This window comes from Gemmatimonadota bacterium, assembly GCA_026706345.1.
GTDB lineage: Bacteria > JAAXHH01 > JAAXHH01 > JAAXHH01 > JAAXHH01 > JAAXHH01.
This window is the reverse complement of the sequence record JAPOYX010000242.1, coordinates 1-49,474: the sequence shown is the minus strand read 5'-3', so window position 1 is coordinate 49,474 and position 49,474 is coordinate 1. Positions and strand designations below refer to the sequence as shown.

The window sequence follows — 49,474 nt, the reverse complement described above, 5'->3', positions numbered from 1 at the left end:
GCCTTCAGGGAGTTTAAGCGTATTGAATAGGTATTAACGTATTAGTGAGGGCGGCTGAGTAAACAACCTGGGGGGAGCGTGTGGGAATCGAACCCACCACGGACCTGTTTAGGGCCCGCCATCGGATTTGAAGTCCGTGAGGCGCACCAGCAACCCATACACTCCCCTGAATCCTGTTCCAAGTCGCGCGGCACAGCCCGCGGATACACCGAAACGGGCAGGCGAGAATCGCGCCTAACCGCTCACCGCCTAATCGCCCTTCCCCACCGGATCGCCGCCGTCTCGCTCCGCCTCCGCCAGCCTGTGCGTCCCGGATTCCCGGTTGGTTACGCCGAGGTCGCAGAAGTAGTCCAGCAAGGCGGTGGCGTGCGCCCGGGAGACCCCGAGATGACTGCGAAACTCGGAAGCGCGCACGGTGCCATGGTCTTTCAGGTAGGCCACGAGGTTCTCTCTGACCGACGCGAGCGCCCGGCGGTGCATGATCTGCCGGTCCGCGAACTCGACGAAGATCTCGTGGTCCATGGCATACCCGGCCATGCTCCTAATCATATCCGCGTTCGCCTTCAGATCAACCGGTAAATCCTGCACGGCAATCGACCGGTCTTCCATGACCTGCATCAAATCGTTCATGGTGAAAACGGCGGGAGGCTCGGCGTCGCCCAATTCCTCGAACGCCGCGAGAACGCGTTCTTCCGGGCCGGTCAGTTCGACCGCGTGGGCGTACAGCCGGACCGACCGGCCGGACAGCACGATCCGGGATTCTTCGTCGAGGTCCTTCAGCAGCGCGTCGTAGACGGTATCCGGCGCCTCCCAGGAAAGCTGCAGCCTGGGGGCGTCCTTGGGCAGCGTTTCTTTCAGTCGCTGGACCCGGTGCATCTTTTCAAGCAGGGTGATCAATTCGTCCTTCAATCCTGTGTACCAGTGGCGGTGCAGCAATCGATGATCCGCGAACCGGATGAACTCGCCCCTTTCCACCAGCCGGACTGCGCCCTGCTCCAGGACGTCGCCATCCAGGTTCGTGGATCGAACCAGGTCCTGCATCGATTTGAGCCGCTGTTCGCCGTACGCGTGCCGCATGACCCGTTCGATCAGGACGTCCGGTTCGGCGTCGGTCACCGCCTCCAGGTAGTCCAGTACGGATGGCCGGAACCGTCGGTTCTTCTGCGGATACACCTCCACGAAACGGCCGCCGCCGAGCAGCCGCATGGAGGAAAACCCTCGGATGATGAAGCGCTCGTTTCGTTCCGCCACGATGGGTTTCTCCAGGCGAAGCTGCACGAATCCGGACTCGCCGGGTTCCAGTTCGTCCCGATCGAGCAGGATGAGTCGCCCGATGGTCTCGCTCGTGCCCTTGTGCAGGCGGACGCGCTGCCTGTTCTTCAGGGGTTCGTCCAGGGACTCCAGGCATTGCAGCCGGACGTCTGTCATCAGGGTCGGGAGCAGGTATCCCGGCGCGCACAGCTCGTCGCCCCGCTCGATATCGGCCGTCCTGACGTTGGACAGGTTCAGCGCGACCCGCTGGCCTTTTACGGCGCGGTCGACCGAGTCGTTGTGGGTCTGCATGCCCCGGATCCGCAACGGCGTCCGGGCGGGAAGCAGTTCGGCATCTCCGTCCGATGCCAGGCTTCCCGACAGGACGGTGCCGGCAATGACCGTACCGAAGCCCTTCATGCTGAACACCCGGTCTATGGGCATGCGGAAGTATCCCGCACCGCTGTCGGCCGGCAGTCCGGCCAGCCTCTCCTCGATGATTTCCTTCAACCGGGCGATCCCCGTGCCGGCCGTCGATGATACCCGCACGACGGGCGCGTCCGCCAGAAACGAACCGGCTGCGAGTGATTTCACGTCGTCTTCGACGAGCATCAGCCATTCCTCGTCGACCAGGTCGCATTTCGTCAGGACGACGATGCCCGCGTCGACCCCCATGTATCTCACCGTTCCGAAGTGCTCGACGGTCTGGGGCATGACGCCTTCGTCGGCGGCTACGACGAAGAGGACGAGGTGGATGCCGCTTACGCCCGCGACCATGGTCTTGAGGAACCGTTCGTGGCCCGGCACGTCGACGATGGGGACCTCCCGGCCGTCGCTCAAGGGCATGAACGCGAATCCGAGATCGATCGTCATGCCCCGGTCCCGTTCCTCCTGGAGACGATCGGGATGAACGCCCGTCAGCGCTTCCACCAGGGCGCTCTTGCCGTGGTCGACGTGGCCTGCCGTACCTATGGTGAGATGGGACATGCGACGGTCACCCGGTCCGCCCGGCCGTGCATCACCGACCGGTTTGCTATGCTGGCGTTTTTTCCTATGATCGCGCGGGAAATCGATGCGCCGTCGCCGATATCCGCGCCCTCCATGATCACGCTGTGCTCGATGGCCGCGCCGTGCCCGATACGGACTCGGGGACCGATACAGACCCCGGGACCGATCCGGCAACGCTCCAGTTCGGCCGTATCGTCCAGGGCCACAGGTGGGCGCAACACAAGGTTCGGAGACGAGAAGTTGTCGGCCATGACCTCCGGGGACACCGCATCCCGTGTGGCGGACTCGAGCAGGCGTTCGTTCGATTCGAGGTAGGCTTCGGGCGTGCCGGTTTCGTACGGCTCGTCTTCCCGTTTCATGGTCAGCACCCGGTCGCCGCGGCCGGCCAGCGTATCCAGGATCGGACCGAAAGAATATGCGCGGTTACCGGCGCCACCGCTTTCGTTTATGACGTCGCAGACGTCCGGTGTCAGGAGATAGATCCCGTCGCTCCCATCGCTCCCGTGCGCGTCACCCCCGTCGTTCCCATCCCCGTCACCGTGCGCCTCCCCGTTTCTCTCCCAAAGGCGTATGCCGCGGAGATCGTTTTCATCGTACCTTTGAACGGCGTACAGGTAGGCCTCCGCATTCAGCAGTACGGCACCTCGGGTAGCGAGAAACATCGCTTCGCCCGTGAATGCCGCAACTTCCTTCATGATCTCATGCGGACTGCGGGCTTCCGGCTGGTCATGGTAGGTAAGGACCATGTTCCAGCGCGCGCCGCTGCCACAGTTTGAAGCGGCCTCGCGGGTGTCTTTGCCGGCCGCGATGAGCGTTTCCTTCACGCCGGCGCGTTCATACTCATCCAGGATCCGCTCGATCATCGGCACGTTTGCCATAGGCAGGAGCATCCCCGTGCCGGAATGCCATCCGGCAGAGTCGCCTTCACCGGGGTTCGCCGTCAGGATAACTCCTTTAAGTGCCCCGGTCATTTGCGTACACCGGTCATTCTCATGCGCAATCGGCTCCCGAAAGCGGCGCCAATCCCTACTGCGAACCCGTGCGGACAAGCCGCTGCGGCCCGAAATTCGCCGTCGTCAAACTCGATTAAACTTATGCCCCGGACATGCCTTCGTCAAGGCCGTTGGAGGCGGTGAGCACGGGGGTTTTGCTTGACAGGAACCATGGTCCGGGCTTACTTACCGCGCGTTATTCGGAAGTGAGGACCGGCGAGAGGCCCTATCATGTCCCCAGCGAAAATCGGTAGCGGCGAGATGTCCTTCATCGAACATCTCGAAGAGCTTCGCAGGGCCATACTGAAATCCGTGCTCGCCATCCTGGTGGGCATGGTCCTCTGCTTCACCTTTGCCGACTATATCATCAATTTCCTGCTCTCGCCGACGTTTCAGGAAAACCTCAAGACCGAGATCGAGATCCAGGCCATCCGGCCGGCCGGCATGTTCACGGCCAAGGTGAACATCTCGCTGCTGCTGGGATTCGCCTTCGCGCTGCCCTATGTGCTCTACAACCTCTGGACATTCGTATCGCCCGGTCTGCTCGACAAGGAGAAGAAGTACGTCCCCATCGTCATCTTCTTCTGCTGCGTCCTGTTCCTCGTCGGCGCCGCCTTCGCTTTCTACATCCTGATCCCGGTCATGGTCCGGTTTTTCGTCCAGTTGCATGTCCCTGACATCAAGCCCCAGTGGGATATCGGATTCTATGTGGGACTCGTGAACAAGATGGTGCTCATCATGGGCGTCGTGTTCCAGATGCCCGCCGTGGTGGCGTTTCTGACCTGGCTTCGCATCCTGAACGCCGGCGTGCTTAAACGGGTGTGGCGCATTGCCCTGGTGGTCATATTCATCGCCGCCGCCGTCATCACGCCCACGGGCGATCCCTACACGCAGACCCTCGTGGCGATTCCGCTGGTGGTGCTGTATTTCATCAGCATGGGTATCGCCGCGCTGATCGGCAGGAGCCGGAGGAAAGCCGAAGAGGCTGAAGAAGAGGAAGATGGCGACGACGACGGTGGCGGCGATGGAGGCGACGATGGAGGTGACGAGGAGCAACCCGCGCTGACCACGGGCGAACCGGATACCCCGACGCTCCCCCGCGGTTCGTCCACTCCGACCGACGAGCAACGCACCGGCCGGGCGTACTGGCCGGATGACGACGAGTTCATCTACGACTACGATATGGAGATGGGGTACTCGGAGGAGCCGGAGGAGGATGAGAAAGTGGACCGAAAGGGCGGAGAGAACAGTGGCGATGGGGACTCTGATACCGACAGGCGCGACAAGTCGGACCAAGGCGGCCACGAAGCAGAGGAAGATACCACGAAGCAAGGGGGAGAAAGCAACAGAAAATCGGAGTCCTCCGATGCATCGGATAGTGTAACACCTGAGAACGGAGAAGATTCTCAAGACAGTCGGGGAACTGAACCTGGTGAAGAACGAACACCACGAAACAGAGATCCAAATTCCGACCCACCTGCCGGACTTCCTACGAACTAACTATTCAGTATTGCGTTGATTTACGTGAAGTTTGTTTCAACTACGCAATAGATTCTTAACTCAGTTACGCCAATTGGAGGGTCTATGGATTCGCTTGAGGAAGTCTTAAGTAATGCCAAACCTGCAAGGCTGATACCAAGTCTCGCCGAGTCCAGAAAAGAGGAGAAACTGGTATCCATATTGCTAGCCGTGTTAGGATCTGTCCGACCATTCGCCGCGCAATTGCTTGGTTTTTGTAGTATGAGAGTAGGGAAAACTGCAGATATAGACAGTTACACAGAAGTTGTCTTTCCAACACCAGACCCGAATCGTACTGAACGACCAGATGGTGTTTTGAGTATTACGAGCCGTAGCAAGGAATGGTCTGCGCTATTTGAGGCTAAAGTTGACAATGCGGAGATAGATGAGGAGCAAGTACTTAGATATGGCGAGGTCGCTCGAGCGCACGGGATCAACACTGTGATCACAATTTCAAATCAACTGGTGCCGTTGCCTTCGCATATTCCCTATTCCGTTCCTAAGCGACTAAGTCGAAAACTGGAGTTTTATCACATTTCGTGGACGAGTGTTCGTACACAAGCGATGCTAACGCTGAAAGACAGTGAGGATTTAAGCTCAGAACAGAGATTCATTCTGGAGGAAATGGTTCGATACTTCGAACATTCGAATTCAGGCGTCAGGAGATTTGACCAAATGAACAGGGAATGGCGCCAACTCGTTATGGGTATCAGGCATGGTGAACAGTTTCAAAGAACATCACCTGAAATTGAAAATACTGTTGCCAGTTGGCATCAGGAAGAAAGAGATGTCTGCCTGATACTGACTCGTCGAATTGGCGAACGGGTCGATATACGTCTTCCACGAAAGCATCGAACCGATACAGCACTTCGATTAAGGGACGCCTGTGACTTCCTGGTTAACGACAACGAGCTAACATCCGGATTCGTGATTCCTAATGCTGCCAGTGACTTGGAAGTTGTCGTGAATCTTCAGCGGAGGACGATTTCTTGTTCGATGAAGTTACAGTCCCCCGGTGATAGGAAGAGAGCCACCTCGAGGATTAATTGGATACTACGTCAGTTGCGTAATGTTGAAGGCGATGATGTCTTCGTACGTGCGTTTTGGTCAGGACGTAGTCAATCTACACAGGCTGTATTGCAGAAAGTTCAGGAAGACCCAGGATGTTTAGAAATAGATCGACCTGGCGCAGTTCCAGTTTCTTTTGAGGTCTTGGTCATCTCGGATCTAGCAGGTCGTTTCTCCGGTCGGTCAACATTCATTGAAGACCTTGAAAAAGCGATTCCTAGTTTCTACGACCGCGTAGGCCAGAACTTGCGTAGGTGGATACCCCCTCCACCTTCTATTGAAAAACGTGATCCTAAGCAGACGTCCGAGGACGCAGAGACACGTGAAATTGGAGTGGTTACAGAAAGAGCAGAAAACCAGGGATAGTATTAGCAGTTAGATACACAGACGTGTATGAAAACTCCCGGCATACAGAGCTTTGCTGTAACTGTTCTTCCTACGATGTGCAGTGTCACCTTTTACAGGTAATGCGACAACCTCAAGTACAGGTACCTGCCCATGTAATCGTAGGTGGTGAAATCCGAGGTTCCCAGCAGGCCGTTGAAGATCACCGCGGGCGGCTGATCGAGCACGTTGTTCATCCCCAGGGTCAGCACGGTGGCGCCTGCCCGTGAAAAAAGCCTGTACGTCCCTCGAAGGCCAAGCACGCTGTTGGCTTCCACGTCCCGGTATGCCGGTTTTTCGATGATATCGGAACGGTAGAGCCCCTTGCAGTCGTTGTCCTCGCACTCCACGAATCCGCCGACGTACTCCCAGGTCAGTCCCGCCGAGGCGCGCCGCCACTTGAGATCCACCGATGCGGCGTGCCGCCACCGGGGAAACACGCCCACATCGTAGTATCCCCTGCCCTTGATCACTTCCGTACTGGCTGCCACGGGAAGAAACTGGTCGTACGTGAACAGCAGGTTGGATTCCAGCCGGGCCGCCAGTACGCCCACAGGCGTGGTTCCGTTGTAGTCGACTTCCAGGTCCAATCCCGCCGTTTCGGTCTCGCCCACATTCGTGTTGGTCTGAATGATGTGGGAGATCAAGCGCGTATCGGCGTCCCGTACGATCTGTTCGCAGTTCGTGGGGTTGACCTGCGAGTAGCAATTGCTCAGGATGACGCCCGCCGGGAGCGATCCGATTTCATCCTCGATCCGGTTCCGGTAGTAGTTCAGGTTTATATTGAGGTTCTCCGCGAAGTCTGGCCGATAGCTCAATCCCCCTGTGATCATGGCCGCCTTTTCGGGATCGAGGTCGGTCGAGCCGCCCTCCCTGGCGCGAAGCTGCGCCCGCGAATCCCTGAAACCCGCCGGTATGCCCGCGGCGGCGCAGTGCTGTTTCTGCTGTACAGTCAATTCCCGGGGGTTCCCTCCTTCGTCTATCGTACTGCATGGATCGCTCACCAGGGGAAACACGTCATTTGCGCTGAGGAACATCTCGGCTATGTTGGGTGCCCGGAAGGCATTGGAATAGGTGGCGCGAAGGACCATCCCTCTCGGCAGTTCGATGCTGGTTCCTGTTTCGTAGGTAAAGCCGGAATCGAACGTATCGTAGTGGAAGGCCCGGCCGGCCGCCGTCAGGTGGATTCCTACCCCGTTGCCGTGGTAGACCGGCAGCCTGGTCTCTCCGTAGGCCGCCGAGACCGCATAGCTGCCCTCGGTTGCTTCGGACCGGAACCCGGTCGTGTTGCCCGAGGCGGTAATCGGATCCGGCGTGTACGCGCCAGACTCCCACCGCGAGGACCCGCCCGCGGCCACGGCCAGCGGTCCGTGCGTCAGTTCCGCCACGTTCCCGGTCAGGTTCCATTGCAGTATCTTCTGCTGAGAGTATCCGCGGGCAACGCCGGTATACTGTATGTAGGCGAGCATCTCAGGCGTAATGGTCCCCGCACCGTGCAGGATATCCAGGGGCACGCAGTCGCCGCTGCAGTCGCCGGCCGGACCCAGCGCGCGCATGAGGCGGCTTCGGATGAACCGGCCCCGGTTGACCGTGTTGCCCGCCGTGCGTCCATAGGCAAAGAAGAGATCGGAATCGAAACCCAGCACAGGGGTCTTCAGTCCCAGCACGATGCGATACGTGTCGATATCCTGGTTGAATATCCGGTTGCCGGCTTCGACGAATCGGCGGCGGACATCCGTGAAATCGCGGCCGAACTCGTTGTACCGGTTGCCGGCCGAGACCGTGATGTCCTCTTCAATCGTGAAGAGGGGCGTCGGCGCCAGTTTCTGTTCGGACTGCCGGTTTGCGTAGGAAACCTCGAAGTAGGTCCCCAGGCGGTCGCTTAACGCATAGTTTCCGCTGAGAAAGACCGTGTATCGGATCTGTGGGGTGTAGATGTAATTCTCGGGCTGGTAGTTGTAGAGGTCGCCGGTGCCGTCGAGGGAGTTGCCGGCATAATTGAAGGATCGCCAGCCTGATACCGGGTCTCGATGGTAGTCTCCCGCATCTTCGCCGGCGGCCGCATTGAGGGTCTGCCATGCGGCGTTGCCCGCTTCGCCGGAATGGTCGATGATATGCCCCTCCGGGGTCGCGGAACTGCCGCTCGTCGTGAACGACCCGTCGTTCTTCGCCCAGTTGTAATTCTTGTCCGTTTCGCTGAAACTTCGTTCGTAGGTCCAGACCGGCCGCTGGTCGTGATAACCCGCGGAGAACATCAGATGCCCCTTGCCGCTCCTCAGACCAGCCGTCAGGCCAAGATCAAGGGATCCCCCGTCGCCGGCGCCCGAGATCCCCTGGTAGGCCTCGACCTCGATGCCCTCCAGGTCCGTGCGCGTGATGACGTTGACGACTCCGCCCACGGCGTCCGAGCCGTAGACCGCCGAGGCCCCGTCCTTGAGCACTTCGATCCGTTCTATGACGGTGGATGGGAGGGAATTCAGATCGACTGAGGCGTCAGCGCCGAGGCCGCCCGGCACGAACCTCCGTCCGTTGACCAGTACCAGCGTGCGCTGGGCGCCCAGGCCGCGGAGGCTGATGCGGGTGGCCCCGTCGCCTCCGTAATTGGCCTGCGTATTGGTCGCGTTGGATTGAACGATTAGTGTCTGGAGTATGTCTCCGACGGAGGCCAGACCCCTGGCCTGGATTTGCGCGCGGGACAAAATCACGACCGGGGCCGTGGACTGTCCCGCTTCACTCTTTATCCTGGACCCCGTGACCGTTACCTCGTCGAAGACATACTCGATCCGGTCGTCGTCCGGGTTCCCGGTGTCCTGGGCGAAAACACCGGTAGTGCCAACCGCGACGACTACAGCCACTAAGCGGAGTAATATGCGACGAATTGCCACCACCGAAACCTCACGCCTCTTCGCCGCGCCGATTACAGAAAGTGGGAAAGGCGCACGTACAGGTACCTGCCCAGGAAGTCGTACGTCGATGCGTCCGACGTCCCCAGGGAGCCGTTGAAGAGAACCGCGGGCGCCTGGTCGAAAACGTTGTTGATACCGACTGTGATCACCGAACCGCCGGCACCGGTAAACAACCGGTAGGACCCCTGGATACCGAAGAGGTGGTTCGCATCCACGTTTCGGACCACCGGGGTCGTTTCGACGTCGTCGCGGTACAGGCCCTTGCAGTCATCGTCTTCGCACTCCTGGAACCCGCCGACGTACTGCCACGTCACGCCCGCCGATGCCGGTCCCCACTTCAATCCGACATTGGCATTATGCCGCCAGTTGGGAAACACGCCCAGGTCGTAGTAACCCTTGCCCTTTAACTGTTCGAAACCGCCCGGTATGGGCAGGTACACGTCGTAGGCGAAAAGGAGGTTGGACTCGAGTCGCGCCGAGAGCAGACCGAGCGGCGTGTCGTCGATATAGTTCAGTTCGATGTCGAGACCGCTGGTCTCCGTCTCGCCGATATTGGTGGCGGTCGTGAAAATGTTGGTGATTACGCCGAACTGGTCCCGTTGGATCAGGTCGCAGTGTGTCGGGGCGTCCTGGGAGTAGCAGTTGCTCAGGATGAGCCCCGCGCCGAGCGCTCCGATTTCATCCTCGATCTTCGTGGCGTAATAACTGACCGCGATGTCGAGATCCGGCAGGAAATCGGGCTGGTACACCACGCCGGCGGTGACCGTGTTGGCCCGCTCGGGATCGAGGTCCGTGGATCCGCTGACCCTGGCCCGTATCTGCGCACGGGTATCCTCGAAATCAGAAGGCACGCCCGCGGACGCGCAGTTGCGCATCTCCTGCGAGGTCAGATCGCGCGGGTTGTCGGCTTTGTCCACGACGCTGCAGGGATCGCTGACCACCGGAAAGCTGTCACTCTGACCCAGGTACAATTCGGCGATGCTCGGCGCGCGGAAGGCTTTCGAGTAGGTCGAACGGAAGGCGAGGCCCCGCGGGAGTTCGAGGCGTGCGCCCGCTTCGTACGTGAAGTTCGTCCCGAAGGTGTCGTAGTCAGAAAGCCGGCCGGCGGCCGTCACGTCCAGGCCGCCCATCTCACCCTGAAAGAGCGGAATACTGGTTTCGGCGTACACCGCGCGGACGGAGTAATCGCCCTCGGTCGCTTCTCCCTTGTTGCCCGTGGTGTTGCCCGTGGCGGTAATGGGATCGGGGATAGCACCTCCGGCTTCCCACCTCGAGGAAGCGCCTACGGCCATGGCCAGGGAACCCGCCGGCAATTCGACGATGTCGCCGGTCAGGTTGTACTGCAGGATCTTCTGCTGCGTAAAACCCCTCGCGATTCCGGTGTACTGGATGTATTTCAGCATCTCGTCCGTGATGGTGCCAGCGCCGTGTAGCAGATCCAGGGGTACGCAGGGCGCCGCGCACTCCGAATCGGGTCCCAGCGCCCTCCTTACGTTACTCAGGATGAACTGCCCCTCGTTGACGTTGGTTCCACTGGTGCGGCCGTAGGAGAAGGCCAGGTCCCCGGTGAATCCCCGGAACTCGTGCTCCATGCCCAGGACGATCCGGTAGGTGTCGAGGTCTTGCAGGAAGTTCCGGTTACTCGTTTCGACGAAACGGCGGCGGACGTCGAGGAAGTCCCGACCGTATTCGTTGTATCGGTTGTCGGCCGACAGCACGACATCATCTTCGAAGTAGATTAACAGAGGGGTAGGAGCCAGCTTCTGGTCCGACTGCCGGTTGGTGTACGATACCTCGAAGAAGCCGCTCAGATTATCGGTGAACAGGTAGTTGCCGCTCAGGAAGGCGGAGTACCGCGTCTGCGGAGTGTACAGGTAATTCTCCGGTTGGTAGTTGTACAGGTCGCCGGAGCCGTCGTCCGAATTTCCGGCTGAGTTGAAAGGACGCCAGCCACCGGACGGCGCGTTAAAGTAAACCCCGGCGTCCGCTCCGGCTCTTTCCACGATCGACTGCCAGGCCGCGTTGCCTTCCTCCTCCAGACGGTCGATGATGGTTCCTTCGGGCGTCGCAGCACTGCCGTTCGTGGCAAAGGTCCCGTCGTTCTTCTCCCAGTCGTATGCCTTATCCGCTTTGCTGAAGTCACGGTCACCGGTCCAGACGGGCTTCCGGCTGTGGTATCCGGCGGAGAACAGGATGCTGCCCCGGCCGCTTCGCAGGCCGGTGGTGATGCTGGCGTCGATCACGTCACCGTCGCCCGCGCCCGAAAGCCCCTGGTAGTATTCGAACTCCACGCCTTCCAGGTCGGACCTGGTGATGACGTTCACGACGCCGCCCACCGCATCGGAACCATATACGGCCGAGGCGCCGTCCTTGAGTACCTCGATTCGCTCGATGACGGAAGCCGGTATGGAGTTCAGGTCGACGGAAGAGTTCGCCCCGGTTCCGCCCGGCACGAACCGGCGGCCGTTGACCAGTACGAGGGTTCGGCCCGAGCCCAGTCCGCGAAGACTGATCCGGGTGGATCCGTCCCCCCCGTTGTTGGTCTGGGTATTGATGGCGTTGGACTGGACGGTCAGGGTCTGGAGCACATCGCCGATGGACGCGAGTCCCTTCTCCTGTATCTGGGTTTTGGCGAGGATGATGACCGGTGCGGTGGATTCGGCGGCCTCGCCCCTGATCCGGGAACCGGTCACCGTCACTTCTTCCATGACGAAATCGACCTCGTCTGCCGGTTCCTGGGCTTCCTGGGCGCCGGCGCCGGCTGTGACGAAGGCGAATATCGCAAGCACAAGAACGGAGATAAATCTGGCAGGTCTCATGTTAAGATATTCTCCTTTAGTAAGGAAATCTTGCAAAAAGCTCCCTCCCAGTTTTGCGGGCGCTTTATCAGATGCTTTACATGGTACATTATCCGGAACAAGTGAATTGTTCAATAATTACAATATGTCGTATAAATGCCGTCTGCAAACACAAAATGTTGAGAGAAACCGATATCTGGAATAGTCGCTGATTCGCGGCGTCAAGCACTTTCGGGATTTCGGCTGTGTTCCCGTTGCAGTCCGGAAACATCTTGATTTCGAGATTCAAAAGACCCGCTGTACGTCCGAAAAGAGGCCATCACCCGGGGGGCGAGGCGCAGGGTCGAGACCATGGTCGGGATCGCCATGAGGGCGAACAGGCCGTCGGCGAAGCTGATCACCGCGTCGATCGAGGCGACGGAGGCGACCACGACGAAGATCACGTAGGCCACGTTGTACAGTTTCGCATACCTGGCGCCGATCAGGAAGCTCAGGCACTTGGCGCCATAGTAGGAGTAGGTCAACAATGTGGTAACGGCGAAGAAGAACACGCAGACCGTAAGGATATACGCGCCGTAGCCGGGAATGGACGCTTCGAATGCCCCGGCGGTAAGCGTCACTCCGTTGTCCGGTGTGTTCTGCCATACTCCGGTCATCAGTATGACCAGGGCCGTACAGGTACAGACGATCATCGTATCGATGACCGGCCCCATCATGGCGACCAGGCCCTCGCGGACTGGCTCGCCGGTCTTGGCGGCGCCGTGGGCCAGCGCTTCCGTGCCGATGCCGGCCTCGTTTGAAAAGGCCGCGCGGCGGACGCCGGTCACGATGGTCGTACCGACTACGCCGCCCGCCACTGCCGCCCCGGTGAAAGCATCCGTCAGGATGAGGAACAGATACCGGGGCACCTCGCCCAGGTTGTACAGGATGATCCACAGGGTCGAAACCATGTACAGGACCACCATGGCCGGCACGGCGCGGGAAGCGACTTCGGCAATGCGGGTAATCCCGCCGAAAATCACTACGGCCACGAGACCGGACAGGACCAGCCCGGCGATGAGATCGAATCTGAAATGACCGCTTTCGAAAGACATGTACGGCGCGAACACGACGTCCCGGACGATCTGTATCAACTGGTTGGGCTGCAGGAGCGGGAGGCAGCCGATGACGCCGGCGACGGCGAAGAGGGCGGCCAGGGGTTTCCAGATGCCTCCCAGGCCTTCAGAAATCACGTACATCGGGCCGCCCTGTATGCGCCCCACGGTGTCCCGTCCCCGGTACATGACGGCCAGCGAACAGGTGAAGAACTTGGTCGCCATGCCGACGAATGCGCTGACCCACATCCAGAAAATCGCCCCGGGCCCTCCCGTGGTGATGGCGATGGCGACACCCGAAATGTTCCCCATGCCGATCGTGGCGGAGAGGGCGCTGACCAGCGCTTTGAAGTGGGAGACGTCGCCTGGATCGTCGGGGTCGTCGTATCTGCCGCGGACGAGGTCGAAGGCGTGCTTCACGTATCGGAACGGCGTGAAGCGGCTGTAGAGCAACAGCAGCGCTCCGCCGCCGATGATCAGGTAGAATACGTAGGACCAGGCCAGGTCGGAAAAGGCGACTAAGTAGGGTTCTATGAAGTCCATGGCCAAGCAATAATGGATCTGCGCGTGCCCTGTGTGCGCTCGTGCGAAAGTTATGGCTCAGCCCACGAGCGCGTCCTGCCTGAAGCTGCGCACCATGTCGATGTAGTCCCTGGAGAAGAGCTTGTCCGGACGCCTGTCGTAGCTGAAGATCGCGATGATGCGGGGCCGTTTCGTCGGTCCGACCGGCGAAACCCGGTGCAGCGCGTACTTGCCGTTGAACAGGACGAGGGTACCCGGCCGGATGTCGGTGCGTCGGGCGTGCCTTTCAGGCGAATCGAAGACGGCGCGCACGTCGTCGTAATGCTCGTCGTGATCTTCCCGGAGACCGGGGACGTACTCGAATACACCGCCGGAATCGGGCTGCTGGATCAGCAGCGTAATATTGCCGTTGTTGGAATCGAAGTGCCACCCGTTGCTGTCGCCCTCGTGGGCGATCTGCAGGGTCAGGGCCAGATGGGGGCAGGCGCTCGTATACAGCGTATCGAATCCGAGCACCCGGCGCACGAACCCGGTCAGCGCCGGCCAGTGGAACACGCTGCGCACGAAGCTGTCGTTGGGGATCTGGTAGTTCAGTACCTGCCGGTACCGGTTGACATGTTCGGTCGTCCGGGGATGGTCCGCGGGCCAGGGCCGGTCGTAGTAGTCGTTGCCCTCGTAACTCGTGCGCGGCCGGTCGTAGTAGTAACCCTGTGGTATCAGGGCGCTGGTCTCCCTCACCATGCCGGCCAGCGCGTTCGGCTCGACAAAGTCCTCCAGTACGCAGATGGACTTCGCCTCGAGCTCGGAACGGCAGGATGCGAGAAAACCCTGACCTGCAGGGCTTTCGAGGTCTTCCAGCGGGTACCGGCCGGTGTCTATCAGGGTATCCGGACTTGCGGGTTTCATGGTCCTGATCCTCTTACGTTCGCGGACTCAACCTGGTCGGTCCGCCGGGGACCGCATTCATCCTCTCACGGTTCAGGCCTGGCCGGGACGGTCCGCCAGCGTCCGCGTTCATCCTTTTCGGATCTCCCAGAGTTCCACTACCATATCGGCAGGATAGCCTATGGGATCGAAGTCGTCCGTCTCTCTCGCGTCGTATCCCACCTCGCCGAACAGGTTCTCGATGGTCCGGGAAGAATGATGCTGCGCCTCGCCGATCGTGTGGTAGAGATAGACCGCCGACGGGAGTATGACGGGATAGCCCATCTCGTACAGCGCGTAGGCCGCCTGGCCATTCCGCAGACGTTCAATGACGTCATCGGCGTGCTGCAAGATTCGTGTGCCCCCATGCTCGATGTCGACGTCGAAACGGAAGGCGAAGTGACTGCGAAGGTATCCCTGGTCGTGCAGGAAACGTCCGACGCGGCCGATCCCTTCGGATAGCTGCCTCACCTGGTCCGGGACAGCCAAGTCGCCGGGCAGGTCCAGTTCAAGGTGATCCCGCAGCCGATCGAAGAACCGTTTTCCCACGCGAACGGTAAAAAGGCGGCGCTCCCGCTCCAGCGCATGATCATAGAGATCGATGTGCCGTTCGATGCGCTCGAAGGCCGATCGGTAGAAGGCGTAGGAAAGGGCGTCGAATTCTCCGGACCGCATGGACTGCACGGACTGTGTGGGCTGCCCGGACTGCGTGGACTGCCCGGGTTGCCCCGCCTGCGGCGCCCTGCCGCCGTTACGACCGACAAAGGATTCAAGCAGTCCGCCCCGGGCCGGCCTGTGATACACTGCCTCAAGGTATGTTGCGAGGTATTCCTGCACGTCTTCGAACGCCCCGTCGTTCTGGTAAAGCTTCCGCCATTCGGTAACGACGGCATCGGACATGAACGTGGTGAATTCGCTGCCGACCGGCCACCACGCGGCGTATTCGGGAAACGGACGTTCCTGTACGACGAGTTCGAGCGGTTTTGCGGTCATAGGTGTTCAACATTGCTGCCGGTGAACCAGCTGTCCGGCTCACCGCGACTTATTCAGAAAGGTCTCCACCTGGGGAAGCAGCATGGGGTCCGTGGAGAGCCGAATGTACTCACGCATCGTATCCCGGGCTCTTTCGTCGTCGCCAAGCCGGTAGTACGCGATACCCAGGCGAAAATGACCGGCGGGAAGCTCCGGGGCGAGGCGGACGACTTCTTCGTAGCTTCGAATGGCCTGATGGTAACGGTGCAGAAGATCGTTGACAAGGCCAATGTTGAAATGGGCGGTGGTAAAACCCGGTCGCAGCGCTCTGGCCCGTTCAAGGGCGTTCAAAACCCGGTCGGCGGCCTCGGTACGGGCCCGCATGGCCGTCAAGGCCTCCCGCGCCTCCGCTCCATCCGTTTCGCCGGCCAGGCGGACCGCTTCCTCCCAGCTTTTCAATGCCGAATCATAGTCGCCGCCGGATACTCGCACGATCGCCAGGATGGCGTGGGGCAGCGGATCAGCGGATTCCGGGGCCAGTGTCTTCTCCAGGGCCGATTCCGCCGCGTTCCATTTTCCCTGGGCAAATAGAACGGCACCCTGGGCCAGCCGCGCGGCGCTCCATCCCGGCCGTGTGACGAGGGCGTCTTCGAAGTGCGCGAGCGCGGCGTCAAGATCGTGGGCGAAGGCGGCGTCGACTCCCCTGCGGTAGGCGGACCTGGCTTCGCCGCCCACGGCGGAGGAACGGGTGGGTACGCGCCGGAGCGGCAACCAGTCGAAAACCACCCGGGCCGTGAGGTCATGCCCCGCCCACCGGGCCGCGAGACCGCGCCAGGAACCGATCACGTCGTCGAGTACGGCTTCCCTGCTATATGTAAGGGCCAGATTGTTGTAGGCCTCGGCGAAATCGTCTCGAAGCGCAACAGCCTTTTGAAACTGGCTCCTGGCATCTTCGGGCCTTCCCTGCCTGAGGTACGCCATGCCAAGATTGTTGTGCACCTCGGCTATGCCCGCCTCGGCCCGGATGACTTTCATATATTCATCAATCGCGTCATCCAGCCGGCCCGCCTCCGCGTACAGCAGCCCGAGGTTAGTGCGGGCGTCGTAGAATCGATCGTTCAGCGAAAGCGCTCCGAGATACGCTTCCATGGCGTCTTCGGGCCGGTTCATGTTGACGTACATCGTGCCCAGGTTATTGTAGGCCTCGGCGAATTCAGAGTCGATCTGTATCGCTCTTTCGTAGGCATCTGCTGCCGCCGAGGGGCGTCCCTGCCGCGCATGGATATTGCCGATGTACAGGTGGGCCTCCGCGAGCCCGGGATCTTCCGCCAACGCCTGTTCAAAAGCCTGCATCGCCGCGGTTTCCGACCCTTGCTCGTAATAGGTCAGCCCCATCATGTAAACATAGGGCGGCGGACGGCGTCCCCGCCTGTCGCCAGGAGGAGGCGGTCCGCCCGGTCCGCCCATTCTCTCGAGCCCGGCCCGGTAGGCCGCGATGCTGCGGGACTTTGACCGGTCCACGGCACTCACCGAACTGCCCTCCAGGGCACCTTCGAGGCGGCGGTCCAACGCGGGAATGTCTGAAAAAAGACCGATCGCCTCGTCGTATCGTCCCGTCCTGGCGTAGATGAGGGCGATGTTGTATCTGGCCACGGTATGCGTGGAATCCCGTGCCAGGGTACGGTGATACAAGGCTTCCGCCTCGTCCAGGCGTCCCAGGCGGAAATGGATGTTGCCCGCCCCTGTAAGCAGTTCCGTATCTTCGGGGTCGAACACCAGCGCCTCGTCATATGCGTCCATCGCGCGGTCGTACCAGCCGGCCAACTCGCATGAACGGCCCAGGCCGATCAGCGCGTTCCGGAGTTGATGCCGGTTTTCATCCGCCAGGCCACGGGCGATATCGACAGCGGCGCCATAGGCTCTTGCCGCACCTTCGTGATTCCCCTTGCGCGAGTAGCTTGCGCCCAGGTTGAGCCGCCAGTTGATCTCTTCCGGCGAAAGGACCACCGCCTGCAGCGCTTCCCGGATCGCCTCGTCGTATCTTTCCAGGTAGTAGTAGGCCACGCCCAGGTTTCCGAAGGCCTCGGAATCCGTCATGTCCACGGCCAGCGCACGGCGGTAGTAAGTGGCGGCTTTCGTGTAGTCGCCGTCGCGCATGGACGCATTTCCGGCCTCGATCAGCCTTCCGGTTTCGACGTCGTCGGAAACAGGCATCGGCGCGCCTGAGCAACCCGTGCCCGCACCCAGGATGAAGACGGCCATCATTCCGAGGCAGATGTTCAGCCGGACAGACATCCTGTTTCGCTCCAGTTCAAAGTTTTTTCGAGAGGCGGAGAGGCCGCGCGTACTCTTGTAATATACCGCATTCACAGTCCCGCCGCCCGTTTTTATTCGGAGCGTGTCCCGAAAGGAGGAATCGAATCGAAACTACTTTACATTACGGTCGGGCGGAGATACTTTTTTTCAAGAATCCCCGCCTGATTCCGACTATTTCAATCGGTCGGTCCGAAACCGCTTGACACTATACATTTGTTTGGCATATTCAACATGATATGTCATGAGGTATGATCACGAGATCAACGAGAGGGAGATCCAGGCCATGAACGATAGTGATCCGGGAAGGGAGAAGGCGCTCAGCGGCGCCATCATGCAGATCGAGCGGCAGTTCGGCAAGGGGTCCATTATCAGGATGGGGGACGAAAACCCCCAGTTGTCCGTCGAGTCCATACCGACGGGGTCCCTGACCCTCGACCTGGCGTTGGGCATCGGCGGCGTCCCCCGGGGACGCGTGGTCGAAATATACGGAAACGAATCCTCCGGCAAGACGACGCTGGCCAAGCACATCGTGGCCGAAGCCCAGAAACTGGGCGGGATGGCCGCGTTCATCGACGCGGAACATGCCCTGGACATCCGTTATGCCCGGGCGCTCGGCGTGGACATGGACAAACTGCTCATCCACCAGCCTGACACGGGAGAGCAGGCGCTCGACGTGGCCGAGATCCTGGTTCGCAGCGGCGGGGTCGACGTGATCGTCATCGACTCGGTGGCCGCGCTGGTCCCCAGGGCCGAAATCGAAGGCGAAATGGGTGATTCCCATGTCGGCCTGCAGGCCCGCCTGATGTCGCAGGCGCTGCGCAAGTTGACCTCTGTAATCAATCGGTCGAGAACCTGTCTGATCTTCATCAACCAGATCCGTCAGAAAATCGGGGTCATGTACGGCAACCCCGAGACGACCACGGGGGGACTGGCCCTGAAATTCTACTCCTCGGTCCGGATCGAGGTGCGCAGGATCGGGAACATCAAGGGCGACGACGCCTCGGCCGGCATCCAGGTCCGGGGCACCGTGAAGAAGAACAAGCTGGCGGCTCCCTTCCGCGAGGCGCAGTTCGATATCATTTATGGCGAAGGCATATCCAAGGAAAGCGACCTGATCGAACTCGGCGTCAACAACGGGATTATAGAAAAGAGCGGGACGTGGTTCTCGTATAACGATGATCGGCTGGGGCAGGGCCGCGAGAACGTGCGGCAGTTGCTCCGTGAACGGCCGGAGCTTGCCGGGGAAATCGAAGAGAAAGTCCGTTCGATTTTCGCACCCACGGACCAGGACGCCGCCGCGAACAACGGGACGGCGGAGCAACCGGTTTCGAGAGCCGCGCCATCGGTCAAGGGGCGGTGACCGCCTGTCACTTCCAGGACCCGGGATGTGTCTCGGTTGAACGCCCCGGGTTATGGGAACAGTGTGGTTTGCGGACTTTCTTCGGCAACGGCCATGGCTTCGATGAGGCGATGATGCGCCCTGGGGAAGGCGTATTGATCAAGTTCGTCAGATCGAATCCAGCGGCAGTCGTTGCCGTCCCCATGACGCGCTTCGCCGCGAAGATACGTGCAGTGGTAGCCGTGCAGCGTCATCTCGAAATGGGTAAAGGCGTGCCGGACGGCCGCGAAGGCGCGGCCGACACGGATGTCGATGCCCAGTTTGCGTTTTATTTCGTGACGTAGGAACCCTTCCCTGGCCGCCTCTTCCTCCGATATCCCGCCCGGAAACTCCCAAAGTCCGCCCAGCAGGCCCTCCAGCGAGCGCTGTACGATCAGCATCTCGTCTCCCTTGCGCACGATGCCCGCGGCGACATGATGATGGGGGCGCTGTTTCCGCGGCTGCTTGCGTGGAAGGACCGACGGATCCGGCAGCACCTGGCGAGCGAGACACAGGCTGCTTACGGGGCAGGCGCCGCAGCCCGGCTGTCGCGGGGTGCATACCGTCGCGCCCAGTTCCATCATGGCCTGGTTGAAATCGCCCGGCCGGCCCTTCAGGAGAAGTCTTTCGGCCAGGCCAGCCGTCTTTTTCTTCGCGGCGGCGGTCGCGGGATCGTCGTCCAGGTGGAACAGGCGGCTCAGCACGCGGACTACATTTCCGTCGACCACGGGGCAGTCCCTTCCGTACGCAATGCTCAATACCGCCGCGGCCGTATAGGGTCCGATGCCCGGCAGCGCGGAGATCTGCACCGGATCGTCGGGTATCCTTCCACCGTGCAGCGCCACAACCTGCCGGGCGGCCCGATGGAGGTTTCTCGCCCGGGCGTAGTATCCCATGCCTTCCCACGCCTTCAGCACCTCCTCGAGCGGCGCTTCACCCAGATCGCCAACTGTTGGGAAACGGCTCATGAACCTGTCGTAGTAGGGCCGGACCTGGTCTACCCGGGTCTGCTGGAGCATAACTTCGGATATCCAGACCGCGTAGGGGTCCCGGGTCCGCCGCCAGGGCATGTCCCGCCTGTGCGCCTCGTACCAGGTGAGCAGGGCGTGCCGAAATACTTCGATCTGTCCGGGTTCCAGGAGGTTTTTCACGATTCAATCCACGTAGGTATCCATGTCCCCCGCGGTTCCTCGCGGTCCCTCACGCCGCCTAAATGTAAAAGGACTGCGCGAATACCGGGAAGACTTCGCCTCAGGTGAACCGTATGCGTCAATGCCGACGGGAATGGCCGGGCATACTGTACTCCCCGTGGGTGATCAGGGTCCGGTTGTAGGCGTCCGTTTCCTCCGGATCGAACCGGTTCGGCGAGAAGTCCTCGATATTGATTTCAGGCCTGCCGTCCGCGACGCACCCCGCCAGCAGCACACCGGCCGCCGGATTGTAGGCGAATCCTCCGGAGTGAAAGGCAACCCCCACGTAGAGTCCCGGAAAGCGATGGACCGGACCGAGTACGGGTTCTCCGTCCCGGGAAAAGGACAGCAGCCCCGCCTTTTCGATTTCCCAGCCCGCCCAGCCCGCCCAGCCGGTCCAGTCGGCCTGGCCAGACCCGCCGGACCGGATTGCGTTGGGGACGAGCGGCAGCAGGTTTTCCCGCGCGGCGTCGCTGAGTCCCGGCGGCGGAGTAATAGCCGACATGTCAAAGGACCGGTCGGGTACGCGGAACTCGGGGGCCGATGGATTCTCGATTCCCGCCAGCAGCCGTTGGCCGTGGGCCGGCCTGATGTAGCCGCCGTAGGGATTGGCGTTGACCGCCGGGATCCGGACCGGAGCGGACAACGGCGCCGTGACGTACCGCTGGTGTATAAAGGACTTCAGAGGCAGTTGCAGGCCGATGCTCTCCAGCACCTTGAGGGTCCAGACGTGCACGGTGCTAACCACGGCATCCGCTTCGATTCGTTCTTCGCCCGCGACGACACCCGCCATGCGTCCCGAATCCGTAATGAAGTCCGAAATCATGCATCCTTCCCTGATCTGGACGCCGAGGGTCCGGCAGCCTTCCGCCAGCGCCGGGAGGTAGTGGTCCGGTTCGCTGTATCCGCCCAGGGGGTCAAGAAGGCCGACGGGCTCTTCCGTAAGGACCAGGTCCGGCCACGTCGCGGCCATTTCTCCCCTGTCCATGATCGTGTATTCCACGCCCAGACGATCATACAGGGGTAACAGGCGTTCCCGTTCCGGCCAGCTCGCTGCGTCGAAGAGATTCAGGCAGCCCACGTCCTGGAATCGGTATCCATCCAGTTCATCGGAAAGTTCCCTGAACCGGGTCAGGCTGATCTTGCGGGCCTGTACGCCGGTTTCCGACCAGAGCAGTCCGGTGATGATCCCGGCGGCACGACTGCTGGCGCCGTCTCCGACACGTCCCTTCTCGATGACCGTGATCCTGCCGTACGACTTGCGGGCGAGATGGTAAGCCGTGCTGAGCCCGGTCACGCCCGCGCCTACGATGACGGCGTGTCTCGACATGGCCTACCCCTCCAGCGCAGATCTGATGTTCTCTCCGGAAATGGAGAAATGAGAAGCGTGCCAGGCAACCTTCCCGTCCCTGAGGAGGAGCAGCTGCGGCGACTCGTGCCGTACTTCCAGGCGGGATTCGATTTCATTGGAGAGGTCCCGGTTTTCTATGACCAGGACCTGGGTAAAAAGGGGTGGCGGAGAGGACGAATCCTCCTCCGCGAAATCGTGATAATGGTCGGCGGCCCGGGCACTTACCGGACACACCGTACTGTGTTTGTAGATAAACACGGGACGATCCGACGACGATCCGACGGCCTCGTCCAGTTCCTCCATCTTCGTGAGACGCACGACACGATCCGACATCAATCAACCTCCCTGGGATCATGGAGTTTGCCAGTGAATCCTGGATGCTAAGATATGCAACGGTCAAGACGACGCAACGGTCAAGACGATGCAACCGTCGCGACGATACAAGGTCAAGAGCTGAACAGCGTGAAGTCTCAGGTTACTTTCTCCGCGGCCGCGGCTGACTTGCGCACCCGGGTCGCCGCTTTTCGAAACTCCCGATCCGGCGGCAGCATCAGGGCCAGCGCCACGGCGGCCAGCGGGATCAGCGCGAGCACTTCAAGCGTTGCCACGATGCCGATGCGGTCCGCGACACCGCCGAAGACGATCAGCGCGCCTCCCGCCGCGCCCCAGCTGAAGCCCATGGGAAAACTGGATGCCGTTCCCGCGCTGTCCGGGACGAGCTCCTGGGCCATGGCGACGGAGACGGAATTGGACGCCATGTTCATGAAGCCGGCCAGAAACAGCCACACGGGGAGCAACGGCCCGGTGTCATTTAGCGAAACGAGCAGAAAGGGCGTGGAAAGCAGGATCGTAGACCAGATCACGCGGGCCCGTCCCAACCTGTCCGAGAGCCAGCCGCCCACGAAACCGCCGATCACCGCACCGCCCTGGAAGACGAAGAGCAGATCACCCCCCTGTTGCAGGGTAAGGCCCCGGTCCTTGAGCAGCAATACGAAAAAGGTGGCAAAACCGACCCCCGAGATGGTCCGGATGATGCCCACCACCGTGAGATTCACCATGGGCCACAGGTTGGGCCGGAACGAAGCGCCCACATCGGCCAGGCGGGTCACCTTGCGGTCCTCGTTGCGGATAGGTATGACCCGGGCCAACGCCAGGACGGCGATCACCGTGGGAACGGCGAGCCAGACCAGGCTTTCGAGTCCGAACCGCTCCACGATGCGCGGTACGACAAAGGGGCTTGCCGCCAGCCCGGCGGTGCCGCCCACGATAAAGAGAGACACGCCGTATCCACGTCTCGAACCGCTGACGTCCCCGGCCATGGACACGCTCTGCGGGTGGAAGCTGGCGGTGCCGAATCCGCCCAGGATGATGAAGGCCAGCAGCACGAGAAAGGAGGGCGCAAGTCCCACGGCCGACATGAAGACGGCACAGAATACCGGTCCGAGGATGATGAAATAGCGTTTCTCCATCCGGTCCCCCAGGATACCCGTCAGGGGCTGGACCAGGGAGGAGGTCATGGCCGGCAGACCGGCGAGTATGCCGGCCTGCGTGAGGGAAAGCTGCAACCGCGTCACGAGCGCGGGGAGGATCGGCGTCAACAGGGAGGAAAAGAGGTCCACCAGGAAATGAACCACGGTGAGCAGGACAAGCTTGGCGCGCTGTATGTCGGACTTCATGTTAAAAGTCTTCCATGGAGCGTGTACAGGCGCTTCAGTTCCTCGATGGGATCGGCATGGTCGTCGACCCGCAGATCCACGAGGAAGTCGGAGGTGCCGCCACAACCGCCGCCTTCCCGCGCCACGAGCAGGGCGGCCGACTGCCTGCCCCGCCGGTCGCCGCCGGCTTCCTGGCCGGCCGTAAGCACGGCGACGAGTTTCGTCGCGAAATCTTCCTCGCCGGGCGCCTCGAAGGTTTCCGCCATGGCGGTGACTACGTCTTCACCCGCGAGGATGTTGCCCAGGCAGACGTGGCCCGGACCGGTCACGTGCCCTGCCCACTCCTGGCATGCCGTACCCGTGAAGGCCGCCGCCGTGCCGTCGACGTCCACCACGCCTACCTGCCGGGACTGCCGGCCGGGATCCGGTTCGAGCAGGCGTTCGAGGGTGTCGATGGCGCCCACATCCTGTTCGAGCAGGTCGAGTCCCCTGGGGCCGAAGGACGCGTTGGCCCAGGCCTGCGTGGCGATGGCGCCGGCGTTGGGCCTCGCCCAGGGGACCACGGATCCTACGGCGAGGTACTTCGACTGGGTCGCCACGCCGAGATCCCCCGTATCGGGGTCCAGGGCGACGATGGAAAAGGTGGAGAAACAGGGGGCGCGGTTCAACGCTGGATACTCCGTCGATCGTCCACGGCCGCCCTGATCAATTCGATCGGATGGAGGGCGGACCTTCCCGTGCCGTCGGCGATCTGGTGCCGGCAGGAGGTCCCTGTCGCAGCGAATTCCGTCCGCTCACCGGCCGCGCGGATGGCGGGGAAGAGCCGGTCTTCCCCGATTTTCATGGACAGGTCGTAGTGCTCCCGCTCGTAGCCGAAGCTGCCGGCCATGCCGCAGCACCCGGTATTCAACGTCGTGACTTCGTATCCGGGCACCAGTTCCAGGGCGGCCACCGTGGAACCCGTGCCGGCGATGGCCTTCTGCTGGCAGTGTCCGTGCAGGCTGATCGCCCGGTCTGTGGGCCTGACCGGAAGTGAAAGGCGCCCGGCCGCGTGTTCCCGGGCCAGGAACTCGTCGATCATGAGCATGCCGTCCGCCAGCCCGGCGGCCCGCGGATCGTCCACGAGGTCGCGGTAATCGTCCCGAAACGTCATGACGCAACTGGGCTCGCAGCCCACGATGGTCCATCCACGGTCCACGTACCGCTCCATTTGCGCGATGTTGTATTCGGCGGCCGCCCGGGCCTGGCGCAGCATCCCCTTCGAGATCAGGGGCCTGCCGCAGCAGGCGCGGGGTTCGGCCAGCACCACCCGGTAGCCGGCGCGCTCCAGGACTTCCACGGCAGCAATACCGATATGAGGCTCGCTGTAATTGATGAAGGTGTCCGGGAAGAAGACGACCGTCGGTCGATCACGGTCAGCGGCGCGTCCGGGAGCGCGCTGATAGAACCACTGTTCAAACGTCTCCTCGGCGAATTCCGGCAGCGACCTCCGCCGGTCCACGCCGATGGCCCGCTCCAGGAGCGACTTATGCCACGGATGGTTCACGATCCTGTTGCTCAGCGGCGCGAAGGCGGAACCGAGCCGGTTGAGCGTTTCGATACGGCCGAATATGCGGTTGCGCAGGGGCAGCCCGTGTTTCTCATAGTAGTGGGCGAGGAATTCGTATTTCATCTTGGCCATGTCGACGTTGGAGGGGCACTCGCCCTTGCAGCCCTTGCACTCCAGGCAGAGGTCCAGGGCTTCGTATACCCGCCGGCTCGTGAATCCCTCCCCGTCCAGCTTGCCCGACAGGGCGGCCCGGAGCACGTTCGCACGGCCCCGGGTGCTGTGCTCCTCATCGAGCGTGGCGATATAGGAAGGACACATGGTCCCCACCAGCTTCTTGCGGCAGGCGCCGACCCCGTTGCAGAGTTCGATGGACCGCGAGAACCCGCCGTCGCCCGAGAAATCGAAATACGTGTTAATCTCCTCTGCCTGGTATGCCGGGCCGAATCGCAGGTTGTCCGTCATCTTCTGGTTCGCGATGATCTTGCCGGGATTCATGATGCCGTTCGGATCGAACACGGCCTTGACTGTCTTGAAGGCCTCGTATAGCTTCGGCCCGAACACCTGCTCGTTCCATTCGCTCCGCACGAGTCCGTCCCCGTGCTCGGAACTGACCGCGCCGCCATAGGCTATGACCAGGTCGCGGATTTCTTCGGCAATGGCCCGCATGCGCGCGATGCCTTCGGCTTCCTTGAGATTGATGAGTGGCCTGATGTGGATCGTGCCCACGCTGGCGTGGGCGTAGTAGGACGCCACCGTGCCGTGTCTGTGGACGATATCGCGAAAGTCGCGGATGTAGTCCGGAAGCTTCTCCGGCGAGACCGCCGTGTCCTCCACGAAAGTCGCCGGCTTGGTATCCCCCTTCATGCCCATCAGCAGCCCAAGTCCCGCCTTCCGGATGCCCCAGGCGTTCGCCTGGGCGGCGGGGGTCGCGGCCCGGACACAGGCATAGCCCAGGTTCTTCTCGCGGAGCAGGGATTCGAGCGCATCCATGCGCTCCGCCACCGCTTCGGCCGTTTCTCCGTAGTACTCGACCATGAGGATGGCTTCCGGGTCGCCTTCGATGAAGTCACGCTGATGGGCGGCCGCGGGAGAAGCCTTGGCCAGGTCCAGTATGGTCTTGTCGGTAAGTTCCACGGCGGAGGGATCGGTCTTCAGGATCTCGACCGTCGCCTCCATGGATTCGATCAGGTCCGAAAAATGACAGATACTCAGGGCCTTATGCGCAGGCAACGGCACCAGGTTGACGCGCGCCTCGGTCACGGCGGCCAGGGTGCCTTCGGATCCGACGATCATCTTGCAGGGGTCGAAGGGACCTTCTCCGATGAATTCGTCCAGGTTGTATCCGCCGACGCGCCGCATGATCCTGGGATACCGGGCCTCGATCTCGTCCCGGTTTTCGTGGGCTATGCGGCGGATTTCGCGGTAGATTCGGCCCTCCAGGCCGCCGAGGGCGGCCTTCTCGCCGTATTCGCGGTCGCCGACCGGCTTGAAGACCGTCCGCGTGCCGTCGCTCAGGACCACGTCGAGTTCCAGCACGTGGTCGATCGTCTTCCCGTAGATGATGGAATGGGAACCGCAGGAGTTGTTACCGATCATGCCGCCGACGTTCGCCCGGTTGCTTGGCGAGACGTCCGGCGCGAAGAGCAGTCCCAGGGGTTTCAGGTGGGCGTTGAGTTCGTCGAGCACCACGCCGGGCTGGATCCTGGCCCACCGCTCCTCGACGTTGACCTCGAGAATCCGGTTCATGTGCCGGGAGAAATCGACCTGGATGCTGCGGCCCACCGCCTGGCCGCCCAGGCTGGTGCCTCCGCCGCGGGGCGTGACGGAAATGCCTCTTTCGTACGCGAACCGGAGGATGCGGGAGACCTGGTCAGTGTTGGCGGGATACGCGACGCCAAGGGGCTCGATCTCGTATATGCTGGCGTCCGTGCTGTACAGGACCCTGGCCGTTTCGTCGAACCGGAACGCGCAGTCGATTTCTTTCCCGATCTGTTCCTGCCAGGCTGTGTCCATGTACCTTACCTGAACGATGCGCCGGGCTGATGCCGGGCTGTCCCGGTTGCCGGAGACGCGAGCGGACTACACCGTCAACGTGACCGCGTCCATGCGAGCGACATCTTTGACTTCAGTATACGAGGCCAGGGCCATCAGTTCGTTGGTTTCCGGCGAAAGCCGGGCCTTCAGGGTGTCCGTCGTCCACGGTCCGCCGCCGCTGTATTGCGGCGCGTACCGCAGCACGAGCACGATGCGCTTGCGGTCGGCCGGCTTCCATCGGAGCGTTCCGTGGGTGAGCAGTTCGGAGATAACCACCGCGTCACCCGCCCGGGGCGTGACGTTTACCGTGCCACGCGGTGCGTCGTCTTCCAGGTCACCCCCGTCGAAGATCGTATCGGGCCGGTCGAAATTGCACTTGTGGGACCCGGGCACGACCACGAGTCCGCCGTCTCCGGGATGCACGTCGGTGAGATAGGTGAATACGACAAAGTCGTCACAGTAGATTCGGCCGTCCCGGCATTCATAGCGCGTACTCTGCCACCCGTAGGACTCCCGCGCGCAGTGGAGCGATCCGGCATCGACGACTCCGCCCGCCTGGTTCACGAGCATGGAACCCCGGACAAAACGCGGCTTTCCGGAGGTGAATTCCTTCACAATGGGCCAGTAACCCGGCTGGAACACCAGTCTTTCCAGTGCCTTGTCGAAGGCGAATCCGTTTTCGTAAATACGCCCGTCCCTGCTCCCGAAATCCGGCGGCAGGTCTTCAGAAGGCGTCTCGATATACCGCTCGGCGGCGGCACGCGCCTCGGAAAGCTCCGCTTCACCGAGGACTCCATCCAGATGCAGATAGCCGGTCAGGTCGAACAGGTATCTTTGCTCTTCGGTCATCATGATCGATCCCGGTTTTTCTGAGGCCCCTGGCCGACGAGTAACAAGCGCAGGTCCATCACGTTCGTGTGGGTAGGTCCCGTAATGACGAGATCGCCCAGCGGTTCAAAGAAATGATAGGCGTCGTTGTCGTCCAGGCGGGCAGTGGCGGCCAGTCCCCTCCCGGCCGCCCGCGCCAGCGTCTGTCCGTCCGCCACGGCGCCGGCCGCGTCAGTCGGACCGTCCGTGCCGTCCGTGCCCGCGCTGAACACGACGGTTCGTTCCAGTCCGTCGATGCCGGCAGCGGCGGCCAGGACGAATTCCTGGTTTCGCCCGCCTTTTCCGCCGCCCTTCAGCGTTACCGTGGTCTCGCCCCCGGAAATCACGCACGCCGGACTTCGCACCGGATCTCCATGTCGCACGATCTCCCGGGCCATAGCCGCATAGACGCGGGCGATTTCCCGGGTCTCGCCGTCGATGGAACTGGACAGCACCAGGGCGTTATAGCCTCTTTTCTCCGCCTCCGTCCGGGCGGAATCGAGCGCCTGGCGGTTGTTGGCGATCATCACGTTCCGCGTGCGATCGAAGACCGGATCGCCGGGACAGGGCGTTTCGGGTTCAGACCCTTTCATCCCGGCATCCAGGTGGCGGATCACCGAAGAGGGAAGTTCATCGTGCAGTCCGTACTTTCCCAGAATTTCCCGACAGTCGGCGTAGGTGCTCTCGTCCGGTACCGTGGGACCCGACGCGATGACGTCGAGCGGGTCTCCGATGACGTCCGATAGGACCAGGCCGACCACGCGCGCCGGCGAAGCGAGCCTGGCCAGCCGACCGCCCTTGACGCGCGAGATATGCTTGCGAATCGTGTTGATCTCGTTGATCGTCGCGCCGCACTGGAGCAGCCGGCCGGTCACCGCCTGCTTCTCCGCCAGCGTCACCCCTTCGGCCGGCAGCGGCATAAGCGCGGAGCCCCCGCCCGAGAGCAGGCAGAACACCAGGTCGTCCTCCCCGAGGCGCTCCAGGAGCTCGACGATTCTCTCCGTTCCTTCCACGCCGGCGGCATCGGGGATGGGATGCCCCGCTTCGATCAGCTCTACATACGTCAGCGGCGCCGTATGACCGTACTTGACGTTGACGGCTCCCCCGGTGAGCCGGTCGCCGAGTATCGATTCCATGGCACCGGCCATCATGGCGCCCGCTTTTCCGGCGCCGACGACGTAAACCCCGTCAAAGCGGTCCAGGTTGCAGGAGATGCCGCCGATATTCAGGCTGTTCCCGTCGCGCACGACATGACGCATGGTCGCTGCCGCTGGATCGACGGCCCGCAGGGCCGCGTCAAATATGCTACGTGCGTCGGTTCGAAGATCAACAGTGGACATGGCCGGGTTCGCGGATCGGCTTCGGCTGCGAATCAAGCAAAACGGGCGCACCGCCAGCCGGCCGGCACGCCCATTCGACAGATCGACTATCCGGTTGTCTTATGACCGGTCCAATTCCTTTGACGGCGGCGGCCTTCGGGGCGGCTGCTCCTGCTCGTCGATGTCCATCGCGCGCTGGATTTCAGTGTTCGCGTTGTTCACGACGCGTTTGAATTCCCGCACCCCCTTGCCCAGTCCCCTTGCAAGGGCCGGAATCCGGTCCGCGCCGAACAGGAGCAGGACGATCAGGAAAATCACCATCAGTTCCTGCATCCCGATGTCACCGATCATGTTGCCACACTCCTGGCGTGAAAGACGACCGTTCACGGCTTTTAAGCGATCGCATTTCGCGGCCCTTCCCTGAAAGCAAGACGTTATGCCGAAAATGTACAGGGCAGGTCTTGGCCGGGCAAGCGAATAATGTGGGGAAGCCGTCCACAGGGTCCGTTCCGGGCGGGCTCCCAGATCGTTCTTGACGGCCAATCTCCTGGCGGCCAGTTTACACGAACGCGGATAACGGACCGTTTGCGCGCATGACGGACGGCACGGACAGGTCAGATCGGGGGTATGGATGGACAACAGGCCTATCGTAAACCAGGGCAGGCTGTACTGGACGGGGCAGCACTGGATCAACTATCTGCGTCCCGCGGACGCCGGGGAGAACAGCGGGATGGTCAGCCTGTGGCATACGCACTACAGTTCGGCCGGCGAAGGGACCGTGGCGTACGTCCTGATCGAGGACGGTGCCGCCTACCGGAGAATCTGTACGGACAACCCGGAAATGGCGGCCTTCATTCAAGGATGGATGCGCGGCCGGGGCGGCATGTACGACATGGAGTTGGAGATCACCCAGGCCGCCTTTACGCGGGGCGGAAGCGTCCTTGATTCACCGTCCTGGACCATCGATACGGAAGATGACCAGATCATCGCCCGCTGGAGCGGCCTGCAGCTCCCGGAACTGCTCGAAGCGCCCGCGCCGAAACTCAGGGAGGAATGGGACGTATTCTCCTGCCTGTTCTTCGCCCGCTCCGCGCAGATCATGTTCGACGGCCATCTCATCGCCGGCGATCCCTATGCCGTCGATATCTGGAAACCCAGCCTCGGCGGAGAGCGCAGCTCCTGCGTGTTCGCCCTGTCCGAGACCTTCATTCATGCAGCCAGCCTGGACGGCCGGGACGGCCGGGACGAGTGAGCGCCCAGCCGGCGAAAGCGGCGATGATCAGCATCAGCGCCAGGAGTCCGGCCACGCCGTAAAGCGCGCCGTCCGGCGACGCGGACAGCAGATCGAATTCCCACAGCGAACCGCCCCGTTCCACCAGCCAGTGCCAGGCCGTATGGCCCGCGAGCACCGAGAGTATGATGGCTCCGGTCCGCTTGGTCTGCCTGGTGCCCTCGCCCGGGATGTATCGGAAGAGTAACCTGAGTATCGGGACGCAAATCAGAATCACGAGCAACTGGCCGATCTCGACTCCTACGTTGAAGGCCAGGAGAGAGGTCACCAGATGTTCTCCCCCAAAAGGCAGCATGTCCCGGAGGGCGTAGGCGAAACCGAACCCATGTATGAGGCCGAAACCGAAAACGGCAATCCAGCGGCGGCGCAGCCCCGGGGAGACGATATTCTCCAGAGCCATGTAGACGATAGAGGCCGCGATCAGCGTTTCGACGAGGGGGACGAACCAGAGAGCAGCGGGCGCCAGGCCCAGTGTGGCGGCGATCAGCGTGACCGAGTGCGCGACCGTGAAGGCGGTGACGAGGATCACGAGCACTCGCAATCGCTGAAAGGGGATGACCAGGCAGAGCAGGAACAGGAGATGGTCCATACCGTCGAGGATGTGGGTGAATCCGAGCTGAACGAATCGCCACGCGGCCTGGTGCCAGCGGGGATCGAGCACGATACGTCCCGGATTCCCGGTGTACTGGTAGAGACGCTCGCCGCCGGTCGCAGACAGGAACCGAAGCACGGTCGAGACCCGCATGCCCAGTCTTTCCAGGCCGGGCAGAATGGAAAACTCCGAACGATCCGATGTAATCCGGTAATCGAACAGCACGTCCAGCATGACCTGTTGCCAGTAGATCTGCGTGTCTGCGGGCAGGGGCTGCCCCAGGGTAGAGGCCAGCGCGGTATCGTATGCGCGGAAGGACTGATCGGAGGGAAGGGAGGCCCTGACGGCGGCCAGTTCAGGTACGGGCAGACGCGTGCCGTCTTCGTAGATCGACACCTCCTGGCCGATCCAGAGCATGGCGGCGTCGTTCAGGGATTCGTCGGCGCGGGCCAGGTCCAGGTAGCCCGGACCGACTAACGGAAAGTTAACATCGAGCATGGCCTCCAGCGGCACGCGCACGAGCAGCCGGAGGCTTTGGCCTTCCGGCTTGACAAAGGCCTGAATGGTGATGTCGCGGGGAATGTCGTGGCCGTATGCACCGGTTACGGGCACAGCAGCCATGAAGCCTGCGATAGCCAGGAACAGCAGGACGCGGGTGGCAACCTGGGAGGCCGCCGCCCCGCGTCCGTTCAGAGAGGAAAGCCGATCAGCTCCCGCTACCTGGATGCGGTGGGCCATATCACGCCCTGGTCTTTTTGCTCGACCGGGGCCTCACCCATGTAGGTGAATTTCTGCAGGCGCTTGCCTTCGTAGGTCTCCGTGGTGTAGATGTTGCCCTTGGAGTCGGTGGCGATGCTGTGCACGCCGAAGAACTGGCCGGGCTGGCGGCCTCCGTCTCCGAACGTGGTCAGCACTTCCATCGTTTCGCGAAGGAGCACGTACACCTTCATGTTCTGTCCGTCGGCAACGTAGACGTATTTCTGTTCCGGATCCTTGGAAAAGGCCACGTCCCAGGTGGAACCCGCGCCGAGCGTGTTCCCTGAGAGGACTTTCTCCATCACGAAGGTACCGTCCGTCCGGAAGACCTGGATGCGGTTGTTCGGACGGTCGCAGACGTACACGAGGCCGTCGTTGGACGGGTCGGCGGCGTGAACGGGATTGCGGAACTGCTGGGCCGGCGGCGCCTCGGGATCATACCGGCCGAGGTTCGCATCGTCCGGCTCGTTGCCATAGGCGCCCCAGTACCGCTTGAAGGCCCCGGTCTCGATGTCGAGCACGGCGACACGCTTGTTGAGGTAGCCGTCCGCGACATAGGCCTCGTTCGCGCCAGCGTCGAAGGAGATCTTGGCCACCCGGCCGAAACTCTCCATATCCATGCTGTTGCCGGTCCACTGCGGATCGGCTTCGTCGAAGGAGTCAGCCTTCCGCGCGCCCGGTTTGCCGAATTGCTTCAGAAAGGTGCCGTCCTGGGCGAAAACCAGGATGTGGGCGTCATCGCCCCCGTTGCCGCCGATCCAGAGATTGCCCATGGGATCGACCGTGATGCCGTGATTCGACGCGGGCCAGTCGTATCCTTCACCCGGACCACCCCAGTGGTTCAGCAGGTTGCCTTCCGGGTCGAACTGGAGCACGGGCGGGGCGGGAACGCAGCACTCGGCCACTGGCGGGTCCTGCGCGGCGCCCAATTCGGTACTCGGATTGCCGTTGCCGCGGTGTATGATCCAGATGTTGTCGCTGGCGTCGACCGTTACGCCGATGGCCGAGCCCAGGATCCAGTGGTTGGGCAGCGGCTTGGGCCACAGGGGATCCACCTCGAATACCGGCGCCGTCACGGCGTCGGATGCCTGCTCAGCCACCTCCATGTCCGCGCACGCGGACGCCATAATCAGGAATCCGGCTGCAAACACGGTGGCTGCGGCCATGCGATCTATTGACCTTCGTATCATGATTCCTCCCCGGTTACTCCGGCGTTCGTTCCGCTTACACCGTACGGACCGTTCGACCGCCACGCGCCAAGCAAAGCGCATGCGGCGACACGGCCGCCGTCACGAAACATGGTCTGGCATTGCGGTATGCTGCCGGCAGGCAAAGATGGCAAGTTGGTTGTACGACCATCAGGTTTCCAGATCGGTATAGGGCGAAGTTACCCCGCGCCGGAACGGGGGTCAAGCAAATATTCGCCGGATACGATCGCGGGGCCGGTCATTTATACATCGACAAACACGTGAAGGGAATCTATAATCTAAATGATTCTAATACGGCACTTTTGTATTCAATAGATGGATTCGGTAACGCAGGTAACGATGCAATACGCTGGAATGCGGCGCCTGCCCCCGCTGCTCACCGGAAACGGGAACCATGAAAGTTGACGCGCCCTGGGACATGAAGGTCAACCGACGGATACTCGAGATGGAGTATGCCGTGCGGGGACCGATACCCCAGCGGGCAGCCGAATTGAAGCAGCAGGGCAGACGGATCATCCCGTGCAATCTCGGTAATCCCCAGGCGCTCGGCCAACAGCCCATCTCATTCTACCGGGAGGTGCTGAGCCTGGTCGAACACCCGGTTCGGATCGAACGCGAGCGTCGCCTCAAAACGCTGTTCGACGATGGCAGCCTGGACGGCCTGGAAAGGGACGACTTCCACTCCGACTACGTGCTCGACCTCAGCGAACGCTATCTGGCGCGGATGGAAACCGGCATGGGCGCCTATTCGGACAGCAGCGGGCCGCAGTTCATCCGGGCAGCCGTGGCCGATTACATCGACCGCCGGGACGGAGCGGACGGCGGCCGCGTGCCCCGTTCCGACCCCGGGCAGGTTTTTATCACCAACGGCGCCAGCGAGGCGGTGCGGTACGTCATCGATCTGCTGATCGATGACGAATCCGACGGCATCATGATCCCCATCCCCCAGTATCCGCTGTACTCCGCGGCCATCAGGCGATGCGGCGGCGTACAGGTAGACTATTTCCTCCACGAGGAATCGGGTTGGGCCATGGACAGGGCCCTGCTGGAATCTTCCCTGGAAGGCGCCCGGGAACGCGGCGTGGCCGTCAAGGCCATCGTGGTCATCAGTCCGGGCAACCCGACCGGCGCGGTACTGAACGAGGAGACAATCGGCGAGGTCATTGCCTTCGCCGGGGAAAACGGCCTGGCCATCATTGCCGACGAGGTCTACCAGGAGAACGTCTACGAAGCGGACGCGGGTTTCGTATCCTTCGCCCGGGTGCTGGGACGAAGCGATGTTCCGCTGTTCAGCGTGCACAGTACCTCGAAGGGTTTCTACGGCGAGTGCGGCCACCGGGGCGGATATCTCGAGATCAGGAACGCTCCGCGTGTCGGAAACACCGGACTGTCTTTTACAGACCTGGTGCTCAAGCAGGCTTCGGTGAATATCTGTTCCAACACAGTCGGGCAGTTGATGATGTATCTCCTCGTCAGCCCCCCGCCCGAAAACGCAGAGCCCTACCGCCGTTTCACGATCGAGCGGAGAAAGATCCTCGACGACCTCCACGACAAGGCGGTCATGATACGGGCGGGATTCGACCACATGGACGGCGTATCCTGTTTCGGACGAACGGGCGCGATGTACCTGTTTCCCCGTCTGGACAGGCTGCCGGACGGAAAGAACGACTTCGATTACTGCATGGGACTCCTGGAAGCGACCGGGCTGGTCACGGTCAACGGCGCGGGATTCGGGCAGAAACCGGGCACCAGTCACCTGAGGATCGCGTTTCTGCCGCCCAGGGATGTCATCGAGGAGGTCCTTCCGAGGTGGATCGAATTCCATAAAGCGTATGTGAATTGACTGGGGCGAATCGCATGCTCACAGATCAGGAGAAATGGCTTTTCGATCTGCACGGTTACCTGGTCCTCCGCCAGGTCGTCTCGCAGGAGGACCTTGAACACATGATCGCGCGGTGCGACGAGTGGCACGGGATGGAAGAGAAGGAGCTGCCGCCGCCGCTCTGTTCCTACGACGATCCCGTCGAAAAACCGACCGCCGCGCGGGCTATTCTCCACGCCGAATACGCCGACCCGGTTTTCGACCGGTTGATCCTCAACCTGCCGATCATGCGCGTCGTGCTCGCCCTGACCCGCGAGCGCCCTCAGCATCTGCTGTCGGCCCTCACGGTGAACCTTCCCGACAGCGACGAGATTACGCTGCACAACGGCGCCTCCGGCGCATGGCGGAACCCGGCCAACGATTACCAGGCCGCGGACGGCGAGGTTTTCGCCACCTTCATCAACGCGGCCATTTCCCTGGTGGACGTTCCGGACGGCGCCGGCTTCGTCTGCATACCGGGAAGTCACAAGACCTATTTCGAACGGCCCCGACACGTCAACATCCGATCCGGTCCCCCGACGGTCGTCAACGTGCCCGTCAACGCCGGCGACGCCGTCGTTTTCACCGAGGCGCTGTGCCACGGCGCCCTGCCCTGGCCCTGGCACGATCCCCCGCGGCGCACCATGTTCCAGCGTTACTGCACGTCCTACGCGTCCTGGACGCCCGGTGCGGGCCCCATTGAGGAACACCGGAACCTGTTGTCGGAGGGCGTCTGCGAGATGAAACGCCAGGGCGGATTCCAGGGACCGAAGCTTGTTGTAGAGCGCCTGCTGGCGGAGTTAAATGGAGACGCTTCATGAAAATCACCGACCTGAAATGCGCCGTGATCGGACAGAATCCCGTGGTCCGGATCACCACGGACGAAGGGATTCACGGTCTGGGCGAAATCGAGAACTCCAAGCCCTACATGAAACCCCACGTCCTGTTCTATCGGGATTATATCATCGGCCAGGACCCGACGGACGTGAACCGCGTCGTCGCGAGCATACGGCGGCTGGGCAGTTTCAAGCCCTGGGGCAGCGCGGTCAGCGCCATCGAAATGGCCCTGTGGGATATCGCCGGCAAGGCGGCCGGCCTGCCGGTCTACAAGCTGCTCGGGGGAAAGATGCGGGACCGGGTCCGGGTCTACAACGGCGCCGTACGGTTTCCCATGAAGGGCGCCACGGTGGAAGACTACGCCGAGGACATGGCCCGGATGAAGGCGGCGCCAGAGGGTTTCACCATCATCAAGCAGGGCATCAGTTTCCACAGCCAGATGCCTACGCAGGTCCCCGACTTCTTCTACGGCGACCTGCAGCGCCAAGGCTTTCACGCCAATCGCGGTCCGCTCACCGAGAAGGGCCTGAAGCACCTGGTGGCCTGCATCGAAGCCATGAAGGCGGTCCTCGGAGATGAAGTCGGCCTGGCCCTCGACTGCGGCCCCGGCATGCTCGTGCCGGACGCCCTGCGCCTGGCGAAAGCCGTGGAACACCTGCACATCATGTGGCTCGAAGACATGATCACCGGCGACTATACGCCCTTTGTCCTGGCCGACCTCTACCGGGAGGTGAACTCGAGGACTTCTACGCCGATTCACACCGGGGAACAGATCTACCTTCGGGAGAATTTCGTCGACCTCATCGAGAAGCGGGCCGTGGACGTGGTGGGACCCGATCCCGCCGACGTGGGCGGGATCGCGGAACTCAAGTGGATCGCCGAATACGCCGACCTCCACGGCGTGCTCATGGCGCCCCACGGCGTCATCGACGGCCTGATCGGCCTGGCCGCGCTGGTGCACGCCTCGGCCGCCATGCCGCCCAACTACATCGCCTTCGAATATCCTGTCGGGAACCCGGCCTGGTGGTACGACATCGTGGAGGGCCTGCCGGACCCCGTCGTGAAAGACGGCTTCATCGAGGTCTGGGACCGTCCCGGCCTGGGCGTCGACCTGGTGCCGGACAAGACCGTTCCTTATCTGAAGGAAGACGACCAGGGATTCTTCGACTAGCTGTCGCGTATGCCCGGAGCGACCCATGTATGTGAGTCACCTGAAAGTCAGAAACTGGCGCAATTTCCCGCAGATTGACGTCGACCTGCAGAAAAGGCAGTTCATCGTCGGCCCCAACGCGTCTGGCAAATCCAACCTGATGGACGTCTTCCGGTTTCTGCCGGATATCGCTAAGATCGAGGGCGGCGGGCTGCAGAGGGCCGGCGCGGACCGGGGCGGCATGACGAAGATCCGGAATCTCGCCGCGCGGAGGGATCCGGATATCGCCATCGAAGTCCGATTCTCCGACCCGGTTAACGGACGCGAGACCTGGCGCTACGAACTGGGGCTCAAGCAGCAGGCCCGGGGGAACCGGCATACGCTGATTACCTACGAACGCGTGAGCAGGGACGGGGTCGCCCTGCTCGACAGGCCGAACGAGGACGACCAGGAAGACATCGTGCGGCTGACGCAGACCTACCTGGAGCAGATCGCCGCCAACCGGGCGTTCCGGGATATCGCCCGGTTCTTTCAGGCCATCACCTACCATCATCTGGTGCCGCCGCTTCTGCGCCATACGGACCTGATTCGCGGCCGGACCCTCGAGGGCGATCCATATGGACAGGATTTCCTGGAGAAGATAGCCCGGGAACATGAGCGGACGCGCAGGGCCCGGCTGTCCCGGATAGAGCAGGTGCTGAAGGTGGCCGTGCCGCAGCTGGAGCAGCTAGAATTCATACGTGACCAGGAAACGGGCCGTCCCCATCTCCAGGCCCTGTATGCCCACTGGCGGCCCCGGGCCGGCATTCAGCGGGAGGACCAGTTCTCGGACGGCACGTTGCGTCTGATCGGCATGTTGTGGGCGCTTCTCGAAGGCGATTCGCTCCTGATGCTGGAAGAACCCGAACTCTGTCTGCACACGGGCATCGTCAACCGCCTTGCCGCCCTGATCCAGCGCATGCAGCGGAACACAGGCAGACAGGTGCTGATCAGCACGCACAGCGATGCGCTGTTGTCCGACCCCGATATAGAGCGTGAGGAACTCCTGTTGCTGAAGCCCGTCCCCGAAGGATCGGAAGCGGAGGTGACCGGAAACGTGCGGGACGCCCTTTTTCTACTGGAGCGGGACGCCTCGGAAGACCGGGGCGCCTTCGAAAAGACCCACGCCGACAACCTGGATCAGTTGAATCTCTTCGAATGAAGAGACCGTCGTCAGGAAACCCAAAGGAACCGCATGCAGGCCCCGGAACGGAATTTCGCGCGACATATCGCCGCTAACAGCTATCCCGGACGGGGCCTGATCATCGGACGGTCGGCCGATGACGGTACCTGGCTGATGCTCTACTGGATCATGGGCCGCAGCGGGCACAGCCGGAACCGCCGGCTCACGATCGAAGGTCCCGTATTGCGGACCGAACCGGTCGACCGCTCCAGGCTGGACGCGCCTGAACTGATCATCTATCCCGCCATGCTCGAACTGTCGGGTATATACATCATCGCCAACGGCGACCAGTCGCAGACCATTTACGACGCGTTGAGAAACGGCGGAACCTTCGACGACGCCCTGGCCACCCGGGAGCGTGAGCCCGACGCCCCGAACTACACGCCGCGCATCAGCGGCATGCTGGACCTGTCAGGGCCGCCCACCGTTACCCTTAACATACTCAAGGCGAATCCGGTCGATCCCGCCCGGACCGACCGGGCGACCTACCGCCCGTCGCCACCGCCGCCCGGTCTCGGACTGTGCCTGACGACGTATGCGGGGGACGGGAATCCGTTGCCGGGATTTTCGGGCGATCCCCTGGCCATGCCCCTGGCAGGCGGTGCGGAGGAAGTCATGCGGACGTACTGGAACGCTCTCGACAGGGAAAACCGGATCGCCATCGCCGTGAAACGCGTGGCCCCGGACGGAAGCAGCGAACTCACGGCCATCAACAGGTATTAACCCTCCCCGAATCGAGGCGGCGCGGATGCGAATGCCTACGGGCACAATTGCGATATCTCTGGCCATATGCCTGCTCGCGGGATGCGGTGATACGCCTCCCTCCCGCGACGTGTGGGTGGAAGCCCTGTCGGAGAAGAACACGGGGCTGGCCTACCTGTATCGGAACGATCTGGAAGGCGCGGCGGGTTCCTTCGAGGCGGTCGCCGGGTTGGCGCCCGGAGAACCGCTCGGCCACGCGAACCGGGCCCTGGCACTTCTGAAGCTTCGGGATTACCGGACGGCCGGTGCGACCATCGACCGGGCAGTGGATCTCGCCCCGGGGGACGGCGCCGTCCTTTCCATCCAGTCCGACATCGTGGCGGCCCTGGGCGACCGCGAACGCGCTTTGTCCATTCTCGCCCGCGCCGTCGACCAGAACAGGCGCGACGTGGCGCTCCGGTACAAGTACCTCACGGAAATGAGAAGGCTGCGGGGACCGGCTCACCGGGACGAAGACACGCTTGGCGAACTGCAGGCCATGCTTGAATACGAACCGGACAACCTGGCCGTGCTCGTCGAGTTGAACGAAACCCTGGTTCGAATGGGCCGGTTACAGGAAGCCTCGGCCGGGTACGAACGAATGAGCCGGTTGCTCGTCCCCGTTCCGGCTGACATTCGGATCTGGCTGGACCGAACCATGGACGCGCTGAACCGCCGTGACACGGCCGAGGCCGGTTCCAGCGCGGGCATCCTGGGCAACCTGCTCGTGGTGGACCCGGCCTACCGGGCGTCGCGGGACCGCCTGGGGGATCCATCGCAACAGTCGCCCCCGCTCTACGATTTCCGGACGGCGCCGCCTGACCTCGCCGTCGTGACCGCGGACACCCTGGTCGACATGAATTTCGTAGATGCGGGCGACGAATCGATAAGCGCTTTACTTCCTGCCGAGGACGGATGGACGGACCTGGCGCTGCCGGACCTGGACGGGGACGGCCGACTAGACATGGTGCTGGCAGGCCCGGATGGGCTGGCCGTCATTCACAACCGCGAGCGTGGCTGGGAGGCCGGCTCGAACCCGTGGACCGGTGAAGACGCGGGTTCGAACTACCGGCTGACAACGGGGGATTTCGACAACGACGGGGACGCGGATCTGCACGTGGCCGAAGTCGGACTGTCCCGGGTGTATCACAACGCGGGAGACGGGACCTACGTCCTGGTCCAGACCTTCGATTCTACCGGGTCGAATTCGCCTGTGTACGCTTCGCGGGCGGATTTCGACCACGACGGCGACCTGGACATCCTGGCGTCCAACGGGCGGGCGCTTCGATTCTCTCGCCATACGGAGGGCGGCCTGTTCGAAGATGCCACGGCTGCAGTAGGTTTCGAAGAAACGGGAGGCGAAGTCTCCGTTGCGTCTGGAGATGGCGTTTCCGGCGCAGGCGGGAATGGCGCTTCCGGCACCCCAGCTGCCCAGCCGATTGTGTGGGGCGACTTCGATCTGGACGGGGCTGTGGACGTGGTCGCGCTGTTCGGGGACGGGGCGCACCGGATCTACCGAAACGTGCGTCAGGGCAGGTGGGTGGACTGGACCGGCCGCTTCGGCGGTATCCGCTGGGACGGAGCGAAGACGGTTGCCGCGGCCGATTTCAATAACGACGGCGCGCTGGACCTTTTTCTCGCGGGAACCGGGGGCGGCGGATGCCGGATGTTGTGGAACGAAGCAGGCAGCCGTTTCGACGGAAAGGGCACGCCATCGGCGTTCGGCAATGCGTGTGACGGCCTCGATGCCGTCGCCGTCCGGACCGTCGACTTCGACAATGACGGATTCATCGACCTGATCCTGGCCGGCGCCGCGGCGCCGGAGGGGGCAGGGCTCCGGCTGATCAGAAACCTGGGGAATGGCCGCTTCGAGGAACAGGCGTCCCTGCTGCCCGGCCTGCCTCCGACCATCGAAGACGTGGAACCCGGTGACCTGGACGATGACGGTGACCTGGATATCGTACTACTCTCCGCGGGCCGCCCCATGATACTCCGTAATGACGGCGGCAACGCAAACGGTTGGCTCAAGGTGCAGCTTGCCGCGGCCCTGGAAGGAAGCGGGAAGAACAACTTCTACGGCATAGGATCCACGATCGAGGTAAACGCCGGGGCACATTACCAGTCCCTGCTGGTCGACGCTCCCGTCACCCACGTCGGTCTCGGCACCCGGGAACAGGCCGACGTCATCCGGGTCGTCTGGAGCAACGGTGTGCCCCAGAACCGGATCGATCCGGAGTCCCGCACGCTCATCGTCGAACCCCAGCGGCTCAAGGGTTCGTGTCCGTCGCTGTACACCTGGAACGGCGACCGTTACGTATTCGTTACCCACCTGATGACGCGCAGCGCCATCGGCGCCCTGACGGAAACCGGCACGCCGGCCTTTCCGGACGCGGCGAACGATTATGTGAAGATTCGCGGGGACCAGTTGCGGCTGCGGGACGGAAAGTTCGAGGTCCGGGTCGTGGAAGAACTATGGGACGCGGTGTACATGGACAAAATGGAACTGCTGGTCGTCGACCACCCGGATGAGACGGACATCTACGTGGATGAGAAGTACCTGCCGCCACCGTACCCGGATCTCGAGATCCATACGGTGACCGAACCGCGCCTGCCCGTGGCGGCTCATGACCACCATGGAAGAAACATCCTGCCCCATCTCACCGCCCGGGACAGCCTTTACGTCGGTGATTACAGGCTCGGTGACTTCCAGGGCGTCCCCGAACTCCATTCCATTACGCTGGACCTGGGCGATCTGAAGGACGCGGAACGGATCCACCTGTACCTGTGTGGCTGGATCATGCCCGTCGAGCCCAGTTCCAACCTGGCCCTGTCCCAGCGCGAAAACGCCGCCGTGGTCGCGCCGTACCTGGAAACGCCGGACGAGGAAGGAATGTGGCGGACCGTGATACCGTACACCGGCTTTCCGTCTGGGGAACACAAGACCGTATTCATCGATTTGACGGACCGATTCGCTGCCGACGACTACCGCGTCAGGCTTACCACGAACCTGCAACTGTACTGGAGCGAGGCCTTTTTCACCGTCGACGAACCCTTGCAGGCCGAAACGCGCATCACGCGGATGTCGCCCGAAATCGCGGATCTACACTACCGCGGCTACTCCCGGGAGTACCGGACCGCGCCCTATGGACCATTTATCAGGGATTACCAATCGTTGAGCGGCGAACCTCAGTGGCTGCCTTTCGAGGGATACAGAACGCGGTACGGCGACGTGACGCCCCTGCTGAGGGCATCCGACAACCGTTATGTCATCTACAGTTCGGGAGAGGAAATCAAGGTGACCTTCGATGCCGCGGACCTTCCCGAACCACCGCCTGGCTGGACGCGAGACTTTGTCCTGCATACCGACGGATGGCTCAAGGAGGGCGACCTGAACACGGCGACCGCCGCCACGATCGAACCGCTGCCCTTTCACGGGATGCCCGATTATCCTTACGGTCTGGCGTCCCGTTATCCGGACGATGCCGACCTGCGAACTTACCGGGGCGCCTATAACACGCGCTGGGTCTCCCAGGAGGTGTTTCGGGAAGCGCTGCGGCTTCATGGACCGGGTCGCTGACGCGATTAAGGGTAGCGGGATACAGGACCGCCTCAGGAATCCGGCACCAGCGCCACCTTGATCAGGTCGCCCGGGTCGTCCACCAGTTTCGCGAAAATGCCGGGTCCCTGCTCCAGTTCCCGTTCGACGACCATGGAGGCGACGTCGATCCTGCCCGATGAGATCAGTTCGAGGGAATAGGCGAAGTCCAGGCTCGTGTAGGCATACGATCCGCGAACGACCAGTTCCCTGTTGACCATGGCCACGCCGTCTACGGCCATGGGCGCTTCGGCGCCGAGGCCCAGCAGTACGGCCTCGCCGCCCTGCCGCAGCATCCGCACGGCCTGTTCCTGCGTCGCCGTGTGGCCCACCGCCTCGACCGCCAGGTCCACCCCCTGCCCATCCGTCATGCCCAGCACCGCTTCCACCGGGTCGTCCGCCCTCACGTCGATGGCGTGGGTCGCGCCCATTGTGGAGGCCAGGGCCAGGCGCGAGGGCACCATGTCCGTTACCGCGATGCGGGTCGCCCCGATGTGGCGGGCCACCTGCAGGGCGAGGAGTCCCTGGGTACCCGCGCCGATGACGGCCACGCTTCGGATGAAACCGTGCAGGCTCCGGTCGAAGATATGCAGCGCGTTCGAGAGGGATTCGACCATGCTGCCTTCGAGATCCCCCACGTGGTCCGGCAGCCTGAAGCAGGACTCCGCCGGGACGGAAACGTAATTGGCGAAGGCCCCTGGATGCTCGATGCCGATGACCGTTCGGTGGGGGCAGATACTGGTGCGACCCCTTAGGCACTGGTCGCACCGGCCGCAGGACAGGATCGGGTTGGTGGTGACACGGTCGCCGATGGACAGCCCGTCCGCGCCGGAGCCCCGTTCCACCACCTCGCCGGTGAATTCGTGGCCCATGATCAAGGGCGGGACCCGCTTGGCGCTCTTGCCCAGAAAGCCGTGCAGGTCCGAACCGCAAATGCTCGCCGCACCGACCTTCAGCACGACGTGTCCGGGCGTGGCCCCGGGTTCTTCAACCTCCTGCATTTCCATCTGTCGCGTTCCCAGATACATCAGTGCCCGCATGGCTTCCTCCTCAGAACGATAAATGTGTTTCAGCTACTTCGAAATCGGTCAGAAATCCCTGAACATGATCATGGGATCGATGGTGGGCGCGTCGGAGAACAACATGGCCAGCCGGTCCAGGCCGAAGGCGATGCCGCCTGACGGAGGCATCCCGTATTCCAGGGCCGCCAGCAGCGCTTCGTCCACCCCGCCGTCGTAGTGTTCCCGCCCTGCCCGCGATCGCATGACGGCCAGGTCCGCCTCGAACCTGGCGCGCTGCTCCACCGGATCGTTCAGCTCCGTGAAGGCATTGGCCAGTTCCAGCCCGCCCATGTACAGTTCGAAGCGTTCCACGTACCGGGGGTTGTCCGGGACCCGGCGCGCCAGCGACGGCAGTTGGGCGGGATACTCGGTCAGGAAGACCGGCCGGCCGGCCGGCAGCGCGGGTTCCACGGCGGTCAGGAAAATGCGATGGAACAGGTCGTCCCAGTCATCGTCTTCACGTACCTCGTATCCCCTCGCCCTGGCCGTGGACGCGAACGCCTCCCGGTCATCGCAGTCGTCCAGGTCGATCCCCGACCGGTCCAGGAAGAAATCCCTCACCCTGTACCTCGGCCAGGGGGGCCGGAGGTCGACCCTGGTCCCCTGGTAGGTCAGTTCTCCGGCCTGGGTGAGCGTCTCGGCCAGTGACGTCACGTAGTCTTCGGTGGTGGCCATGACCGCGCCGTAATCGGCAAAGGCCTCGTACCACTCCAGTCCGGTGAATTCGGGATGGTGGGTGTCGAATCGTTCGCCATTGCGATAGAACCGGCAAATCTGGTAAATCCGTTCGCAGCCCGCCGCCAACAGACGTTTCATGTAGTGTTCGGGCGAGGTCTGCAGGTATAAGGTCCGTGTTCCGCCTTCGCCGTCCACGTATTGCGTTTGAAACGAACGCAACGCCGGCGTCAGGTCCGGCACGGTCATAAGGGTCGGCGTGTCCACGGCGATGAAGCCGCGGGATTCGAAAAAAGAACGGGTCCCGGACATGATGCGTGCGCGGATGCGCACGGCGCCGGCCGCTTCCGGTTCAGGCGCGTCACGCAGCCGGGGCGCCAGGAGCCTGAGGTCGGTAACAGTGTATACGTCGTTTTCCCAGGTACCCGCACATTCCACGAGGTCGCCTGAAAAAACCTGGGAAAGGACTTCAGACAAGGCCGGTTCATCCAGGGCGAGGTCGACCGTGCCGGTCCAGTCCTCGAGTACGCCGCTCCCGGCCCGCGGATTCAGCCGGACAAGCCGGCCGGCAATAACGGTCGCGTTTTCGACGACTCCGGATTCCCGCGCCTGGCGCACCGTATGCGTCCTGCCGACCCGGGCGGGATACGCGTCTATACCGTAGTTTTGCAGGCGTTCGATACGCGACATGGCCGGTTCCCGATGGGAAGTTTACTGCCAAACTCGTGGTAAACGTTAACGGTCGACAACCTCAAAAGCAAGCCTCAGTTTGCCCTTGATTTGTATCCCTGGTATCCTTACCATGGGTATAACCGGAAAGGACTTCAGGTCCCCGGCGCGCACCGCGCGTCTCCGGCCGGATTCCACCACCGCAACAATCACCACCGACCCGTTTCAATGACCCCAATCCGCATTTGGACTCCACGTCTGTTCCTGCTAGGTTTCCTGATGGTCGCGTGTGGAACGACTCCCGCGCCCGGTGACGGATCCCCGGAATCCAATCCTCTCCTGTCCCGAATCCATTTGCCGGAAGGCTTCCGGATCGCCGTTTACGCCAGCAGTGTCCGCAACGCGCGGGCCATGGCCATGGGCCCCGGCGGCACCCTCTTCGTGGGTTCCCGGCGCGCCGGGAATGTATACGCCGTCAGGGACAGGGACGGGGATTTTGTCGCCGACGAGGTGCTCACTCTAGATAGTGGGCTGAAAATGCCGAGCGGCATCGCCTTTCGAGACGGAGCGCTCTACGTCGCCGATATCAACCAGGTGCTTCGGTACGACGACATCGAAAACAGGCTGGATGATCCCCCGGAACCGGTCGTGGTCAGCCGGGGGTTCCCGTCCGACCGACATCACGGCTGGAAGTTCATACGGTTCGGTCCCGACGGCAAGCTGTACGTGCCCGTGGGGGCTCCGTGCAACATCTGTGAACGCGTTGATCCGCGTTACGCAACCATCATGCGCATGAACCCGGACGGAACGGACCTGGAAGTCTACGTGAGCGGTGTGCGCAATACGGTGGGCTTCGACTGGCACCCGGAGACAGGCGAACTCTGGTTTACCGACAACGGGCGGGACCTCATGGGCAACGACATCCCGCCGGACGAGTTGAACCGCGTGACCGAAGCCGGCCAGCATTTCGGCTTCCCGTATCACCATGGCACGGACATTCCGGATCCCGAATTCGGCGGCAGGCGCCCCTTGGATTCCATGGTACCGCCCGTGCAGGATCTCGGTCCCCACGTGGCCGCGGTGGGCATGAGGTTCTACACCGGCGACATGTTTCCGCCCGAATATCGACACCAGGTGTTCATCGCCGAGCACGGATCCTGGAACCGGGACGAGCGGATCGGGTACCGGATCACCCTGGTGCGCCTGGACGGCAACGAGTCCGCGGGTTACGAGGATTTCGCCGCGGGCTGGCTCGAGGACGAGGAGATTTACGGACGCCCGGCCGACGTCGAGGTCATGCCGGACGGATCCCTGCTTGTTTCTGATGACTACTCCGGGATGATATACCGTATCACATACGGGGAGTAAGCGTGGTAATTCAGGTGATGCATGGCTGATCAAATCAGGGTGCTGCCCGAGAAGCTGGCGAACATGATCGCCGCGGGCGAGGTGATCGAGCGCCCCGCCTCGGTCGTGAAGGAACTGGTCGAAAACGCGATCGACGCCGGCGGCGAGCGGATTTCCGTGGAGATCAAGTCGGGCGGGAAGCAGCTCATACGCGTCATGGACGACGGCGGTGGCATGTCCCGGGAGGACGCGCTGCTGGCCTTCGAGCGTCACGCGACCAGCAAGATCGGCAGCGAAGACGACCTCTACCGCATCGGCACTTTCGGATTTCGGGGCGAGGCGCTGGCCAGCATTGCCTCCGTGTCCCGGGTGGATCTGACGACGAATACGAAAGGGGAAGCGGCCGGGACCCGCATTCGCATCGAAGGGGGTTCGGCGCCTCGGGTAACGGACGCCGGTCGGGCAACGGGTACGACGATCGCCGTATCGCAGTTGTTCTACAACGTGCCCGCCCGCCGGAAGTTTCTACGGACAACGGGTACGGAGACGCGCCATGTGGTCTCCGTGGTTTCCTCCACCGCGATGGCCTATCCCGGGATCGCCTTCACGTTGACGGTCGACGGACGGGATACCCTTTCCCTGCCCGCCGTATCCAACACCTATACCCGCGCGCAGGCCGTCATGGGCAACACGCTCATGAACCAGATGATACCGGTCACGTTCTACGACGACCTCGTCAAGATACACGGGTTCATCAGCCGTCCGGACGCCGCCAGGGTTTCCCGTACTCACCAGTACCTGTTCATCAACCTCAGGCCGGTATCCAGCCGCGCCCTGAACCGCGCCGTGTTCGAAGGGTATGGTTCGATTCTACCCCGGGACCGGTATCCCGTATCCATCGTCTTCCTGAACATCGATCTCGACCAGGTGGACGTCAATGTGCATCCCGCAAAGCGAGAGGTCCGGTTCTCCGACGAGTCCAGGGTGTATGAGCGGCTCCTGCGGGCCATACGTCTGGCGCTTCAGAACTCGGACGTGGTGCCCGTTTTCGAAACGGATACGCCGGACGTATCCGAAATGACGCCGGCCGCGGCGCCCGGCAACGTGAGCGCGCCTGACCACGAACCGGCCAAGGCGCGCAGGACCCAGATCGACCTTTTCGGTCCCGCGCGCGGAAACGACGGGGATCCTTCGGGCGAGTGGACCTATGCGCCGGCGGACGCGGAGCGCGGGGAGCGTGACGAGACGGGACAGGGAACGGTCAGGGAGCACAACGATGCGGAAATGATATCGCTGTGGCAACTGCACAACGCCTATATCCTGGCCCAGGTTAGAGGCGGATTCATGCTCATCGACCAGCACGCCGCACACGAACGCGTACTGTTCGAACGGGCGCTGAGGACGATGGGCCACGAGTCCGCCCCCTCCCAGCAGTTGCTGTTTCCGGTGACCCTCGATCTCATGGCGCCGCAGATTGCACTGGTCCGGGAACACTTCGATCACTTTACCCGGCTGGGATTCAATGTGAAACTGTTCGGTGAACAGACCGTGGTCGTTGACGCCGTTCCCTGCATGGCGAGCAACCAGGGTGTAGATACACTCTTTCACCGTATGATTGAAAACCTGCAGGAAATGCCCGAAAAGAATCTCAAGACGGAAGAACGCATCGCGCTTACTTTTTCCTCCCATGCAGGAATCCGGAAGGGTGAATCGCTGTCCCTGCAGGAGATGAACGGGCTCGTAAACGATCTTTTCGCCACGGAAACGCCCTATGTGACGCCCCGGGGCCGTCCCACCGTGGTTCGCATGCCGCTCGAGGAGATCGAACGCAGATTCAACAGGCCAGCGTAGGTTTCTTCAGGCCGGGAGGAGGTTCTTCCTCCTGTCGAGATCCTTTCATCCACGATCCGATAAGTGTTTCACGATTCAAATAGGTTCTGTTAACGGCCACCAATTACTATGTCTACTTACTATGTCTACAGGTTGTGACAGGTCTGCAACTCGTCCTCGTCGGTAAACTTTTCCGGTCAGCCTCCATTTCCGCACTCTCTTTTGAAGTCAAGCGGCCTCCGGAGTCTCGGTCGCCGCGACTGCATTCACACTCCCGATACGTCATCAGCCTCCATTCATTGGGCTGTATTTGCCCAAAGGGGCTAATGATGACGCTATAATTACTTAATAACAGTACATAAGCATGTTATAGTCATATTTTGATGTCGATAAATCTTTTGTACTCGTCGAGTTTTCTTATATTGAACCTTTATGCGATGTTCAGCAGTATTTGTCAACGGATGGCCGAACGGTAGTTCGATCCGCCCTCTGCCTGGAGACGCTGTAGAGGAGTCTCTGTCTCACTAAACAACTCGTAACAAGGTCCATCGGGCGACCCGGATTCTGGACGGCAAAAGGATGGTCCGGCTACCGGACGCCAGGTGGAGTGCATACCGCAAACAATGTCCATCCCAACCTCCTTTCGAAACGGATATCAACGTACCCGAGCTTCCGATCCCGAATGGGCACGGCAGTATGTGGAGCACCTGGCCGTGGGCGACCCGTTGGCTGACGCCGCCGTCGAATCGCTCGCGGACCTGAACGAGGACACGAGTCAGTCTTTCGTCCGGGCCGGCATGGACAACGAGGAACAGACACTGAGCCGGGCCCCCCAGCCGCTTATCGACTTCTTCAAGGCTGTTGAACCGGTACCCGCCTGGTTTGATTCCCAGCAGGTCTATGCGGGGTGTCGGGGGTTCCACGCGAACTCGGATGTCCTGGCGCTCACTTTCGTCGTCGGCAGCGGCGTCCAAGGATTCTCCACCGTTATCGCCAAGTCGTTTTTCGCGACAGGCCGCATGACGGATTTCGGGATCCGAAGGACGCAGCAGAACCTCAGGCACCTTATGGAAATACTGATGCCTCACGCACTGGACAGAGATGGGGATGGGCGGAAACTGACGCTTCGCATCCGGCTGATCCACGCGCAGGTAAGAAAGCAACTCCGAGAATGGGACGGATGGGACGAAACCGCCGACGGTGTACCAATCAACGCTTCCCATGTGGTTCTCGCCACGGCCATTTCTCCGCCCAGTGCCTTAAGTTCGGAGAATGGCTCGGCGTTCGCCTGGACGACGAACAACGCGATAGTTTCATGACCATCTGGCGTTACACGGCACAACTGCTCGGCGTGCCCCGGGCTTTACTGTTCCGGAACTACCAGGAAGCGCTTGACTTCTGTCGTGTAGGCCTGGCCCGCGAGCCGGAGCCCGGTGCGGAACAGATCGCTATAGCGAATTCGCTCATAAACTCGGTTCCCTATCTGGGTGGTCTCACCGAGCGCGGGCAACGCAGGAAGTTCGCCAGAAAGCTTTATCGACTT

At 62.0% G+C, this 49,474-nt stretch carries 35 protein-coding genes and 1 tRNA gene; 13 read left to right on the top strand and 23 right to left on the bottom strand.

Annotated elements, in window-relative coordinates; genetic code table 11:
* Nucleotides 1–68: 68 nt before the first annotated feature.
* The 3 genes from OXG98_17680 to OXG98_17670 form a co-directional block, all read right to left on the bottom strand.
* Nucleotides 69–166: transfer RNA gene (locus tag OXG98_17680), tRNA-Sec, on the bottom strand.
* Between the two features lie 83 nt (nt 167–249).
* Nucleotides 250–2,238, bottom strand: coding sequence for a selenocysteine-specific translation elongation factor (gene selB / locus OXG98_17675; protein MCY3773841.1), 1,989 nt, complete (start codon nt 2,236–2,238; stop codon nt 250–252).
* Entirely contained in the window at nt 2,220–3,230 is a 1,011-nt protein-coding gene (locus OXG98_17670; protein ID MCY3773840.1) for an NDP-sugar synthase, read from the bottom strand. The genes selB and OXG98_17670 overlap by 19 nt, the downstream gene beginning before the upstream one ends.
* 252 nt (nt 3,231–3,482) lie before the next feature.
* Here OXG98_17670 and tatC point away from each other — a divergent pair, with 252 nt between their 5' ends.
* On the top strand, nt 3,483–4,751 hold the full coding sequence (gene tatC / locus OXG98_17665; GenBank protein MCY3773839.1) for a twin-arginine translocase subunit TatC: 1,269 nt from the start codon (nt 3,483–3,485) through the stop codon (nt 4,749–4,751).
* Nucleotides 4,752–4,835: 84 nt separating this feature from the next.
* Nucleotides 4,836–6,203 carry a hypothetical protein gene (locus OXG98_17660; GenBank protein ID MCY3773838.1) on the top strand — a complete coding sequence of 456 codons (1,368 nt, stop codon included), beginning with the start codon at nt 4,836–4,838 and terminating at the stop codon, nt 6,201–6,203.
* 92 nt (nt 6,204–6,295) lie between these two features.
* Here the strand turns inward: OXG98_17660 and OXG98_17655 are convergent, their stop codons facing one another.
* The 6 genes from OXG98_17655 to OXG98_17630 all read right to left on the bottom strand — a co-directional run bounded on the left by OXG98_17655 (nt 6,296) and on the right by OXG98_17630 (nt 17,732).
* Nucleotides 6,296–9,076 (bottom strand): TonB-dependent receptor, encoded by a 2,781-nt coding sequence (locus OXG98_17655; GenBank protein MCY3773837.1) that lies wholly within the window; start codon nt 9,074–9,076, stop codon nt 6,296–6,298.
* 62 nt (nt 9,077–9,138) lie between these two features.
* On the bottom strand, nt 9,139–11,946 hold the full coding sequence (locus tag OXG98_17650; GenBank protein ID MCY3773836.1) for a TonB-dependent receptor: 2,808 nt from the start codon (nt 11,944–11,946) through the stop codon (nt 9,139–9,141).
* Nucleotides 11,947–12,146: 200 nt separating this feature from the next.
* Complete coding sequence (locus tag OXG98_17645; GenBank protein MCY3773835.1) at nt 12,147–13,562, bottom strand: amino acid carrier protein; 1,416 nt, start codon at nt 13,560–13,562, stop codon at nt 12,147–12,149.
* Between the two features lie 57 nt (nt 13,563–13,619).
* Nucleotides 13,620–14,447: a hypothetical protein gene (locus OXG98_17640; GenBank protein MCY3773834.1), complete on the bottom strand. Its 828-nt coding sequence runs from the start codon at nt 14,445–14,447 to the stop codon at nt 13,620–13,622.
* 108 nt (nt 14,448–14,555) lie between these two features.
* Nucleotides 14,556–15,458: a hypothetical protein gene (locus OXG98_17635; protein MCY3773833.1), complete on the bottom strand. Its 903-nt coding sequence runs from the start codon at nt 15,456–15,458 to the stop codon at nt 14,556–14,558.
* A 39-nt stretch (nt 15,459–15,497) separates the two neighbouring features.
* Nucleotides 15,498–17,732, bottom strand: coding sequence for a tetratricopeptide repeat protein (locus OXG98_17630; protein ID MCY3773832.1), 2,235 nt, complete (start codon nt 17,730–17,732; stop codon nt 15,498–15,500).
* A gap of 304 nt (nt 17,733–18,036) precedes the next feature.
* On the opposite strand from OXG98_17630, the gene recA reads away from it, so the two are divergent.
* Nucleotides 18,037–19,113 carry a recombinase RecA gene (gene recA, locus OXG98_17625; GenBank protein MCY3773831.1) on the top strand — a complete coding sequence of 359 codons (1,077 nt, stop codon included), beginning with the start codon at nt 18,037–18,039 and terminating at the stop codon, nt 19,111–19,113.
* 50 nt (nt 19,114–19,163) lie between these two features.
* Here recA and mutY read toward each other — a convergent pair whose 3' ends face one another.
* The 9 genes from mutY to OXG98_17580 form a co-directional block, all read right to left on the bottom strand.
* Nucleotides 19,164–20,282, bottom strand: a complete 1,119-nt coding sequence (gene mutY / locus OXG98_17620; protein MCY3773830.1) for an A/G-specific adenine glycosylase — start codon at nt 20,280–20,282, stop codon at nt 19,164–19,166.
* Nucleotides 20,283–20,400: 118 nt separating this feature from the next.
* Entirely contained in the window at nt 20,401–21,651 is a 1,251-nt protein-coding gene (locus OXG98_17615) for an FAD-binding oxidoreductase (GenBank protein MCY3773829.1), read from the bottom strand.
* A gap of 3 nt (nt 21,652–21,654) precedes the next feature.
* Nucleotides 21,655–22,005 carry a bacillithiol system redox-active protein YtxJ gene (ytxJ, locus tag OXG98_17610; protein ID MCY3773828.1) on the bottom strand — a complete coding sequence of 117 codons (351 nt, stop codon included), beginning with the start codon at nt 22,003–22,005 and terminating at the stop codon, nt 21,655–21,657.
* Nucleotides 22,006–22,142: 137 nt separating this feature from the next.
* Nucleotides 22,143–23,348: an MFS transporter gene (locus OXG98_17605; GenBank protein ID MCY3773827.1), complete on the bottom strand. Its 1,206-nt coding sequence runs from the start codon at nt 23,346–23,348 to the stop codon at nt 22,143–22,145.
* Nucleotides 23,345–23,995, bottom strand: coding sequence for a DUF1028 domain-containing protein (locus OXG98_17600; protein ID MCY3773826.1), 651 nt, complete (start codon nt 23,993–23,995; stop codon nt 23,345–23,347). The genes OXG98_17605 and OXG98_17600 overlap by 4 nt, the downstream gene beginning before the upstream one ends.
* Nucleotides 23,992–26,889, bottom strand: a complete 2,898-nt coding sequence (locus tag OXG98_17595) for an anaerobic glycerol-3-phosphate dehydrogenase subunit C (GenBank protein MCY3773825.1) — start codon at nt 26,887–26,889, stop codon at nt 23,992–23,994. The genes OXG98_17600 and OXG98_17595 overlap by 4 nt, the downstream gene beginning before the upstream one ends.
* A 66-nt stretch (nt 26,890–26,955) precedes the next feature.
* Nucleotides 26,956–27,762 (bottom strand): phytanoyl-CoA dioxygenase family protein, encoded by an 807-nt coding sequence (locus OXG98_17590; protein ID MCY3773824.1) that lies wholly within the window; start codon nt 27,760–27,762, stop codon nt 26,956–26,958.
* The gene (locus OXG98_17585) at nt 27,759–29,117 is read right to left on the bottom strand and encodes a glycerate kinase (GenBank protein MCY3773823.1); all 1,359 of its coding nucleotides are present in this window, start codon (nt 29,115–29,117) and stop codon (nt 27,759–27,761) included. The genes OXG98_17590 and OXG98_17585 overlap by 4 nt, the downstream gene beginning before the upstream one ends.
* A gap of 99 nt (nt 29,118–29,216) precedes the next feature.
* Complete coding sequence (locus OXG98_17580; GenBank protein ID MCY3773822.1) at nt 29,217–29,447, bottom strand: twin-arginine translocase TatA/TatE family subunit; 231 nt, start codon at nt 29,445–29,447, stop codon at nt 29,217–29,219.
* A 280-nt stretch (nt 29,448–29,727) separates the two neighbouring features.
* On the opposite strand from OXG98_17580, the gene OXG98_17575 reads away from it, so the two are divergent.
* A complete protein-coding gene (locus OXG98_17575; protein ID MCY3773821.1) occupies nt 29,728–30,348 on the top strand; it encodes a hypothetical protein in 621 nt (206 codons plus the stop codon).
* Here OXG98_17575 and OXG98_17570 read toward each other — a convergent pair.
* Both OXG98_17570 and OXG98_17565 read right to left on the bottom strand, forming a co-directional pair.
* A complete protein-coding gene (locus OXG98_17570) occupies nt 30,302–31,717 on the bottom strand; it encodes a HupE/UreJ family protein (protein ID MCY3773820.1) in 1,416 nt (471 codons plus the stop codon). The genes OXG98_17575 and OXG98_17570 overlap by 47 nt on opposite strands.
* A complete protein-coding gene (locus OXG98_17565) occupies nt 31,696–32,925 on the bottom strand; it encodes a hypothetical protein (protein ID MCY3773819.1) in 1,230 nt (409 codons plus the stop codon). The genes OXG98_17570 and OXG98_17565 overlap by 22 nt, the downstream gene beginning before the upstream one ends.
* 412 nt (nt 32,926–33,337) lie before the next feature.
* Between OXG98_17565 and OXG98_17560 the strand changes: the two genes are divergently transcribed.
* From OXG98_17560 to OXG98_17535, 6 genes are read left to right on the top strand one after another with little or no spacing between them, the layout of a single operon-like run.
* A complete protein-coding gene (locus tag OXG98_17560; protein MCY3773818.1) occupies nt 33,338–34,786 on the top strand; it encodes an aminotransferase class I/II-fold pyridoxal phosphate-dependent enzyme in 1,449 nt (482 codons plus the stop codon).
* A 14-nt stretch (nt 34,787–34,800) separates the two neighbouring features.
* Nucleotides 34,801–35,625, top strand: coding sequence for a phytanoyl-CoA dioxygenase family protein (locus OXG98_17555; GenBank protein ID MCY3773817.1), 825 nt, complete (start codon nt 34,801–34,803; stop codon nt 35,623–35,625).
* Nucleotides 35,622–36,812, top strand: a complete 1,191-nt coding sequence (locus OXG98_17550; GenBank protein ID MCY3773816.1) for a mandelate racemase/muconate lactonizing enzyme family protein — start codon at nt 35,622–35,624, stop codon at nt 36,810–36,812. The genes OXG98_17555 and OXG98_17550 overlap by 4 nt, the downstream gene beginning before the upstream one ends.
* A gap of 25 nt (nt 36,813–36,837) precedes the next feature.
* Complete coding sequence (locus tag OXG98_17545) at nt 36,838–37,992, top strand: AAA family ATPase (GenBank protein ID MCY3773815.1); 1,155 nt, start codon at nt 36,838–36,840, stop codon at nt 37,990–37,992.
* A 33-nt stretch (nt 37,993–38,025) separates the two neighbouring features.
* Nucleotides 38,026–38,736: an inosine monophosphate cyclohydrolase gene (locus OXG98_17540; GenBank protein ID MCY3773814.1), complete on the top strand. Its 711-nt coding sequence runs from the start codon at nt 38,026–38,028 to the stop codon at nt 38,734–38,736.
* A 31-nt stretch (nt 38,737–38,767) separates the two neighbouring features.
* Entirely contained in the window at nt 38,768–42,331 is a 3,564-nt protein-coding gene (locus OXG98_17535) for an FG-GAP-like repeat-containing protein (protein MCY3773813.1), read from the top strand.
* Nucleotides 42,332–42,363: 32 nt separating this feature from the next.
* Here the strand turns inward: OXG98_17535 and OXG98_17530 are convergent, their stop codons facing one another.
* The gene (locus OXG98_17530; GenBank protein MCY3773812.1) at nt 42,364–43,389 is read right to left on the bottom strand and encodes a galactitol-1-phosphate 5-dehydrogenase; all 1,026 of its coding nucleotides are present in this window, start codon (nt 43,387–43,389) and stop codon (nt 42,364–42,366) included.
* A 48-nt stretch (nt 43,390–43,437) separates the two neighbouring features.
* Nucleotides 43,438–44,775 carry an EF-P lysine aminoacylase EpmA gene (epmA, locus tag OXG98_17525; GenBank protein MCY3773811.1) on the bottom strand — a complete coding sequence of 446 codons (1,338 nt, stop codon included), beginning with the start codon at nt 44,773–44,775 and terminating at the stop codon, nt 43,438–43,440.
* 258 nt (nt 44,776–45,033) lie between these two features.
* Here epmA and OXG98_17520 point away from each other — a divergent pair, with 258 nt between their 5' ends.
* From OXG98_17520 to OXG98_17510, 3 genes are all read left to right on the top strand, one after another.
* Nucleotides 45,034–46,122, top strand: coding sequence for a sorbosone dehydrogenase family protein (locus tag OXG98_17520; GenBank protein MCY3773810.1), 1,089 nt, complete (start codon nt 45,034–45,036; stop codon nt 46,120–46,122).
* 21 nt (nt 46,123–46,143) lie between these two features.
* Nucleotides 46,144–47,952, top strand: coding sequence for a DNA mismatch repair endonuclease MutL (gene mutL, locus OXG98_17515; protein MCY3773809.1), 1,809 nt, complete (start codon nt 46,144–46,146; stop codon nt 47,950–47,952).
* A 677-nt stretch (nt 47,953–48,629) separates the two neighbouring features.
* A complete protein-coding gene (locus OXG98_17510) occupies nt 48,630–49,250 on the top strand; it encodes a hypothetical protein (protein ID MCY3773808.1) in 621 nt (206 codons plus the stop codon).
* Nucleotides 49,251–49,294: 44 nt separating this feature from the next.
* On the opposite strand, the gene OXG98_17505 is transcribed toward OXG98_17510, so the two are convergent.
* On the bottom strand, nt 49,295–49,474 hold a 180-nt coding region (locus OXG98_17505), incomplete at its 5' end, for a hypothetical protein (GenBank protein MCY3773807.1).

Coding starts and splice junctions, on each gene's coding strand:
- selB (MCY3773841.1), bottom strand. CDS start 2,238: ATGTCCCATCTCACCATAGGTACGGCAGGCCACGTCGACCACGGCAAG.
- OXG98_17670 (MCY3773840.1), bottom strand. CDS start 3,230: ATGACCGGGGCACTTAAAGGAGTTATCCTGACGGCGAACCCCGGTGAA.
- tatC (MCY3773839.1), top strand. CDS start 3,483: ATGTCCCCAGCGAAAATCGGTAGCGGCGAGATGTCCTTCATCGAACAT.
- OXG98_17660 (MCY3773838.1), top strand. CDS start 4,836: ATGGATTCGCTTGAGGAAGTCTTAAGTAATGCCAAACCTGCAAGGCTG.
- OXG98_17650 (MCY3773836.1), bottom strand. CDS start 11,946: ATGAGACCTGCCAGATTTATCTCCGTTCTTGTGCTTGCGATATTCGCC.
- OXG98_17645 (MCY3773835.1), bottom strand. CDS start 13,562: ATGGACTTCATAGAACCCTACTTAGTCGCCTTTTCCGACCTGGCCTGG.
- OXG98_17640 (MCY3773834.1), bottom strand. CDS start 14,447: ATGAAACCCGCAAGTCCGGATACCCTGATAGACACCGGCCGGTACCCG.
- OXG98_17635 (MCY3773833.1), bottom strand. CDS start 15,458: ATGACCGCAAAACCGCTCGAACTCGTCGTACAGGAACGTCCGTTTCCC.
- OXG98_17630 (MCY3773832.1), bottom strand. CDS start 17,732: ATGTCTGTCCGGCTGAACATCTGCCTCGGAATGATGGCCGTCTTCATC.
- recA (MCY3773831.1), top strand. CDS start 18,037: ATGAACGATAGTGATCCGGGAAGGGAGAAGGCGCTCAGCGGCGCCATC.
- OXG98_17615 (MCY3773829.1), bottom strand. CDS start 21,651: ATGTCGAGACACGCCGTCATCGTAGGCGCGGGCGTGACCGGGCTCAGC.
- ytxJ (MCY3773828.1), bottom strand. CDS start 22,005: ATGTCGGATCGTGTCGTGCGTCTCACGAAGATGGAGGAACTGGACGAG.
- OXG98_17605 (MCY3773827.1), bottom strand. CDS start 23,348: ATGAAGTCCGACATACAGCGCGCCAAGCTTGTCCTGCTCACCGTGGTT.
- OXG98_17595 (MCY3773825.1), bottom strand. CDS start 26,889: ATGGACACAGCCTGGCAGGAACAGATCGGGAAAGAAATCGACTGCGCG.
- OXG98_17590 (MCY3773824.1), bottom strand. CDS start 27,762: ATGATGACCGAAGAGCAAAGATACCTGTTCGACCTGACCGGCTATCTG.
- OXG98_17585 (MCY3773823.1), bottom strand. CDS start 29,117: ATGTCCACTGTTGATCTTCGAACCGACGCACGTAGCATATTTGACGCG.
- OXG98_17580 (MCY3773822.1), bottom strand. CDS start 29,447: ATGATCGGTGACATCGGGATGCAGGAACTGATGGTGATTTTCCTGATC.
- OXG98_17575 (MCY3773821.1), top strand. CDS start 29,728: ATGGACAACAGGCCTATCGTAAACCAGGGCAGGCTGTACTGGACGGGG.
- OXG98_17570 (MCY3773820.1), bottom strand. CDS start 31,717: ATGGCCCACCGCATCCAGGTAGCGGGAGCTGATCGGCTTTCCTCTCTG.
- OXG98_17565 (MCY3773819.1), bottom strand. CDS start 32,925: ATGATACGAAGGTCAATAGATCGCATGGCCGCAGCCACCGTGTTTGCA.
- OXG98_17560 (MCY3773818.1), top strand. CDS start 33,338: ATGAAAGTTGACGCGCCCTGGGACATGAAGGTCAACCGACGGATACTC.
- OXG98_17555 (MCY3773817.1), top strand. CDS start 34,801: ATGCTCACAGATCAGGAGAAATGGCTTTTCGATCTGCACGGTTACCTG.
- OXG98_17550 (MCY3773816.1), top strand. CDS start 35,622: ATGAAAATCACCGACCTGAAATGCGCCGTGATCGGACAGAATCCCGTG.
- OXG98_17545 (MCY3773815.1), top strand. CDS start 36,838: ATGTATGTGAGTCACCTGAAAGTCAGAAACTGGCGCAATTTCCCGCAG.
- OXG98_17540 (MCY3773814.1), top strand. CDS start 38,026: ATGCAGGCCCCGGAACGGAATTTCGCGCGACATATCGCCGCTAACAGC.
- OXG98_17535 (MCY3773813.1), top strand. CDS start 38,768: ATGCCTACGGGCACAATTGCGATATCTCTGGCCATATGCCTGCTCGCG.
- OXG98_17530 (MCY3773812.1), bottom strand. CDS start 43,389: ATGCGGGCACTGATGTATCTGGGAACGCGACAGATGGAAATGCAGGAG.
- epmA (MCY3773811.1), bottom strand. CDS start 44,775: ATGTCGCGTATCGAACGCCTGCAAAACTACGGTATAGACGCGTATCCC.
- OXG98_17520 (MCY3773810.1), top strand. CDS start 45,034: ATGGTCGCGTGTGGAACGACTCCCGCGCCCGGTGACGGATCCCCGGAA.
- mutL (MCY3773809.1), top strand. CDS start 46,144: ATGGCTGATCAAATCAGGGTGCTGCCCGAGAAGCTGGCGAACATGATC.